This is a genomic window from Mycobacterium sp. NGS22, from assembly GCF_059813095.1.
Genome location: NZ_JCALDY010000005.1, coordinates 114,701 through 171,952 on the forward strand (window position 1 = coordinate 114,701; position 57,252 = coordinate 171,952).

Annotated in this window: 52 protein-coding genes and 2 pseudogenes (2 of these 54 only partly in view); 20 read left to right on the top strand and 34 right to left on the bottom strand. The window is 67.2% G+C overall.

Translation table 11 applies throughout. The features are described 5' to 3' along the window. A protein-coding gene (locus AC5Y47_RS06245; RefSeq protein ID WP_499943044.1) for an EspK C-terminal domain-containing protein crosses the window boundary here: on the top strand, positions 1–1,600 show its 3' portion. It extends 701 nt beyond the left edge of the window; 1,600 of the gene's 2,301 nt are visible here — the last part of the coding sequence; its start codon lies beyond the left edge, outside the window; it ends in the stop codon at positions 1,598–1,600. 91 nt (positions 1,601–1,691) lie between these two features. Further along, positions 1,692–2,489: a hypothetical protein gene (locus AC5Y47_RS06250; protein ID WP_499943045.1), complete on the top strand. Its 798-nt coding sequence runs from the start codon at positions 1,692–1,694 to the stop codon at positions 2,487–2,489. Between the two features lie 30 nt (positions 2,490–2,519). On the opposite strand, the gene eccD is transcribed toward AC5Y47_RS06250, so the two are convergent. The 14 genes from eccD to AC5Y47_RS06320 all read right to left on the bottom strand — a co-directional run bounded on the left by eccD (position 2,520) and on the right by AC5Y47_RS06320 (position 19,843). Beyond that, positions 2,520–4,055 carry a type VII secretion integral membrane protein EccD gene (gene eccD / locus AC5Y47_RS06255; RefSeq protein ID WP_499943046.1) on the bottom strand — a complete coding sequence of 512 codons (1,536 nt, stop codon included), beginning with the start codon at positions 4,053–4,055 and terminating at the stop codon, positions 2,520–2,522. Continuing rightward, on the bottom strand, positions 4,052–6,145 hold the full coding sequence (locus tag AC5Y47_RS06260) for a MinD/ParA family ATP-binding protein (RefSeq protein ID WP_499943047.1): 2,094 nt from the start codon (positions 6,143–6,145) through the stop codon (positions 4,052–4,054). Before AC5Y47_RS06260 ends, eccD begins: the two co-directional genes overlap by 4 nt. Positions 6,146–6,261: 116 nt before the next feature. Then, on the bottom strand, positions 6,262–6,549 hold the full coding sequence (locus AC5Y47_RS06265) for a WXG100 family type VII secretion target (RefSeq protein ID WP_499943048.1): 288 nt from the start codon (positions 6,547–6,549) through the stop codon (positions 6,262–6,264). 39 nt (positions 6,550–6,588) lie between these two features. Beyond that, positions 6,589–6,891, bottom strand: a complete 303-nt coding sequence (esxB, locus tag AC5Y47_RS06270; protein WP_036362402.1) for a type VII secretion system ESX-1 WXG100 family target CFP-10 — start codon at positions 6,889–6,891, stop codon at positions 6,589–6,591. 100 nt (positions 6,892–6,991) lie between these two features. Further along, positions 6,992–8,098 carry a PPE family protein gene (locus AC5Y47_RS06275; RefSeq protein ID WP_499943049.1) on the bottom strand — a complete coding sequence of 369 codons (1,107 nt, stop codon included), beginning with the start codon at positions 8,096–8,098 and terminating at the stop codon, positions 6,992–6,994. 203 nt (positions 8,099–8,301) lie between these two features. Further along, positions 8,302–10,056 (bottom strand): type VII secretion protein EccCb, encoded by a 1,755-nt coding sequence (gene eccCb, locus AC5Y47_RS06280; protein ID WP_499943050.1) that lies wholly within the window; start codon positions 10,054–10,056, stop codon positions 8,302–8,304. Next, the gene (eccCa, locus tag AC5Y47_RS06285; RefSeq protein WP_499943051.1) at positions 10,053–12,296 is read right to left on the bottom strand and encodes a type VII secretion protein EccCa; all 2,244 of its coding nucleotides are present in this window, start codon (positions 12,294–12,296) and stop codon (positions 10,053–10,055) included. The genes eccCb and eccCa overlap by 4 nt, the downstream gene beginning before the upstream one ends. 13 nt (positions 12,297–12,309) lie before the next feature. Next, positions 12,310–13,755 carry a type VII secretion protein EccB gene (eccB, locus tag AC5Y47_RS06290; RefSeq protein ID WP_499943052.1) on the bottom strand — a complete coding sequence of 482 codons (1,446 nt, stop codon included), beginning with the start codon at positions 13,753–13,755 and terminating at the stop codon, positions 12,310–12,312. Positions 13,756–13,758: 3 nt separating this feature from the next. Then, a complete protein-coding gene (eccA, locus tag AC5Y47_RS06295; protein ID WP_499943053.1) occupies positions 13,759–15,480 on the bottom strand; it encodes a type VII secretion AAA-ATPase EccA in 1,722 nt (573 codons plus the stop codon). Further along, positions 15,477–16,028 (bottom strand): DUF2694 domain-containing protein, encoded by a 552-nt coding sequence (locus tag AC5Y47_RS06300; protein WP_499943054.1) that lies wholly within the window; start codon positions 16,026–16,028, stop codon positions 15,477–15,479. The genes eccA and AC5Y47_RS06300 overlap by 4 nt, the downstream gene beginning before the upstream one ends. Before the next feature lie 27 nt (positions 16,029–16,055). Further along, entirely contained in the window at positions 16,056–16,916 is an 861-nt protein-coding gene (locus AC5Y47_RS06305; protein ID WP_499943055.1) for an ESX secretion-associated protein EspG, read from the bottom strand. A gap of 2 nt (positions 16,917–16,918) precedes the next feature. Further along, positions 16,919–17,227: an ESX-1 secretion-associated protein gene (locus AC5Y47_RS06310; protein ID WP_499943056.1), complete on the bottom strand. Its 309-nt coding sequence runs from the start codon at positions 17,225–17,227 to the stop codon at positions 16,919–16,921. Between the two features lie 88 nt (positions 17,228–17,315). Then, positions 17,316–18,557: an EspA/EspE family type VII secretion system effector gene (locus AC5Y47_RS06315; protein WP_499943057.1), complete on the bottom strand. Its 1,242-nt coding sequence runs from the start codon at positions 18,555–18,557 to the stop codon at positions 17,316–17,318. A 206-nt stretch (positions 18,558–18,763) separates the two neighbouring features. Continuing rightward, positions 18,764–19,843, bottom strand: a complete 1,080-nt coding sequence (locus AC5Y47_RS06320; protein ID WP_499943170.1) for a helix-turn-helix domain-containing protein — start codon at positions 19,841–19,843, stop codon at positions 18,764–18,766. 435 nt (positions 19,844–20,278) lie between these two features. Here AC5Y47_RS06320 and AC5Y47_RS06325 point away from each other — a divergent pair, with 435 nt between their 5' ends. Next, positions 20,279–20,569: a WhiB family transcriptional regulator gene (locus AC5Y47_RS06325; RefSeq protein ID WP_499943058.1), complete on the top strand. Its 291-nt coding sequence runs from the start codon at positions 20,279–20,281 to the stop codon at positions 20,567–20,569. 22 nt (positions 20,570–20,591) lie between these two features. On the opposite strand, the gene AC5Y47_RS06330 is transcribed toward AC5Y47_RS06325, so the two are convergent. Then, positions 20,592–22,106, bottom strand: coding sequence for a MinD/ParA family ATP-binding protein (locus AC5Y47_RS06330; RefSeq protein ID WP_499943171.1), 1,515 nt, complete (start codon positions 22,104–22,106; stop codon positions 20,592–20,594). An 875-nt stretch (positions 22,107–22,981) separates the two neighbouring features. On the opposite strand from AC5Y47_RS06330, the gene gltB reads away from it, so the two are divergent. Together gltB and AC5Y47_RS06340 are read left to right on the top strand one after the other, a co-directional pair. After that, on the top strand, positions 22,982–27,565 hold the full coding sequence (gene gltB / locus AC5Y47_RS06335; RefSeq protein ID WP_499943059.1) for a glutamate synthase large subunit: 4,584 nt from the start codon (positions 22,982–22,984) through the stop codon (positions 27,563–27,565). Beyond that, positions 27,558–29,024 (top strand): glutamate synthase subunit beta, encoded by a 1,467-nt coding sequence (locus AC5Y47_RS06340; protein ID WP_499943060.1) that lies wholly within the window; start codon positions 27,558–27,560, stop codon positions 29,022–29,024. The genes gltB and AC5Y47_RS06340 overlap by 8 nt, the downstream gene beginning before the upstream one ends. A 320-nt stretch (positions 29,025–29,344) precedes the next feature. On the opposite strand, the gene AC5Y47_RS06345 is transcribed toward AC5Y47_RS06340, so the two are convergent. Further along, positions 29,345–30,193, bottom strand: a complete 849-nt coding sequence (locus tag AC5Y47_RS06345) for an LLM class F420-dependent oxidoreductase (RefSeq protein ID WP_499943061.1) — start codon at positions 30,191–30,193, stop codon at positions 29,345–29,347. 39 nt (positions 30,194–30,232) lie between these two features. Between AC5Y47_RS06345 and AC5Y47_RS06350 the strand changes: the two genes are divergently transcribed. Both AC5Y47_RS06350 and AC5Y47_RS06355 read left to right on the top strand, forming a co-directional pair. After that, entirely contained in the window at positions 30,233–30,658 is a 426-nt protein-coding gene (locus AC5Y47_RS06350; RefSeq protein ID WP_499943062.1) for a hypothetical protein, read from the top strand. Further along, on the top strand, positions 30,658–31,668 hold the full coding sequence (locus tag AC5Y47_RS06355; RefSeq protein ID WP_499943063.1) for a PHP domain-containing protein: 1,011 nt from the start codon (positions 30,658–30,660) through the stop codon (positions 31,666–31,668). The genes AC5Y47_RS06350 and AC5Y47_RS06355 overlap by 1 nt, the downstream gene beginning before the upstream one ends. On the opposite strand, the gene dinB is transcribed toward AC5Y47_RS06355, so the two are convergent. Beyond that, positions 31,665–32,864: a DNA polymerase IV gene (gene dinB / locus AC5Y47_RS06360; protein WP_499943064.1), complete on the bottom strand. Its 1,200-nt coding sequence runs from the start codon at positions 32,862–32,864 to the stop codon at positions 31,665–31,667. The genes AC5Y47_RS06355 and dinB overlap by 4 nt on opposite strands. Positions 32,865–32,983: 119 nt before the next feature. Between dinB and AC5Y47_RS06365 the strand changes: the two are divergent. From AC5Y47_RS06365 to AC5Y47_RS06375, 3 genes and pseudogenes are all read left to right on the top strand, one after another. Then, positions 32,984–33,082 (top strand): annotated as a pseudogene (locus AC5Y47_RS06365) (DUF2510 domain-containing protein); the annotation flags it as partial. Between the two features lie 108 nt (positions 33,083–33,190). Beyond that, a complete protein-coding gene (locus AC5Y47_RS06370) occupies positions 33,191–33,733 on the top strand; it encodes a hypothetical protein (protein WP_499943176.1) in 543 nt (180 codons plus the stop codon). Between the two features lie 50 nt (positions 33,734–33,783). After that, on the top strand, positions 33,784–35,253 hold the full coding sequence (locus AC5Y47_RS06375) for a flavin-containing monooxygenase (protein WP_499943065.1): 1,470 nt from the start codon (positions 33,784–33,786) through the stop codon (positions 35,251–35,253). Between the two features lie 10 nt (positions 35,254–35,263). Here AC5Y47_RS06375 and rraA read toward each other — a convergent pair whose 3' ends face one another. The 8 genes from rraA to AC5Y47_RS06415 all read right to left on the bottom strand — a co-directional run bounded on the left by rraA (position 35,264) and on the right by AC5Y47_RS06415 (position 39,808). After that, a complete protein-coding gene (gene rraA / locus AC5Y47_RS06380) occupies positions 35,264–35,749 on the bottom strand; it encodes a ribonuclease E activity regulator RraA (protein ID WP_499943066.1) in 486 nt (161 codons plus the stop codon). An 8-nt stretch (positions 35,750–35,757) separates the two neighbouring features. Further along, complete coding sequence (locus AC5Y47_RS06385) at positions 35,758–36,219, bottom strand: Rv3852 family protein (RefSeq protein WP_499943067.1); 462 nt, start codon at positions 36,217–36,219, stop codon at positions 35,758–35,760. A gap of 80 nt (positions 36,220–36,299) precedes the next feature. After that, positions 36,300–36,476 carry a hypothetical protein gene (locus AC5Y47_RS06390; protein WP_499943068.1) on the bottom strand — a complete coding sequence of 59 codons (177 nt, stop codon included), beginning with the start codon at positions 36,474–36,476 and terminating at the stop codon, positions 36,300–36,302. Between the two features lie 7 nt (positions 36,477–36,483). After that, positions 36,484–37,140 carry a DUF6474 family protein gene (locus AC5Y47_RS06395; RefSeq protein WP_499943069.1) on the bottom strand — a complete coding sequence of 219 codons (657 nt, stop codon included), beginning with the start codon at positions 37,138–37,140 and terminating at the stop codon, positions 36,484–36,486. A 99-nt stretch (positions 37,141–37,239) separates the two neighbouring features. Beyond that, the gene (locus AC5Y47_RS06400; RefSeq protein ID WP_499943070.1) at positions 37,240–37,638 is read right to left on the bottom strand and encodes a transcriptional regulator; all 399 of its coding nucleotides are present in this window, start codon (positions 37,636–37,638) and stop codon (positions 37,240–37,242) included. 561 nt (positions 37,639–38,199) lie between these two features. Beyond that, complete coding sequence (locus AC5Y47_RS06405) at positions 38,200–38,733, bottom strand: peptidase (protein ID WP_499943071.1); 534 nt, start codon at positions 38,731–38,733, stop codon at positions 38,200–38,202. Positions 38,734–38,904: 171 nt separating this feature from the next. Continuing rightward, positions 38,905–39,528, bottom strand: coding sequence for a superoxide dismutase (locus AC5Y47_RS06410; protein ID WP_499943072.1), 624 nt, complete (start codon positions 39,526–39,528; stop codon positions 38,905–38,907). A gap of 127 nt (positions 39,529–39,655) precedes the next feature. Then, a complete protein-coding gene (locus AC5Y47_RS06415; RefSeq protein WP_499943073.1) occupies positions 39,656–39,808 on the bottom strand; it encodes a hypothetical protein in 153 nt (50 codons plus the stop codon). Positions 39,809–40,231: 423 nt separating this feature from the next. Between AC5Y47_RS06415 and AC5Y47_RS06420 the strand changes: the two genes are divergently transcribed. Continuing rightward, entirely contained in the window at positions 40,232–41,266 is a 1,035-nt protein-coding gene (locus tag AC5Y47_RS06420; protein WP_499943074.1) for a DUF4328 domain-containing protein, read from the top strand. Positions 41,267–41,270: 4 nt separating this feature from the next. Next, positions 41,271–42,089: a glycerophosphodiester phosphodiesterase gene (locus tag AC5Y47_RS06425; protein WP_499943075.1), complete on the top strand. Its 819-nt coding sequence runs from the start codon at positions 41,271–41,273 to the stop codon at positions 42,087–42,089. Here the strand turns inward: AC5Y47_RS06425 and AC5Y47_RS06430 are convergent. The 3 genes from AC5Y47_RS06430 to AC5Y47_RS06440 all read right to left on the bottom strand — a co-directional run bounded on the left by AC5Y47_RS06430 (position 42,086) and on the right by AC5Y47_RS06440 (position 44,753). After that, positions 42,086–42,640, bottom strand: a complete 555-nt coding sequence (locus AC5Y47_RS06430) for a ferritin (protein WP_499943076.1) — start codon at positions 42,638–42,640, stop codon at positions 42,086–42,088. The two genes, AC5Y47_RS06425 and AC5Y47_RS06430, sit on opposite strands and share 4 nt — an antisense overlap. Positions 42,641–42,782: 142 nt before the next feature. Beyond that, positions 42,783–43,919, bottom strand: coding sequence for an LCP family protein (locus AC5Y47_RS06435; RefSeq protein ID WP_499943077.1), 1,137 nt, complete (start codon positions 43,917–43,919; stop codon positions 42,783–42,785). Between the two features lie 48 nt (positions 43,920–43,967). Then, entirely contained in the window at positions 43,968–44,753 is a 786-nt protein-coding gene (locus AC5Y47_RS06440; protein ID WP_499943078.1) for a DUF2470 domain-containing protein, read from the bottom strand. 97 nt (positions 44,754–44,850) lie between these two features. Between AC5Y47_RS06440 and pheA the strand changes: the two genes are divergently transcribed. After that, positions 44,851–45,774 (top strand): prephenate dehydratase, encoded by a 924-nt coding sequence (gene pheA / locus AC5Y47_RS06445; RefSeq protein WP_499943079.1) that lies wholly within the window; start codon positions 44,851–44,853, stop codon positions 45,772–45,774. A gap of 2 nt (positions 45,775–45,776) precedes the next feature. Next, positions 45,777–46,487: a histidine phosphatase family protein gene (locus tag AC5Y47_RS06450; RefSeq protein WP_499943080.1), complete on the top strand. Its 711-nt coding sequence runs from the start codon at positions 45,777–45,779 to the stop codon at positions 46,485–46,487. Here AC5Y47_RS06450 and AC5Y47_RS06455 read toward each other — a convergent pair. The 3 genes and pseudogenes from AC5Y47_RS06455 to AC5Y47_RS06465 all read right to left on the bottom strand — a co-directional run bounded on the left by AC5Y47_RS06455 (position 46,464) and on the right by AC5Y47_RS06465 (position 48,498). Further along, on the bottom strand, positions 46,464–46,676 hold the full coding sequence (locus AC5Y47_RS06455) for a hypothetical protein (RefSeq protein WP_499943081.1): 213 nt from the start codon (positions 46,674–46,676) through the stop codon (positions 46,464–46,466). The genes AC5Y47_RS06450 and AC5Y47_RS06455 overlap by 24 nt on opposite strands. Continuing rightward, positions 46,673–47,090: pseudogene (locus AC5Y47_RS06460) on the bottom strand (metallopeptidase family protein). The gene AC5Y47_RS06455 and the pseudogene AC5Y47_RS06460 overlap by 4 nt, the downstream one beginning before the upstream one ends. Before the next feature lie 4 nt (positions 47,091–47,094). Further along, positions 47,095–48,498: a septum formation family protein gene (locus AC5Y47_RS06465; RefSeq protein WP_499943082.1), complete on the bottom strand. Its 1,404-nt coding sequence runs from the start codon at positions 48,496–48,498 to the stop codon at positions 47,095–47,097. A gap of 89 nt (positions 48,499–48,587) precedes the next feature. Here AC5Y47_RS06465 and serS point away from each other — a divergent pair, with 89 nt between their 5' ends. Continuing rightward, the gene (gene serS / locus AC5Y47_RS06470; protein WP_499943083.1) at positions 48,588–49,847 is read left to right on the top strand and encodes a serine--tRNA ligase; all 1,260 of its coding nucleotides are present in this window, start codon (positions 48,588–48,590) and stop codon (positions 49,845–49,847) included. A gap of 87 nt (positions 49,848–49,934) precedes the next feature. Then, positions 49,935–51,071, top strand: a complete 1,137-nt coding sequence (locus AC5Y47_RS06475) for a GGDEF domain-containing protein (protein WP_499943084.1) — start codon at positions 49,935–49,937, stop codon at positions 51,069–51,071. Here the strand turns inward: AC5Y47_RS06475 and AC5Y47_RS06480 are convergent. After that, the gene (locus AC5Y47_RS06480; protein ID WP_499943085.1) at positions 51,068–51,562 is read right to left on the bottom strand and encodes a DUF2834 domain-containing protein; all 495 of its coding nucleotides are present in this window, start codon (positions 51,560–51,562) and stop codon (positions 51,068–51,070) included. The genes AC5Y47_RS06475 and AC5Y47_RS06480 overlap by 4 nt on opposite strands. Before the next feature lie 72 nt (positions 51,563–51,634). On the opposite strand from AC5Y47_RS06480, the gene AC5Y47_RS06485 reads away from it, so the two are divergent. Both AC5Y47_RS06485 and AC5Y47_RS06490 read left to right on the top strand, forming a co-directional pair. Further along, positions 51,635–52,246, top strand: a complete 612-nt coding sequence (locus AC5Y47_RS06485) for a TetR/AcrR family transcriptional regulator (RefSeq protein ID WP_499943086.1) — start codon at positions 51,635–51,637, stop codon at positions 52,244–52,246. A gap of 60 nt (positions 52,247–52,306) precedes the next feature. After that, positions 52,307–53,887 (top strand): phytoene desaturase family protein, encoded by a 1,581-nt coding sequence (locus tag AC5Y47_RS06490; RefSeq protein WP_499943087.1) that lies wholly within the window; start codon positions 52,307–52,309, stop codon positions 53,885–53,887. Between the two features lie 65 nt (positions 53,888–53,952). On the opposite strand, the gene AC5Y47_RS06495 is transcribed toward AC5Y47_RS06490, so the two are convergent. Both AC5Y47_RS06495 and AC5Y47_RS06500 read right to left on the bottom strand, forming a co-directional pair. Beyond that, positions 53,953–54,291 carry a hypothetical protein gene (locus tag AC5Y47_RS06495; protein ID WP_499943088.1) on the bottom strand — a complete coding sequence of 113 codons (339 nt, stop codon included), beginning with the start codon at positions 54,289–54,291 and terminating at the stop codon, positions 53,953–53,955. Then, entirely contained in the window at positions 54,288–55,838 is a 1,551-nt protein-coding gene (locus tag AC5Y47_RS06500; protein WP_499943089.1) for a Rieske 2Fe-2S domain-containing protein, read from the bottom strand. The genes AC5Y47_RS06495 and AC5Y47_RS06500 overlap by 4 nt, the downstream gene beginning before the upstream one ends. A 98-nt stretch (positions 55,839–55,936) precedes the next feature. Here AC5Y47_RS06500 and AC5Y47_RS06505 point away from each other — a divergent pair, with 98 nt between their 5' ends. Next, positions 55,937–56,710: a lysophospholipid acyltransferase family protein gene (locus tag AC5Y47_RS06505; RefSeq protein ID WP_499943090.1), complete on the top strand. Its 774-nt coding sequence runs from the start codon at positions 55,937–55,939 to the stop codon at positions 56,708–56,710. A 3-nt stretch (positions 56,711–56,713) separates the two neighbouring features. Further along, positions 56,714–57,252, top strand: partial view of a lysophospholipid acyltransferase family protein gene (locus AC5Y47_RS06510; protein ID WP_499943091.1) — the 5' portion only. The gene runs 205 nt beyond the window's last position; the window shows 539 of its 744 coding nt (coding positions 1–539); the start codon lies at positions 56,714–56,716; its stop codon lies off the right edge, out of view.

Genomic DNA, 57,252 nt, shown 5'->3' on the forward strand with positions numbered 1-57,252 from the left:
GCCGACGCCGGCCAACCCCTACGACCCGGTCGGGCCGGGAGTTCCGGTGACCCCGGTGATTCCGTCCGACCCGGGCTCGCCCGTCACCCCCATCAGCCCGGTTCCGCCGGTGGTCCCGGTCAATCCGAGTCAACCGGTCACCCCGATCACCCCGATCCCGGGCAAGCCGGCGACCCCGGTCACTCCGGTCCGGCCGGTCAACCCGTCTCCCGCGCCGAGTCCGTCACCCGCGCCGAGTCCGTCACCGACGCCGAGTCCCTCACCGGCGCCGATCAACCCGACGCCCCCGACGCCAGCACCCGTCGGCCCCTCGCCGGACCAGCCGTCGATGCCGGCGGATCCCGGTACCCCGTCGACCCCGGCCGCCCCCAGCACCGATCCCGCGCACGTCAAGCCGGCCGCCGCCATCGACGCACCGACGCACCCCGGTCAGTCCGGGAGTCCCTCGGGACCGTCGCACCGCGGGGACGACGCCTCGCCCGCGATGGCTCCCGCAGCGGCCACCGGTATGGCGGCCCCGGCTCGGGGTGCCTCGGCCGGGGTGGGTTCGGCGGCTGCCTCCGCCGGAGCAAGCCACACCACCGGGGCGTCCGCGGCGTCGGGCGCCGGGTCGCGTGCCGCTGGTGGGCGCGCGCCGCTGGGTGCGGCAGGCAGGGCACCGGCCGCGTCGACCCGTGCGGCTGCGGCGCGCACGTCGGCGCCGGCACGCCCCGCGCCGCCGGACCGCACGGACGAGGCGCAGAAGGACAACAAGGAGCCGACACACGACGTGACGGCATTGCCGTCGGTGCCCGTTTCGGCGGCCCGGGCCGCACGCGATGCGGTGGCCGCAGCCTCCGGCGCCCGCGGGGCCAAGAAGGATCCGCTGCGCCTGGCCCGCCGGGTCGCCGCCGCGCTGAACGCGCACGACAGCGGCGGCGACGACGACTACGGCTTCTTCTGGATCACCGCCGTCACCACCGACGGCGAGATCGTGGTGGCCAACAGCTACGGGCTGGCCTACATCCCCGAGGGCGTTCAGTTGCCGGCCAAAGTGTTCATGGCCAGCGCCGACCGCGCCGTCCCGGCCGACGAAAAAGCCCGCACCGCAACGTATCCGGTGCTGGCCGTGCAGAGATGGGCAGCGTTCCACGATCTCACGCTGCGGGCGGTGATCGGAACCGCCGAACAGTTGGCCAACTCCGATCCGGGCGTGGCCAAGATCATCCTGGAAGCCGACGACATTCCCGAGAGCGGCAAGATGATCGGCCGGCCCCGCCTCGAGGTCGTCGACCCGTCGGCGGCCGCGCAGCTGGCCGAGACCGACGACCTGCAGCTGGTGGGCGTATTGCCGCCGGCGCCGGCCGCTGAGAGCGCACCCGACGACGAGCGGCACATGTTCTGGTTCGAGCTGATGAAACCCATGACCAGCACCGCCACCGGTCGCGAGATCGCGCATCTGCGGGCGTTCCACGCTTACGCCAACCACTGCCAGGAGCTGGCCCTGCATCAGGCCTACGGGGCAGCGGATGCGCAAGCGCAGCGCCCGGCGGTCGAGGAGTTCCTGTACTGGCGGTCGGTCGCGGGTCTGCTCGACAGCGCGTTGTCGGCGACGCCCTGAACGTAAAGCCGGCAAACGAAATTGCCGCAATGGGGGCGGTGTCACCCGGGGTAAAATTTCCGAGTGGGAAACGTACAGAAGGGAAGCGGCGATGGCTGAACCGCTGGCCGTTGATCCCACCCGCCTGATCGCCGCGGCGAGCAAACTCGGCGAGCTCGTCTTCCCGGCCCCGCCCGCGCCGATCGCCGCGACGGGTACCGATGCGGTGTCAGCGGCGATCAACGCGACGATGCCGGGCATCGAGTCCCTGGTTTCCGACGGACTGCCCGGCGTCACCGCCGCGCTGAAGCGGACCGCCGGCAGCATGACCGCCGCCGCCGACATCTACATCAAAGCCGATCAGTCGCTGGGGCAGGCGATGGCGCAGTACGGGTTCGTCGGCGACGGTCAGTCGTTGGGCGCCAACGCCGCAACGGCAGCCATGACCGGGCCGGCGGGCGCGCTCGGTGCCCAGATGCTCGGCGGACCGTCTGGTGCGGCACAACAACTGCTGGGCGCGTCCGGGGGTACCGCGGCCGCCGCGGGGGTGGGCCAGCAGCTCGGTGCGGCGGTCGGTGCGCAGGCAGCAGCATTGGCCCCGCAACTGCAGGCGACCGTGCCGCAGCTGATCCAACTGGCGCCGCTGGCCCAACAGATGGCACCGATGGGTCAGCAGGTCGGGCAGAGCGTGCAGCAGGCCGCGTCGCAGGCTTCCCAAGGGTCGTCGTCGGCGCAGCTCGCCAGTGACACCAAGCCCGACGACGAGGACAAGAAGGACGACGAATCCCAAGACGCGGCGGACGGCCAGCCCGACGGAGCCGCCGCGGGGCAGACCACGCTGGTCAGTGCGCCGGTGGCGGGCGCGGCCGGAGGCGCGGCACCGTCGGGATCGGTCGCCGCACCGATCTGAGTTGCGTCCTGGCGTCACCCAGATTGCAAGTCAGAACCGCAGATTCCGCACCATGTCGTAGACGCCGGTGACCCAGAGCAACAGCGGAATGACGGACGCGACGACCGCTCCGTCGACCAGCTCCGAAATCCGTTTGGCCACCGGCGAAATGCGGCGCACCGGTGCCATCGCACCGATGATCACCAGGGCGACCACCGCCAGCGCCAGATACCCGCTCAGGATCAGCCACGCCCAGTGCGGGTACCACAGACTGAGCCGCGCGGCCAGCCCGGTCGGAATGGCGACGGAGGCCGCGAGCAAGGCCCACGCGCACCAGCGGTCCACGTAGAGCCGCGACCGGAACCCGCAGAGCACCGTCAGCAACGCCGCGATCACCAGTGTGTGGACGAAGAAGTGGCCGTGCGTCACGACCGCGATCGCGCCGACGGCCAGAATCAACGTGCCCGCCGTCACGAAGCCGACCAGCAGTTGCTTGGCCAGCTGACTTCGCTCGGTCAGTCGTACTGCCGAGGCGGGCACCGAGGCGATGATCGCCTGCCAGGTAGGTGTTTCGTCCTTGGTCGTCTCGTCGGCGGCGACCGGGTCGAGCAGTTCCTCGTTGTCGACGGTTTCGCCGGGCACCGGTATCGGCGGCAGCGCGATGCGGGCCACGGCCACAGTCAGTTTGGCCGCCGTGGTCACCACGAACAGGCCGAACGCAATCGCACCGGCCGACACCCAGCGCTGATAGCCGTACCCGTAGGCGATCGCGGCGCCGATCACCGCGATCGTGGTGATGACGGCGAACGACGCCAGCTCATGCCGCCGGCGGGGCCCGCCGCGGGCCACCAGCGTCAGCACCAAGACGGCCGCCGCGGCGGCGGCGAGTTGCGGGGCGCCGAGCGAACCCACCCCTCTGGGCAGCGGGACGGCGATGGCCGCGGCCGCCGCGATCACCGGTATCGCCGCGATCAACAGGCATTCGGAGAGCTGGGACTTGCGGTAGAAGCGGTTCGCCACGAACGAACCGGCCAGCACGGCGATGCCCACCAGGCCCAGCGCCAGGCTCCAGTACCAACTGCGCCCGGTCAGCCACCACGCGCGTAACGCGACCGCGGTCATCGGCACGGCCAGAAGCGGGATCGCCACCGCGACAAACCGATTCAGCGCCGTACGGTCGAACTCCGGCGATTCGTCCAGCACCGCAATCGCATCGATGACGTCCTCGACGAGCGGTCGGTACCGTTCGGTCCGGCTGGCGGAGACCAGGGTCAGCAAGGATCCGTCCACCACGCCGGCCTCGTCGAGCGACTGGTCGAGTTTCAGCGGCGGCGACCCGGGCCTCGCAAACGTCCACACCCCCTGCGCGGAGAAGTCGAACCCGGCCAGGATGTCGGGCGGCGTGTCCTCCAAAAGATCGGCCAGCACCGCGACGGTCTCGTCGATGTAGGCGGACATCGGTGTCGCCGCCGGCAACACCAGGTCGGTCATCCGCCGGCCGGTGAGAACCGTGACTCGCGTGGTCGCGGGTCGTGCGGGACCAGACCCCGCGGCGGTCGAACCGGTGGCAACAGCAGGTGCGCTCAACGACGTCCAGCCCTTTCGAAATCGTCGGACAGAGCCGCGGCCAGCTCGAGAACCCGGCGCTTGTATACCGGGCCGATCTGGTCGAGGCGAATCTCGGTCCCGGCGGCGATGTGCTTGTCCCACGGCAGCAGCACCACCCGGTCGGGTCGAACCAACTGTTGAAACTGTCGCACCAATTGCTTGTCCGGCACGTTGGTGTCCCCGACCGCGACGTGATTGATCACCACCACGACGCGATCGAGCAGATCTTGATAGCCGTTGTGCCGCAACCATTCCAGTGCGCTTTCGGCTTGTCGGGCGCTGTCCAGCGACACGTTGGTGACGATCACGATCGCCGACGCCGTCTCCAGCACACCGCGGGTAACCGGGTCGAACAGGCCGGGTCCGCAGTCGGCCAGGACCAGGTTGTAGAACTTCGACACCGTGTCGACGGCGAAGCGCAGGTCGTCTCCGCTGAGTCCGCGTGCGGCGGTGGTGTATTCGGCGGTCGGCAGAATCTCGAGGTTGTCCGCGTTCACGCTGGTGTGGGCGCGGACGTCGTTGTAGTGCGACACATTTCTGTCGGCCAACAGATCCACGATGGACGACGGCGATGTGCGTCCCGCCCGTTCGGCGAGATTCCCGCAACCGGGATCCGCGTCGAGCACCAGGATCCGATCGCCGCGCACCTGGGCCAGCATGGTGCCCAGCGTCACCGTCGTGGTCGTCTTGCCGACCCCGCCCTTCAGGCCCAGCATGCCGATTTGGTAAGAGCCCCGGGGCTTTCGGGCGACCCTGGCCCGGAGGTCGTGTTGGAGTTTCTCGTCGCGGGACAGGCCGAGATTGATCCGCGTGAGTTTGTAGACGACGCGGCGCCAACCTCGTTGCGGCACGGGTTTGACGGGCTTGACAGGCTTGACGGGCTTGCCGGGCGCCGGCGGCGGAGCGGTCGGAATGCCCGCCGTCGCCTCGGATGGCGGTGCGGCCGGCGGATGCGGTTGTGCGGCAACCGGTGTCGGCGCCGACGGCGGCATCGGGACCGGGATCGGTCCCGACGGGGCCCGACGCCGGCCAGGACGGTCGCCCGGCGGAGGCGGCGCGGGCGCATCTCCGGCTGGGCGGGCATCGGGCATCGGGACCCGGAAGTACGGGCCGGCCGTGGGATCGGGTGCACCGGATTCGGGGTCGGGCAGATAACGGTGTCCGCGTCGCGCCCGCCGCGACGGCTCCTCGGCTTCGGGCCGCTGTTCGGTCGGTGACGGCTGCTCGCCGCGGGGTGGTGGTTCGGTCGGCCGCGACGGCTGCTCGGGTTGGGGTCGTGGTTGGGTCGGCCGTGACGGCGGGCGTTGGTTACCGCCGAGCCGCACCCGAGGATTCGACCCCGCCGCAGGCCGCGACGACGGAGGCTTCGGTGGCTGCGGTACCACAGCGGGCGGCCGGTCGCGTGGTGCCGGGGCCACGTTCGACGCCGGACCGGGGTCCGCTCCGCGGGTTGCTCGCGGTGGTGGTTCGGTCACCATCGGGGGCGGAGCATCCTCCGAAACATGTTGCGGTTCGGGGGGTTTCGGTGACGGTCCGGGCGCCGCGGGCGGCGGTCCCGGCGGCCTGCCGATCGGCATGGGTGGTCGCGTCGGTGCTGGGCGCTCGGGCGCCGCCCTCGGGGGTTCGGCCGGTGACTCGAACACAGCTGGTTCGGCTGCCGGCGGCGCCTCAGACGGCGGCGCCTCAGACGGCGGGGCGACCGGCGGCTGGGGCGAGTACTGCGGGAGTTCGGGCGGCGGGGGCGGTGGTGGTCCACCGATCGGCATCGGCGGCAGCGGAGACCTGCTCCCCGCGGCCGGCGCGGCGGACGCTTGGGGGAGCTCCGCCGAGAAATCGGGCGGTGTCGGTGGCGGCTGGGGTGCGGGCACGCCGATCGGCCCGGGGGGTGCTGCGGGTGAGGAGGCCGGAGTAGGCGGCTGGGACCAGTCGATGGCCGGCGCGGCATCGCCGTTCGCTTTGGGCGACGACGAATAACCCGCATTGGGATCGAAGAAAGTTTGCCCCGTGTCGTCGTCGGGCGAATTGGAATCCTGGGCGGGCCGAAAGAGCTTGTCGTAGTCGGCCGGCATCAGAACCTCTCAGAAGTTCGTCAAAAGGACAAAGCACGAGAAGGGGCGAGATCCCCCGGATGGGTTGAACTCGCCCGATCTCGTGCTTCGGGATTCTACGCGTAAAGAAGCCTTTGTCAGGCGAACATTCCCGTCACGCTGCCCTCGGTCGACTGCATGGCCTGCCCGGCCTCGCTGATCGTCCGGGCCAGGTTCTGCAGCGAGTTGTTCAGCTCCTGTGCGGTGCTGTCCCACTTCTGCTGAACGCCCTGGTAGGCCTCCGAACCACTGCCGCCCCACGCCGCCGCAAGCTTGGTCAGCGACTGCTTGCCCTCGTCGAGCAGGGAGTGGATCGTGGTCACGTTTCCCTGAATGGTGCTGGCCGCGGCCTCGATGCCGGCGAAATTCCACTGCTGTTCCGTCATTTCGATTGCTCCGTTTCTTGGTGGTATTGGGGAATTGGATCAGAAGCCCATTTGCGAGGACAGCGCCTGCTGCTGCTCCTCGTCGGCACGCTGGTATTGGACGCCGGCCTGACGGATATTCGTCGAGATCTCGTCGAGTTCGGCCTTTTGCTTGTTGGCGGCTTCCTGGAAACGCACCACGGCGGCCTGGGCGGCCTGACCGGCGGCACCCTGCCACTGACCCTGCAATGACGCTGCGGTGGACTCGACCTGGTCGATCTGGGTCTTCAGATCACCCGAGATTCGCTCGAAGTTACCTGCCTCTTGCGCGAGGGCAGCGGCATCAGTCTTCATCTCTGCCATGCTGGACTACTTTCTCTCTTTCCATTCCTCGCCGTGGTTGGCAAGTCTTCCGGCCCGGTTTGGCCGGGAAGTCTGTTGTGGGCCTGAACGATCGAGACAATCACCAGTCGTCCTCGTCGTCCCACAGGTCTGGCTCGGCGTCTTCGGACTCTTCGGCAGCCGCGGTCGGGACGGCTAGGGCGGTCCGGGTGCCGCCGCCGGCCGCAGCGCCCTGGCCCATCGCACCGGCACCCACGGGCGCCGTGCCACCGGTAGCCGCTTCGCCGGCGGCCGCCGCGGGCATCATCGCGGGGCCGACGGGCTTGTCGATCAGTCCGGTCATCAACGGGGTGCGGGTCAATGTCCCACCCGCGCCCGGGAGTGCTTCCCCGCGTAGCAATCCCGAGCCAACGCTGGCACCCGAGCCACCAGCGAGGGGGTGGTTCGACAGAGGGCTGGCACCGAGCAAGCCCATCTGCGCCTCATCGTCAGCCAACCCGGGCCCGGTACCGCCCGAACTGCTGCCCATCTGACTGAACATCGAGGTCATCTGCTGCGCCGGTTGAGCGAGCTGCTGCATCGGGCCGCTCAGTTCGGCGGCCTGGCCGGCTGTCGCGGACAGCTGACCCGGCGTGACACTGCCGAGCTGAGTTGGCATGCCCAGCAACGGGTTTGACGCCATCGCGCTCTGGCTCATCCCCGGGTCGAGGATGGCCGTCATCGGCTCGATCTTCTCGAACATCGTGTTGGCCAGCGTCTCGGCCTGGTAGATGTCCATCGCCACGGCCGCCTGGGTCCACATGCGGACGAAGTAGTCGATCTCGTTGAAAGCGATCGGCACGGTGTTGATGCCGAAGAAGTTGGTTGCGGTCAGGATTGCGGTGGTGATGTGGTTCATCGCGATCTCGGGCAACGACGGTGTGGTCGCCATCGCCTGCTCGTAAGCGGCGGCTTGGGCGGTGGCCTGCAGGCCGCGCGTCTTGGCCTGCGTCGAGGCGGTCTGCAACCAGGTCACCATCGGCAGCGCCGACGCGATCGCTTTGTCGCTGCTGCCTCCGGTCCAGGCCTCGCCGAGAGAGTTGAGCCGCGCGGTCAGTTCGACCGCCTGAGCGTCCAGCGCCGCCGCCAGCGCCTGCCATCCCATGGCTGCCGCCAGCATCGGAGCCGCGCCCGCGCCGGCCATCAGCCGTGCGGTGTTCAGCTCCGGTGGCAGTGCGTGCCATAGCATGTGGACAATTCCCCTCTGGTCGCGCTTCATTCCTTATTGAAAGCGATATGAAGGCCATTGATTATGTCGCGATTATTGGCGCTCCGGCCCAAACTTCGTCGGTTATCGCCGGAATTCCTTAAGGCCCGATTATCAGGTGTTCTCCGAGCCCATTGAAGTGCGTTGCAATAATCCTAACCGGGGTTCGGGGGTGGTCCGAACACTTATTCTCCGACCTCGTCCGGGGGCTCGATGTAGGGCGCCTGGATCACCTCCTTCCCGTCGGGCGAGACGAGAAATGCCTGGCCAGGGGGCCGGCGCTTGACCTTGAACTCGCTGGATGGGAACTCCTGCTTCTCCCCGGAGAGGAACATCGTCGGTGCACCCGACCCGAACGCGGCGCCGACGAACTTGTCCATCGTGGCCTTGTACGCCTGACTCATCTGGCAGGTGACAATGATGTGCAACCCGATATCCGCCGCGGCCGGCAATAACGGCGCCAGCGGTGCCATTGGCGGCATGCCGCTGGCGGCCCCGACGATCATGTGCCAGTCGTCGACGAGTAACACGACATCGAATCCGCTCCACCATGATCGGGAACGTAATTGCGCGGTGGTCAGATCGGTCGGCGGCAGCCGCTTCTTGAGGTTCACCGCCAGCGCCTGAACCGCCTCGTCCAGGCTCGCGCTGTTGCGGTTGATCGCGCCGGCTTGCAGCAAGTGCGACTGCGGGACGGCGTCCAGCAGACCCGAGCGGTAGTCGGCCAGCATGAACCGCACCTGCTGTGGACTGTTGCGGGCACAGATGGCCCGCGCGATCGCGTGCGCGATGGTGGTCTTGCCCGACTTGGCCGCACCGAAGATCAGCAGATGCGGGTTAGTGTGCATGTGGCTGTAGGCGGGCGTGAGGTCCGCCTCGCGCAGCCCGATCGGGATCTCCCAACGGGTGCGGTAGTCCGCGTCGGGCCCGGGCGGGTTGGGGTCGAGTTCGTAGAGATGGATCCGTTCGGGCAGCACCCGCACCGGCGGGGCCTTCTCGGTGGTCTGGGACGCGATGTGATCGACCCCGACGGTGATCGCTTCGACGAGATTGTCGGTGCTGTGCACACCGTCGAACCGCGGTACCCCGATCATCAGATGGTGTTTTTCCATCGACACCGCGCGTCCGGGACGGTTGGCCGGGATCTCCCGGGTGATGCGGTCGATCTGGGTTTCGTTCACGTCGCCGAGCCGGAACTCGATCTTGGTGCCCAGATAGTCACGGACGCGTGATTTCAGTTCCGTCCACCTCGGCGTGGAGATGACGACGTGGACGCCGAACGCGAGGCCCTGCGCGGCCAGATCCTGTACCGCGGATTCGAGTTCGTTGAATTCGCTGACGAACCCGGGCCACCCGTCGATGATCAGGAACACGTCACCGTAGGGGTCGGCCGCGACGGGTTGGCTCGGGTCGTCGCGCAGTTGGCGGTACATCGCGATCGAGCCGACCCGGTTTTCTTTGAACAGCTGCTCCCGTTGCCGCATCACCGCCTGCATCTCGGCGACCACGCGGTAGACCTTGTCGGGTTCGGAGCGGTTCGCGATGCCGCCGACGTGCGGAAGATTCTCGAGATAGATCAGGCCACCGCCTCCGAGGTCGATGCAGTAGAACTGCACGTTGCGCGGTGAGTGGGTCGCGGCCGCCGACATCACCAAAGTCTGTAGCAGCGTGGACTTTCCGGTCTGGGGTGCGCCGCCGATGCCGATGTTGCCGCCCGCTCCGGACACGTCGACGCCCCACGTCTCCTGCAGATGCCGGCGCGGCTCATCCATGATCCCGAGGGCGAACCGCAACGGCTGGCGCCGGTCGCGGGCGATGAGTTCGTTCAGCGGTGTCGGATCGGCCAGCGGCGGCAGCCACATCTTGTAGGCGCGCGATTCGCCGGTGCCCAGCTGGTCGAGCACCACCTCGCGCAGCGCGCGCACTTCCGTTTCGGTCACGACGTCAGCACCTCCTCATCGACGACCGGCGCCGCGGTGAACTGCCGGATCCGCACCGACTGCTTGCCGACTTGCGCTCCGTCGCGCCCACTTTCGCCGTTGGTGTCCGCGCTGGCCGGCGGAATGTAGGGGGCGCCGATATAGAACGTGCTGAACTTCACCGGATCCTCCATGCCGACCCGCAGGAACCCGACGCCGCTCTCCTTGTTGGTGATGTACTGTGCCTCCGGCGTGCCGATGACCGCTTTGGACTCGTGAGAGCTGGTGGTGCGCAACGCAATTCGGTAGGTGAGGTTGGGTTCCAGCTTGTCGATCCGGACCCCGCCGGTTTGCAGCGACTGGGTGGCCAGCAGCAGATGCACCCGCAGCGACCGGCCCACCCGACAGATCCGGTCGAACAGGCCGATGAAGTCGGGGTGACTCTGCAGCAGCTCGGCGAACTCGTCCACCACCACGAAAAGCGTTGGCAGCGGCGCCAGATCGGCACCGCGCTCGCGGAACTTCTCGTACTCGGCGACCCCGGACAGCGCGCCGGCCGCACCGACCTGCATGCCAGCCTGCCGCAGGATGTTCTGGCGCCGGTCGAGCTCGCCGGTCAATACCTCGCCCATCCGGCTCACCAGCTCGGCTTCCTCAGCCATGTTGGTGACGACGGCGGCGGTGTGCGGGAGTTTCTCCATCCCGAGGAAGGTCGAACCGCCCTTGAAGTCGGTGAGCAGCAGGTTCACCTGGTCCGGGTGGGTCATGGCGACCAGCGACAGGATCAGGGTGCGCAGGAACTCCGATTTGCCCGAGCCGGTGGTGCCGATGAGCATGCCGTGCGGCCCGCCGCCGAACTCCGCGCCCTCCTTGATGTCCAGGTACATCACGTTGCCGGTCTTGAGTTCGTGCCCGAACGGGATCTTGAGCCGGTCCCGGTCGGTGTCGGTGTACATCCGCCAGCGGCTCGGCGTCACCTCCTCGACGCTCTTGGCGCCCACCAGTTGATGCCACTCGCTGGCCACCTTCTTCTGCACGCGCTGAGTCCGGTCCAGGATGGTCCCGGTGATGGACCAGCCGGCCAGCTTTCGGGCCACCCGGTTGGCCTCGGCGGGCGACATGCCGTCGGCCGCCGACACCACCAGTCGGAATTGCTGTCCGGGCAGCCGGTCGTCGGCCTTGCCGTCCTCGTCGACCCGGATCCGGTAGGACGAGCCGCGGTGATTGCCCAGCGTGATCACCGTGACCCCGGCCCGGCCGTCGGGCGGGAACCCCGCCTTGCCGCCGGTGAGGTCGACGACGACGACGTAGGGCCCGGTGGGCAGGGCGTCCGGCGCATGCGGTCCACGCGCGGCCAGATCGGCCAGACCGTCGGGGCGGGTGTAGATCATCCGGACCGGGCCGGCGGCGTCGGTCTCGGTCTGGTGCGCAACGTGCGGCAGCCACTTCAGCCAGGACCAGTCGGGATCGTCGGGATCCTCGGTGAGGACCCGGATCTGCAGCAGGTCCGGCGGATGGAACACCGCCAGATGGCAGATCATCGCGGCCAGCAGCCGATCGGCACCGGGCCGGTGACCGCCGAGGGCGATCGTCGGAAAGGTGCGCAGCTGCAACAGTTTCGGACAGTCGTGGATCAGGCCGTGGGTGCGCAGGAACTTCACCACCCACATGTGGCTGACCGGCTCCAGGTACGGCTGAGGTGCCGCGGTCGCCGCCGCCAATTCGCCGCCGACGGCCGGCTTCAGCAACCGGTCCACCGCGGGCTGGTCGCCGATCCCGATGCGGGTGGCGGCGTAGAAGTCGCTGTTGGCCGGACGCGACCACTGTCGTTGCGTCCCGACGATCGAGAGCAGATCCTCGGGATGCGGTGCGTGATAGGAGAAGAACGCCACCTGCGAGCTGGCCGACGCGGTGACCCGGCTGCGCAGCCCGGCCAGATAACGCAGGTACTCCTTGCGGTCGGCGTTGATCTCGGGCACCTTCTTGCCGCCTCCGCCGGTGCCGCCGGCCATACCGCCGACCATCATCATGATCATCATCAGCGGCATCATCAGCATGTAGGGCGACAACTGCTTGGTGCCGCCGGCCAGCATGATCGCGATCATGCCGACCATGCAGCCGCCCATCACATACGGAAGTGCCTTCTGCACACCGGATGGCGGGATGTCGATACCGAGGTCGTCGGGAGGGGTCAGGCTGATCTCGCCGGGCGTCAGGCGGGGGCCTCGGGTGATGGTCGGGGTGAACTTCTTCGTCGTCATCGTTCTTCCACTGTCACGAGGGCGCTCCCGGGGTGCCGGCTGGAACTTTGCGGGGTGTCGGGTCCGCGGGCAGCGTCTCGTGCTCGAGCATCGCGGCATCCTTGGACAGCACCGGACCGTCGACCAGCAGCCGAATGACTTCCCAGGGCGCGGTTTTCGGCGAACCGAGGCCCAGCGCCTTGGCCGAGTCGGCGTTCGGCACCCCGTATCGCACCCCTTCGGGGTCGATGTAATACATGGATTCGCCGTACCGCGGATCCGGCGACTGGAGCCGGACGAACTTGCCGCCGTCGATGTAAATGGTTGCCGTGCCCTGGATCTGCTTGATGCCGGTGTTCATCAGGTTCGGTGCTATCGGCAGATGCCGGCCCGACAGCACCGCCTGCTTGGGGGCCTGGTCACCGGTGGCGCGCTCCCACGTCCAGCACAGCGTGGGCTCGTCGGGCCGGGACAGGATCTTGAGCTGTTCGTTGGGCAACGGCGAGGGGTACACCTGCTCGGGGATCTTGACCACGACGCTGGGGACCACGGCCGGCGGTTCGACCAGTCCGTGGGATTGGCTGGCGCGTAGCGCGGATGCGGTGGTGGAGTTCACCCGCGCGATGCCGTCGGGCAGCACCACGTAATACTGCGGACCCTTCTCGGCGCGGATCTGGAACACCGCACCGATCACCAGCTCGTCGGGCAGCCCGAGGGTGTTGGGGGCGCCGGCACCCGGTATCGGCGGCAACTGCCAGGCGCCTTGGCTGGGCAGCGCATTGAACATGCCCTCGGAAATCGGGACGGCTTTGGCGGTGACCGGGATACCCATCGACGACGTCAGCGCACGGTCGTTGAGATCGATTGAGTGCCTGCCCTTTTCGGTGACAATCCACTGCTGGCCCTGGTATGTGGCCAACAGCGCCTCGTTCGCGTCGACCGGGTCCACCGTGGGATCGATCTGCAGAGGCATGGCAATTATCGAGGTTTGTATCACCGGCGAGGCGCTGTCGGCGCGGGATACGGTGTCGCACAACGTCCAGACCGAGTCGTTGCCCCCGGACGTCGGCGTGGCGTAGGGGGCCCCGGGAATTCCGAGGGTCTGGCCCAGCGGCAGCCTGGTCAGTTCGGAGGACTTGACGGTGGCCGGGTTGGACGGATTGCCCAGCACGAGCCGCGCCGAAGTCAAGTTGTAGACCGGGTGCAGCTGGCCCGAGACGATCACATACAGCTCGTTGGTCGCCCGGTCGGTGAGAAGGGTTGTGCCGCCTAACTTCCCCTGGGGTTTGAAGTAGGCGAGCAGAACTGCACCCACCAGGACCACGACGGCGATGACGACACCGAGCCAGACCGACCGGCTGTAGAACTGCAAGGGATCGTCGAACATGCGGGTGTCTCGCCGCACGATCGCGTGCTCGACGCGGCGGAGCAGGAAGCGCCAGCCGCTGACCTGAACCTTGGTGGTCAGGCGTAGCCCCATGGGTCACTCTCTCATGTTGAGGTGGGCATGGACCGTGGCGATCGCCTCGGCCATGTCCGCGCTGTCGATCTCTTGTAGTCGGTCCACATCCAGGGCCTCGATGTCAAGACCCTGCGCCAGCCGCATGTCGCGGCACTGCTCGGCGGCTTCCACCAGTTGCCGCGCGTAGCGGCCGTTGCCGGCGATGTCGAGGGCCGGGCGGCCGCGCAACGTGCGATCGTGCAACACCTTGGCCGCCTCCACGAACGCATCGGCCGCCTCGGGGCTCAGTGTCGAGTCATTGCCCGCGGCAATGACTTTCGCGATCTCGAGAAGTTCTTCGGGTGAGTAGGTGTCGAACTCGATGCGGGTCGCGAAGCGCGACCGCAGGCCCTCGTTGGTTTCCAGTAGCCGGTCGATGTCGTTGCTGTATCCGGCGATGATCACCACCAGCCGGTCCCGGTCGTTCTCCATCCGGGCCAGCAGGGTGTCCAGCGCCTCCTGGCCGAACGGGTCGGTGCGGCCGTCCCGTTCCTGCACCAGCGCATAGGCCTCGTCGATGAACAGCACACCGCCCAGGGCGTGGTCGATGGTCTTGGTGGTCTTGACCGCCGACTGGCCCTCGTACTCGGCGACGAAGTCCTTGCGGGAGGTCTCGACGAGCTTGGGTTCGCCGATCACCCCGAGTCCGGCCAGCATGTTCGCCACCACCCGGGCGATGGTCGTCTTGCCGGTGCCGGGTGGGCCGGTGAAGATCATGTGCTTGCTCGGCTGGGCCACCTTCATGCCCTTGGCGGCGCGCACCCGCGCCATCAGGGTCGCCGCCCGATAGCGCTCGATCTGCATCTTGACCCGGGTCAACCCGATCTGGCGGTCCAGTTCGGCCTGCGCGTCGGCCAACAACGCCTCGCGTCCGGAGTTGTCGGTCACCACACTGCCCGCATCCCACGGGTCGGCGCGCGAGGCGATCTGCTCGGCCGTCGTCGTCTTCAGCCGGTAGGTCGGATCTTTCAGTGCCGCCGACACTTTCGGGTCCGGGTGGGTGGTCTGCAGCCATTCCAGCAGCGCCACCGCGGCGTCCTCGTTGCCCTGGCTGCGCCGCGCCATCGCAAGGAACCAGGCGATGGCGCGTGCGCAGGCCTCACCGGCCGGGGAGTCGTTGGCTTCGGTCAGCCGGCGTTCGGCTTCGGTGAACAAACCGAGATTGGCCGCCGCCACGCCGTGTGCCACACCGGCGGCCCCGGCCAAAAACTTGTCCGGCCACTTTCCCGCGCCTTTGACTTCGTCGATCACGTCGGTCCATCGTTCGGCCGCGCCGTAGATCACCGCTCTGAGCCAGGCCACCAGATGCTCGGACCCGGCGACGGCGCCGGCGTCGATCGCTTCCAGCGCGTCGGCGTAATTGCCTTGCGCCGCTTCGGATGCGGCGAAACCCATGGTGACCGCGAGGGGCGAGGTGACCGGATAGGTGATGTCGCCGTACAACCCGCCGATGGGGACCCGGGCGTTGAGCGCACTCATCGAAATCTGTGCCGCCCCGGACAGTTGCCCGAAATTACGCCGCGAATACCAGGATCGGAACAGCGTCACCCGATCCGTGTCACCACACCGGACCCGACCCACCCAGGCATCGCACGCGGACTCGTCGTAATTGGTGATCTCGGTGAACAAGTCCAGAGACCGTGCCTCCGACAACGGCAGCATGCCGACGGCACTGTCGAACAGACCGGCCAGGCGATCAGTCATCGATCACCGTTGTACCGGGCCGTGTAGTCCACGTCGTAACGGGAGGCGAACACCTGCTCTTCGTACGCGGCGGCCTCTTCCGGCGTCGGCAGATTCAGTGTGGCGCCGACGAACTCGTGCAGCAGCGCATTCTGTTGCGCACCGTCGCCGGTCATCTCACCCATGTTCTCGACCATGAAGGTGTGCTGTGCGGCCCGCGCTTTCTGCCGGGCCAGGTCGGCGATGACGAAAATCTCTTCGGCCAAACCGGATTCGGTCATGCTCGATGCCTTGTCGGTCACCGTGACCTGCTGGACGCGGCCGTCCATCAACGCCGTCACCGACACCGACCCCTGCGGGTTGGTCACGGTGAACAGCGCCAGCTCCGGCTCGTCCTCGTGCTCGGTCAGCCCGCTGAGCGCGTCGAGGTCCGTTCCGGAGTCCCCGGATCCGGAGGGCGGCGCGTACTCTTCGAACGCCTCGAGTGAGGACTCTTCGACGGCGCTGCCGCCGGAGAAGTCCAGCGCGCCGAGATCGTTGTTGTCGTAGTCATTCCCGGGCAGGTCCACGGTGGCGTCCCTTTCTCAGATCTCGTATCAGGCTGGTGCGGAGGCTTCCGCGTGGTCTAACCAGGCACCGGCGGGCAGCAACTCCAGCAAGCTGTCCAGCGCGCGCTGCAGATTCTGCTGCGTGCCGGGGAGAAAACTCCCGTACAACTCGCCACCCACCCGGCGCGGCAACGACACCAGTCGGCCGTGCTCGGAGTCGAGGACACCGGCCGCCGCCGGGGTAAGGGTCGTCGTTCCGCCGGAATGGCGTTGGCTCGCGACGATCTCGACCCAGCTGGTCGGGTTGCTGACGATCTCGCTGTAGATGCGAGCTTGCGCGGGCGGCACGCCGTGCCGAGTCAGCTGAGCCGCCGTCGTGCACTCGGCCAGTTCGCTCGCCACACCCGTCAACGGTTCGACATTGGCGGGATCGGCCGGGCCCAGCACGGTCGTCACCATGCCTGCCAGACCGACCTGCGGGGCCACCAACTGCAGCACCAGCATGTCGTCGTCGCGCGCCGCGACCACATGGGTATCGCCCCTGCGGCACACCACGAATCGCACCATCACGCCGCCGGCCGAATCGCCCCGGTCGCGCCGCCACCAGCGGCACTCCAACGTGCGGTCGGCCCTGCTGATGGTGTCGACCATCGTGGCGACCGCCGGATGCGGTTGTCCGTTGTGGTCCAACACCCCCTGTGCGGTGAGGTCGCGCTGCACCTGGTCCCACACGATGTCGCGCAGATCTTCTTGAGGGATGTTGGGCCGAATCCCAAGTGCGACCGGGAAATCGACCAGGTGCAGCCTGTCGGCGATCACCAGCATCCCGTCGATGGTGACTGATACGCCAACCACTTGGTCGATCAGGCCGGCGAGGCCCGCGCGACCGGATGCGAGCGGACCGGTCATGATCAGCCGAAGATCTTGTCGATGATGCCGGCCAGACCTTCGTCGGACTTGAGGTACGCCGCGGCGGCCGAGAGCAGGTTGGTGGCGAGCCCGGAACTGACCGCCTGCACACCTTTGCCGGTGTTGGTGCGGTTGGTCTCGACGTCCCGCAGCGCGTTGTTGAACTTCGACGTGAACGAACCGTGGGTGAGCGAGACGCGCCCGCTGATCCCGTTGACCGAATTGGTCGCGGTTCCGAACTGCCCGGCGATCTCGGTCTGCATGCCCGACAGCACCTTCAGGAACGAAGGGACGACTTCGAGAACTGACATGGGGGAGACCCTCCTCTACGGTTAACGTTTTACTCGCTATGGCTTTGGCTTGGTATGGGTTTGGCCGTTTACAGGCCGACTGTTTGTACTAGAGGACGGTCCCCGGCTGGCCTTGCTGGCCACCGACTCCGGCGTCGACCGGTGCGCGCTCGCCGCCTGTCGATCCGGCGCCCGCTCCGGCGCCTTCGTCACGCTGGTCGTCGTTCTGGCCGGCTTGCTGTGCCTGCGACGAAATCATCTGCGCCTGCTGCCCGGCCATGCTGCCCAGTTGGCCCGGGCCGCCGCCGGCCGACATCAGTTGCTGCAACTGGCCCATCGTCGAGGTGATCTGTCCGACGCCGGGCAGCTGGGCAAAGCTGAGCAGGTTGCCGAAGCTCAGCACGGGCAGGCCGGCGAAGCCGCCCAGGAAGTCCGGCAGAGCGGCCAATTCGGTCCAGGTCGGCAACTTGCCGAGGTTGCCGACACCCGGGAAGAGTTCGCCGAGCCCGGGCAGCCCGGGGAACAGGTTGGGGATGCTGGGCAGGCCGGGCAGACTCGGGAAACCCGGGATGAGGCCGCCCAGCTCGGGGATGAGCCCGCCGAAGTCCGGCAGGCCGGGGATGGACGGCCACTGGAACTCGGGCAGACCCGGGATCGGCAGGTTGAAGTCCGGGATGCCGACCTGCGGCGGCCAGGTGAATTCGGGCAGGCCCGGAATATTGGGGAGGCCCGGGATCGGAATGTCGGGCAGCTTCGGCGGCCACAGGTCGCCGATGATGCCGCCGATGATGTCGGGGATCAGCCCGGCCAGCTTGGGCAGGTTCGTCAGGATGTCGAGCAGCCGGCCGCCGAGTCCGATCATGGCGGCCGCGTTCATCGCCGTCATGATCGTCAGGTAGAGCAGTGCCCCGCCGACAACGGCCATCGCGAACGCGCACGACGGGATGGCCAACGCCACCGACAACGCGTCGCCGACGATCCACAGGTTGTCCTCCAGCCATTTGCAGGCCTTGTAGACGCCGTCGATCATGTTCTTCATCGCCCGCAGGACACCACGCGTATCCGAGACGTGTTCGGCCTGATTGGAAATGAGATTGCCGGTCAGGTCGTCGATTTCACCCATCAGTTTGGCGCGCAGCTCCTGGGCGGTGTTCTGGTTCAGATAGGCGTCGGCGGCCTGGCCGATCCAGTTAGTGCCCGGGATGGCCAAACCGATCTTGTCGGCCACACCTTTGAACAATGAAGAACCGGCGTTGAAAATGTCACCCGGGTCGGGAATGCCTTCACCCAGCAAAAACAACTGCGCGTAAATGAAGTTGCTGGTGGTCTTGCACATTGCGCTACCCGACATTGGAGTGGTTCCTTACGTTTGGCTATTTGGAGTGCATGGTCATCTCGGTATGCACCTTCGCACCGTGAAATGAGCTTAACAGCGCTCTGGCAGGGGTAGATGCACGAATTTTCCGGTGGGAGTGGCGCTTTCGCGGGCACGACAATGCCGCGCGCACACCGGGATTCCGGGGCGACGACACCGCTCCCCGGACCATCCCATTCATCTCAATTGATCTGAGTGATCAGCGTTTCGATCGCGTCGGCAACCTCGGCCGGCAATGGTTCCTCCGCCTCGGCGCGAACGATCATTTCCTCGTCAACTCCGGCGGCCTGCGCCGTCTCCAGTGTCGAAAGATTCGCTCGCCGGCGTGCGGCATATAAACGCTGCGCCAGGGTCGCGCCGGGCGCCGTGGCGCCCAGCGTCATCAATTCATCGTGATATCGACGCACCGCTCCCATGGCTTTGATGAGTTCGGGGGTGATGCGGCTGATCCGGGTGGCCTGGACGGCGATTCCCTCGAGTTGACGCAGATCGGCCAGAATGGGCGCCGCCCGCTCGGTGAATTCGGGATCCTGGGGCGAGGGCAGCGCGGCGATGGCCAGACTGCAGGTATCGACCGCGGCGGCCACGGCTTGCGCAATCAGCGACGCGGGCCCGCCGTCCGGGGACGGGGTCTCGGGTGCGGCGCTGACGGTGGGCGCCGGGGCGGACGGCGAGGCGACAGTCTCGCCGTCGCGGATGCGCGCGATTGTCCCGGCCGGCCATTGCAGTACTTCCTCGAGCTTGGCCCGAGTTCGTTCGCGCGGCCAGCTGCGGCCCTTCTCGAACGCGATCAGCGCACCCGCGTTGATGATTCCGTCAGCCGCGAGGCTGCGTTGACTGATGTCGAGTTCGCGGCGGCGCGCGGCAGCGGCCGCGCCGGCCCGAACGACACCGGGGTCAAGCTCTGACGGGTCCGTCGAGTCTGGGTCGGCCCGACGGTCCCGAGCGGGCGCTTCAGGCGGATTCGCCGGCCTGGTGACTTCGAACGTCAACGCCTTGCCTCCAGTGAGTTGGCCGAACCGGACGTTTCTGTTGTCGTTGACGGTCGGCGAGCTTTCGCTCAGTCCGCCGACGAACCTACCGTTCGGGTGGTCGCCACCGTTGCGACGCCGACGGCCATCGGACACCGCTCGCAGCTGAACCCCGGGTGCCGGCGTGGTGCCGACGGTGACGATGCCGTAGCCGCAAGTGAGCGCCATCGGCGTGACGCTGCCCAGCACGGCCAGCGCGGCCGGGCCGACAGTCGATTCAGCGTCAAGCATCTGGACGGGTTCCTCGCTCGGGTTGGCCACAGCGGGCAGCAGTACGCGGCTTCCGCTGACCAACATCGTAACTGTTGCACCCTTCCATCGCTACACCTTCGCTACGCTTTTCGCGGCCGGTCGTCACGGCGGAGCGGCTGATCAAAACCGGGCTACCGCTACGGTTAACCATACCGTCTACTGTCGCATCCGGCGACACTTTGCGCCATGCCCCAGGCTGGCGACTAGCTGTTCAGCAGCCGACTCACAGCTAACTGACAGCTAATACAGCCTGGTAATCCAGCATTTCGTGAGTACAGTTCCCATCGCGCCACAAAGCTGTAGCACCTGTAGCGCACCACCCAAAACAAACTGTTGCACCGCAATGGTTAGTGCTATATGGTTCCGAACCAGGCAGGCACAACCTGCAACGCTTTCACGGAGGAACGTAACGACATGACCGCAACGACTCTGTACGAGGTCCCGCAGCTCGGTGTGTGCACCCAGGACCCCGACCGTTGGACGACGACTCCCGACGAAGAGGCCAAGACGCTGTGCCGGGCCTGCCCGCGCCGTTGGTTGTGCGCCAAGGAAGCGGTGGAATCCCCTGGAGCCGAGGGCCTTTGGGCCGGCGTCGTGATCCCGGACTCGGGTCGGGCGCGGGCCTTCGCGCTGAACCAGTTGCGGTCGCTGGCCGAGCGCAACGGTTTCCCGGTCCGCGAGCGGGTGACCGCCCAGTCGGCATGAGCGGTCCGCGTCGGTGCGCCGATCAGGTCCGTTCGGTTCGTGATCCGAAGTAGCCCGTAATGGTCGCCGCGACCTGCAGGAACTTCAGGCGCGTCGCCGGAGCCATCTCGTTGGTCACGTCGATGACGCCGCCGGGACGTAGGTGGGGATCGAAGGGCACCTCGACCACCGGCTGGCCGTGGTCGACGAACTCGCGGGCCAACAACGCCCGGGTGCGTTTGTCGGCGTGGCCGTCGGAGTCGTTGAGCACCACCACGCTGCGTTGCAGCAGGTCCCGTAGATCGTGGTCGGCCAACCACTCGACCGTCTTGGCGGCAGCGGCGGCGCCGTCGGCCCACGGCGAGGACACCACGATCAGCGCGTCGAGATCGCGCAGGACTTCCCGGGTGACCGCGGCATCCATCGTGGAGCCGCAGTCGATCACCGAAATCGCGAAATGGCGGTCCAGTCGCAGGGCGGCCTCCCGGTAGACGGCCGGGTCGAGCACCCGGCGCGGGCCCGACACCGGCTCACCACCCAGCACGTACAGTCCGGCGGCGTTCCGGCCGACCCGCGCGGTCATGTCGGTGAACGACTGCAGGTTCTTGTCGGCCGTCAATTCCCAGAACGAACCGGTGGTGCGCGGGTCGATCCGACTGCTCAACCGCCCGAAGGCGGTGTCGGCGTCGATGGCGACGACACGGTCCTGCTGGCGCAGTTCGGCAAGGATCGAGCCCACGCTGGCGGCCACCGAAGTCTTTCCCACGCCACCCTTGCCCAGCACGCCCACCTTGTGATTGCCGTGCAACGGGGTTCGGATCGTCGCCTCGAACTGCGCGACGTCGCGTTGTGCGGCCGAGGGGCCCGGGTCGACGAGCCCGAAGGTGGCGGCCCGCACCACGCGACGCCACCCACGCTGCGGGGGCCGCGACCGCGCGCGGGCCGGGTCCGCTCGGCCACCGGCCCAGGAACGGGGCGGCGGTGCCCCCTCCGGTGGTCGCGCGGCTCCGGGGAACGGCTGTGACGGAGCCGACGGCGGGTGCGGCGGTGCCGACGGCGGGTGCGGCGGAGCCGGTCGATATTGCGGGGGCGGATAGGTCGGCGGGCCGGCATGGGTCGGTGGGCCGGCATGGGTCGGCGGGCCGGCAGGCGGCCCGGCATGGGGCGGCGGGGGCGGCGGTGGTGGCGGGGGAGCGGGCCTGGGAACAACCGCGGTGTGTGCCGGGGATTCGTCCTGAGCACTGGCGGGCCCGGCCGACGTCGTCGGCGGGGGATCGGTCTTGGCGAATACCGCGGTGTGTTCCGGGGATTCGGCCTGCGCGGGGGCGGGAGGGACCGGCGGCGCGGGTGCCGACGGCGCGGGATCGCTGTCGGGAGGTACGTCGGTGGGTGCCGGGGATTCGGCGGCCGGCGGCGCCGGACTGGCCGGGGGCGGTGGCGGCGCCTCGGTCTGCGGGGGTGCCGCGGGTCGGGCAGGCGCCACAGCGCGCGGCGGCGGGGGAGCGAACGTGGCCGGTGGCGCGGCCTCTGGCGATCGGGCAGCGGGCCGCTGGGGCAGCGGCGGACGCGGCGCCGGCGGGCGAAATCCCGAGGGCGGGGCCGGGCGCTGTTGCGGCGGCCGCGGGGCCGCCGGAGCCGGCTGATCGGGCCGCACCCGGTTGCGCAGAAACTCCTGGGGCTCGTTCATGGGCTCCTCGGGTGCAATGGCGACGGACCGTCGCGTCCGCAGCCGACACCGTTCAGCGTGATGATTCCCACGCTCTGCCGGTCGCTACGGACGCTGCAGTCCAGTATCGGCCACCCGCCCGCCGGTCCGAACCCGGTCGCGCCTGTCCCTGTGCATCGACCTACCGGTTTCGGGTTCCTGTCAACTCTGCGCAAACTCACTCTGGCGGCTGCGGCGGCGGTGGCGCGACGCCCGGGACGCGTCGTGCGTCGATCCGGCGTCATTGCTGCCACGCCTAATAGCGCGCCATGTTGCCGATGTGAAGACTGCCGTCGAACCTGCCCGGAGCTCCCGACCGGGTGCGCCGGCGTCGTCAGCAAAGTGACCGGAAAAACTGACGCTGCCGGCCCACCGACGCCGAATGCGTTCCGGCCCCGCTGCCGCCCCGTCGGCCGAGGCCCGTGTCGCAAGGCCGTCAAGCGGCCGTAACAGCGAATTTACGGAGCCGCGAGCTGGCAAGTTAGTATTGGCAAGTTGGCATGTCAGGCGGTTTTTGTCCTATCGTTTTAAGACTTGTCGAAACCAGGTACAGGATCACCGTTCAGCGATGCACGGACGAAGTCCTGACCGGATTATCTCCGCGTGGCGGACAGCCAATCGATGAGACCGACGGGGCCGAGCCCGCAACCTCCGGGTGCGGCCCCAATATCGGAGAAGTCGATCCGCAAAGCGGCGGTGCAGAAAGTCTGCTGAAGGGTTAGGTGGGTATGGCGCCCAGGCGCGTCGGGCTTTACAACCCCGCATACGAACACGATTCGTGCGGGGTCGCCATGGTCGTGGACATGCACGGCCGCCGCAGCCGCGACATCGTGGACAAGGCGATCACCGCGCTGCTCAACCTCGAACACCGTGGTGCGGCCGGCGCCGAGCCGCGCAGTGGAGACGGCGCCGGCATCTTGATCCAGGTGCCCGATGCCTTCCTGCGCGAAGTCGTGGACTTCGAACTGCCGGAAGCGGGCAGCTACGCCACCGGCATCGCGTTCCTGCCGCAGTCGTCTAAGGACGCCGCGGCCGCCTGCGCGGCGGTCGAGAAGATCGCCGAATCCGAGGGCCTGCAGGTCCTGGGCTGGCGCAACGTGCCCACCGACGACTCGTCGCTGGGCGCCCTGTCGCGCGACGCGATGCCCACATTCCGTCAGGTGTTCATGGCCGGCGCCTCGGGCATGACGCTGGAACGTCGCGCCTACATCGTCCGTAAGCGGGCCGAGCACGAACTCGGCACCAAAGGCCCCGGCCAGGACGGCCCCGGGCGCGAGACCGTGTACTTCCCGAGCCTGTCCGGCCAGACGTTCGTCTACAAGGGCATGTTGACCACGCCGCAGCTCAAGGCGTTCTACCTCGACCTGCAGGACAACCGGGTCACCAGCGCGTTGGGCATCGTGCACTCCCGGTTCTCGACGAACACATTCCCGTCCTGGCCGCTGGCGCACCCGTTCCGGCGGGTCGCGCACAACGGTGAGATCAACACCGTCACCGGCAACGAGAACTGGATGCGTGCCCGCGAGGCGCTGATCAAGACCGACGTCTTCGGATCCGAAGAGGACGTGGAGAAGCTGTTCCCGATCTGCACCCCCGGAGCGTCGGACACCGCGCGCTTCGACGAGGTGGTCGAGCTGCTGCACCTGGGCGGACGGAGTTTGGCCCACGCGGTGCTGATGATGATCCCCGAAGCCTGGGAACGCCATGAGTCGATGGACCCAGCCCGGCGGGCCTTCTACCAGTACCACGCCGCGTTGATGGAACCCTGGGACGGACCGGCGTCCATCACGTTCACCGACGGCACGATCGTCGGCGCGGTGCTGGACCGCAACGGCCTGCGCCCGTCCCGGATCTGGGTCACCGATGACGGCCTGGTGGTCATGGCGTCCGAGGCCGGCGTGCTGGACCTGGATCCGTCCAAGGTCGTCAAGCGGATGCGGTTGCAGCCGGGCCGGATGTTCCTGGTGGACACCACGCAGGGCCGCATCGTCGCCGACGAGGAGATCAAGGCGGAGCTGGCCGCCGAGCACCCCTACCAGCAGTGGCTGGACGACGGACTGGTCCCGATCGAGAAGCTGCCCGCCAACAAGTACGTGCGGATGCCGCATCACCGGCTGGTCATGCGGCAGCAGGCTTTCGGTTACACCTACGAGGAACTGAACCTGCTGGTCGCCCCGATGGCGCGCACCGGCGCCGAGCCGTTGGGATCGATGGGCACCGACACCCCGATCGCGGTGCTGTCGAAGCGGCCCCGGATGCTCTACGACTACTTCCACCAGCTGTTCGCACAGGTGACCAACCCGCCGCTGGACGCCATCCGGGAAGAGGTGGTCACCAGCCTGCAGGGCACCACCGGCGGGGAGCGCGACCTGCTCAGTCCCGACGAGACCTCGTGTCACCAGATCTCGCTGCCGCAGCCGATCCTGCGCAACTACGAGTTGGCGAAGTTGATCAACCTCAACCCCGACGACGAGGTCAACGGACGGCCACATGGCATGCGGTCCAAGGTGATTCGCTGTCTGTACCCGGTCGCCGACGGCGGCGCGGGCCTGGCCGCGGCGCTGGACGACGTGCGCGCCCAGGCATCGGCAGCGATCGCCGACGGCGCCCGGATCATCATCTTGTCCGACCGCGACTCGAACGAGGAGATGGCCCCGATCCCGTCGCTGCTCGTGGTCGCAGGCGTGCACCACCACCTGGTGCGGGATCGGACCCGCACGCACGTCGGACTCGTCGTCGAATCCGGTGACGCCCGCGAGGTGCACCACATGGCGATGCTGATCGGGTGCGGCGCCGCCGCCATCAACCCCTACCTGGTGTTCGAGTCGATCGAGGACATGCTGGACCGGGGTGTGATCGACGGAATCGAACGCAACAAGGCGCTCAACAACTACGTCAAGGCCGCCGGCAAGGGCGTGCTCAAAGTGATGTCCAAGATGGGCATTTCGACGTTGGCGTCCTACACCGGCGCGCAGTTGTTCCAGGCCGTCGGCGTCTCCGAGGACGTGCTCGACGAGTACTTCACCGGGCTGGCCTGCCCGACCGGCGGGATCACCCTGGACGACATCGCCGCCGACGTCGCGACCCGCCACGCGCTGGCGTATCTGGACCGCCCCGACGAGCGTGCGCACCGCGAACTCGAGGTCGGCGGGGAATACCAGTGGCGCCGCGAGGGCGAATACCACCTGTTCAACCCGGAGACGGTGTTCAAGCTGCAGCACTCCACCCGCACCGGGCAGTACTCGATCTTCAAGGAATACACCCGGTTGGTCGACGACCAGAGCGAGCGGATGGCGTCGCTGCGCGGGCTGCTGAAGTTCCGTGCCGGGGTACGACCTTCGATACCGATCGACGAGGTCGAGCCGGCCAGCGAGATCGTCAAGCGCTTCTCGACCGGGGCCATGAGCTACGGCTCGATCTCCGCCGAGGCGCACGAGACGCTGGCCATCGCGATGAACCGGCTGGGCGCCCGCTCCAACAGCGGCGAAGGCGGCGAGAACGTCAAGCGCTTCGATCCCGATCCCAACGGCGACTGGCGGCGCAGCGCGATCAAGCAGGTCGCCTCCGGACGGTTCGGCGTCACCTCGCACTACCTGACCAATTGCACCGACATCCAGATCAAGATGGCACAGGGCGCCAAACCCGGTGAGGGAGGCCAACTTCCGGGCCACAAGGTGTACCCGTGGGTGGCTTCGGTGCGGCACTCCACGCCTGGTGTGGGGTTGATCTCGCCGCCGCCGCACCACGACATCTACTCGATCGAGGATCTCGCGCAGCTGATTCACGACCTGAAGAACGCCAACCCCTCGGCGCGGGTGCACGTCAAGTTGGTGTCCGAGAACGGCGTCGGAACGGTTGCGGCCGGGGTCTCCAAGGCTCACGCCGACGTGGTGCTGATCTCCGGGCACGACGGCGGCACCGGTGCGACCCCGCTGACCTCGATGAAGCACGCGGGTGCACCGTGGGAGCTGGGTCTGGCCGAGACCCAGCAGACGTTGTTGCTCAACGGTTTACGTGACCGGATCGTGGTCCAGGTGGACGGACAGCTCAAGACCGGACGCGACGTGATGATCGCGACGCTGCTCGGTGCGGAGGAATTCGGTTTCGCCACTGCGCCTTTGGTGGTGGCCGGCTGCATCATGATGCGCGTCTGCCACCTGGACACCTGCCCGGTCGGGGTTGCCACCCAGAACCCGCTGCTGCGGGAGCGGTTCACCGGCAAGCCGGAGTTCGTGGAGAACTTCTTCATGTTCATCGCCGAAGAAGTCCGGGAATACCTGGCGCAGTTGGGCTTCCGCACCATCAACGAAGCCGTCGGCCAGGCCGGCGCCCTGGACACCACGTTGGCGCGTGCGCTCTGGAAGGCCCACCGGCTGGACCTGACCCCGGTGCTGCACGAGCCCGAGTCGGCGTTCATGAACCAGGACCTGTACTGCAGTTCGCGACAAGATCACGGCCTGGACAAAGCGCTTGACCAGCAGCTGATCGTGATGAGCCGGGAGGCGCTCGACGCCGGTTCCCCGGTCCGTTTCTCCACGACCATCAGCAACGTGAACCGCACGGTAGGAACCATGCTCGGTCATGAGGTCACCAAAGCCTATGGCGGACAGGGACTGCCGGACGGAACCATCGACATCACCTTCGAGGGATCGGCCGGCAACAGCTTCGGGGCGTTCGTGCCCAAGGGCATCACCTTGCGTATCTACGGCGACGCCAACGACTACGTCGGCAAGGGCTTGTCGGGCGGCCGGATCGTGGTGCGCCCGTCGGACAATGCGCCCGAAGACTATGTCGCCGAGGACAACATCATCGGGGGCAACGTGATTCTGTTCGGCGCCACCAGTGGGGAGGTCTACTTGCGCGGCGTGGTCGGCGAGCGATTTGCCGTCCGCAACTCCGGAGCCCACGCCGTGGTGGAAGGCGTCGGTGACCACGGTTGCGAGTACATGACCGGCGGACGGGTAATCATCCTGGGCCGCACCGGCCGCAACTTCGCCGCCGGCATGTCCGGCGGGGTGGCCTATGTCTACGATCCCGACGAGGAACTGTCGGACAATCTCAACACCGAGATGGTGGACGTCGAGACCTTGGACGACGAGGATGCGGAATTCCTGCAGGCCACCATCCAGGCGCACGTCGATGCCACCGATTCCGCTGTCGGGCAACGCATTCTGTCCGACTGGCGGGACCAACGGCGGCACTTCGTGAAGGTTATGCCGCGGGACTACAGGAAGGTGCTGGAGGCGATCGCCGACGCCGAACGCGACGGCGCCGATGTCGACAAGGCGATCATGGCGGCGGCTCATGGCTGATCCCACAGGCTTCCTCAAGTACACCCACCGCGAACTGCCCAAGCGGCGCCCGGTCGAGTTGCGGTTGAAAGACTGGCGCGAGGTCTACGAGGAATTCGAGACCGAGACGCTGCAGGAGCAGGCGACGCGCTGCATGGACTGCGGGATTCCGTTCTGTCACAACGGCTGTCCGTTGGGCAACCTGATCCCGGAGTGGAACGACCTGGTACGGCGGGGTCGCTTCCGCGACGCGATCGAGCGGCTGCACGCGACGAACAACTTCCCCGACTTCACCGGTCGGCTGTGTCCGGCGCCGTGTGAACCGGCGTGCGTGCTGGGCATCAACCAGGATCCGGTGACCATCAAGCAGATCGAACTGGAGATCATCGACCGGGCCTTCGACGAGGGCTGGGTGGAACCGGTGCTGCCGCACTGCGACACCGGCCGGACGGTTGCGGTGGTGGGCTCGGGCCCGGCCGGATTGGCTGCGGCGCAACAACTTACCCGGGCCGGTCACAAGGTCACCGTGTTCGAGCGCGAGGACCGCATCGGTGGGTTGCTGCGCTACGGCATCCCCGAATTCAAGATGGAAAAGCGCGTCCTGGACCGGCGGCTGGAACAGATGGCCGCCGAAGGCACCGAGTTCCGGGCCGGCGTGAACGTCGGAGAAGACCTCACCGCCGAGCAACTGCTGGCCGATTTCGATGCGGTCGTGTTGGCCGGGGGCGCCACGGCGTGGCGCGAACTGCCGATCCCGGGCCGGGAGCTGGATGGCATCCATCAGGCGATGGAGTACCTGCCGTGGGGTAACCGGGTGCAGGAAGGCGATGACGTCCTCGGTGAGGATGGGCAGCCGCCGATCACGGCCAAAGACAAGAAGGTCGTCATCATCGGTGGCGGTGACACCGGTGCCGACTGCCTGGGCACCGCGCACCGGCAGGGCGCGGCCAGTATCCACCAGTTCGAGATCATGCCCCGTCCGCCGGAGACGCGCGCCGAGTCGACGCCGTGGCCGACGTACCCGCTGATGTACCGGGTCGCGTCAGCGCACGAAGAAGGCGGCGAGCGGGTGTTCTCGGTCAACACCGAGGAATTCCTCGGGCAGGACGGTCACGTGTCTGCGCTCAAGGTGCACGAGGTGACCATGAAGGACGGCAAGTTCGTCAAGGTCGAGGACACCGATTTCGAGCTCGAAGCCGACCTGGTGTTGCTGGCGATGGGATTCGTCGGACCCGAACAGCCGGGCCTGCTCTCCGAGCTCGGGGTGAAGCTGACCGAGCGCGGAAACGTCGCCCGCGGCGACGATTTCGACACTTCGGTTCCGGGTGTGTTCGTGGCCGGTGATATGGGTCGTGGCCAGTCGCTGATCGTCTGGGCGATTGCCGAGGGCCGCGCCGCGGCCGCCGGCGTGGACCGCTTCTTGATGGGTTCGACCGCGCTGCCGGCGCCGATCAAGCCGTCCGCAGCACCGATGCGCTAGTCACACCAGTCCCACCAGAAACATTTGATAAATTCGCGGCGTGCCGCGAAAGGTTTGCCAGGACTTGGGTGTCTAATAACTGACTGTGGGCCTCGTCACACCAGGGCACATTTCGGGTCGCCCAGAGTCCCAGTTGCGTTAACCCGATCGCAGGAGTGGTTACTGTGTATATGAACCCCGTTCCCAGGTCAAAGGTGGGCCGGATCGCCTGGTCGCTGTTTCGGCACCCCGTGAAGAGCCGTGAGTTTCCCGCCCGCAACGAGCGACTGGTGACGGCCGAAGATCTACTACGGTTCGCTGTCTAGCGACCACTTGTTTGCTCAGTCGGCAAGTCCCGAGTCCCGAATCGCCTCGGCCAGCGGCGCGATGACGGCGCGGTCGTGCGGCGGCGCGATGTAGACGATGCCCAGGTCCAGTCCTTCGGCCCCGAGCGCGGCCGCCGTGTCGAGTAGTTGTCCATAGTCACGGTCGGGACCCAGACCCAGGTGCGCCGACATCGTGATCTCCTTCGGGTCGCGACCGATGTCGGCGCAGCGGGCGGCGAGCACGTCGCGTTTGCGGGCGAACTCCTCCGGTGTGCCGCCGGCGAAATTCCAGTGCTGCGCATAACGCGCGGTGATCGGCAGCGTGCGCTTCTCGCCGCTACCGCCGATCGCGATGGGCGGATGCGGCCGCTGCGGGCCCTTGGGTTCGTTGCGCGCGTTCTCGAGTTGGTAGAACTTGCCGTGGAAATTCGTCGTCTCCTGGCTGAGCAGGCTGACCAGTACCTGACAGGCTTCTTCGAACCGATCGAAACGCTCCTTGACGGTGCCCAACTCGATGCCGTACGCCCCGGACTCCTCCTCGTTCCAGCCGGCGCCGATGCCCAGCTCGAGCCGGCCGCCGGAGATGATGTCGAGGGTGGCGGCCATGTTGGCCAGCACGGCGGGGTGACGGTAGTGGATGCCGGTGACCAGGGTGCCGAGGCGGAGGCGCTTGGTGGCTTGAGCCAGCGCGGTCAACGTGGTCCAGCCTTCCAGGCAGGGCCCGGTGGAGTCGGAGAAGATCGGGTAGAAATGGTCGAAGGTCCAGCCGGACTCGAAGACGTCGATCTCGTCGGCGGCCTGCCAGACGCCCAGCATGTCGGACCAGGTGGTGTTCTGCGGTGAGGTCTTGAACGCGAATCGCATGAACCCGACGGTAGTCGCGCAATTAGACTGGGCCGAACGATGACTCTTGGACTAGACACCAAACTCACGCTGCTGGCGGCCGGCCTGATCTTTCTGCTCGCGCTCGGTCTCGGGGTGTGGAAATACCGCCAGATCATGGTCTCCGACGACCACCGCGCACACCCCTACGTCGACATCGCACACCGCGCGGCGCTGCTGTACTCCTTCGCCACGCTGCTGTTCGCGCCGTTCGTCGAGCTCAGCGCCTGGCCCACCTGGGTGAACCTGGTCGCGACGATGGTGGCGGTGTTCTTCTTCGTGGCCGCCATCGGCAGCTACATCCTGCACGGAGCCAAGCGCGACACCGAGAACCAGTTCGACCCGCCGGCCCCCGGAACGCGTCTGGTCATGACGCTGCTCATCCTCGGTGAGATGGGCGGCTTCGCCGTCGTCCTGGCCGGATTCGTCGTCGAGCAGTTGCTCTGATGGACCCGGTCGCCGCGCTGCGACAGATCGCGTACTACAAGGACCGCAGCCGTCAGGATTCCCGACGGGTGATGGCCTACCGCAATGCCGCCGACATCCTGGAGAAGCTCGACGAAGCGGCGATGGAGCGACACGGCCAGGCCGACAGCTGGCAGTCGATCCCGGGCATCGGACCCAAGACGGCGAAGGTCATCGCACAGGCCTGGGCCGGTCGCGAACCCGACCAACTGGTCGAATTGCGTTCCAGCGCTGAAGATCTCGGCGGCGGCGAAATCCGGGCCGCGCTGCGCGGGGACCTGCACCTGCATTCGAACTGGTCGGACGGGTCCGCGCCGATCGACGAGATGATGGCCGCCGCCGCGGCGCTGGGCCACGAATACTGCGCGCTGACCGATCATTCGCCGCGGTTGACCATCGCCAACGGCCTGTCTCCGGATCGGTTGCGCAAGCAGCTGGACGTGATCGACGGGCTGCGGGATCAATTCGCGCCGATGCGGATCCTGACCGGCATCGAGGTCGACATCCTCGACGACGGCAGCCTGGACCAGGAGACCGAACTGCTGGACCGGCTCGACGTCGTGGTGGCAAGCGTGCACTCGAAGCTGGCGATGGAGCCCGCGGCGATGACCCGGCGGATGGTCAACGCGGTGAGCAACCCCCACACCGACGTGCTGGGCCACTGCACCGGCCGGCTGGTCACCGGCGGTCGCGGGATGCGCCCGGAGTCGAAGTTCGACGCCGAGAAGGTGTTCACCGCCTGCCGTGACCACGGCACCGCCGTCGAGATCAACTCTCGCCCCGAGCGCCGCGACCCGCCCACCCGGCTGCTCAACCTGGCCCGAGACATCGGCTGCGTGTTCAGCATCGACACCGACGCCCACGCGCCCGGCCAGCTGGACTTCCTGGGCTATGGCGCGCAGCGCGCGCTGGACGCGGAAATCCCGGCGGAACGCATCGTCAACACCTGGCCGGTCGAGCGGCTGTTGGACTGGGCACAATCAGCCTCCTAATCCGGTAGGTGCGGCATCTCCAGGCCGGGATCCCGGCCGACCAGCACCGCACGGGTCAGCGCCGACTTGCCGTAACGGCGGTGAATCGCGTCGACGGCGGCATCCACTGCCGGCGATTCCCCGTCGAACGGCAGCGTGAGCTGCTGCGCGCCGCTGCGGTCGATCCCGGATACCGCGAACCCCACCAGCGTCAGACCCCGCTCGGCGATCAGCGGCGCGGCGGCGGCGACCAGGCGCCGGGCGGTGGCCAGGATGGGCTGCGTCGAGGCGGTGGCCCACGGCATGGTCTGCGATCGCGTGGCGCGGCTGAAGTCCTCGAACCGCAGCCGCAGCACCACCGTGCGTCCGGTACGTCCCGCGGCGCGCATCCGGCCGGTGATCCGGTCGATCAGGTTGACCACCACGGCGTCGACCTCGGCAGGTGACATGGCGGTACCTGCCCGGCCCAGCGCTCGCTGGGCACCCACCGACCGGCGGCGGACCCCGGTGATCACCCGGCGGCGGTCGATGTTCCGGGACAGCGCGTAGAGCTGGTGCCCCATCCCGGGACCCAACATCGAGGCCAGCATCGATTCGCTGAGCTCGGCGACCTGCCCGACCGTCGTGATGCCGTGGGCCTGCAGCTTGTCGGCGGTGACCGCGCCCACCCCCCACAGCCGGCGCACCGGCAGCGGGTGCAAGAAGCCCAGCTCTCGATCGGGCGGCACCAGCAACAGTCCGTCCGGCTTGGCTTCCTGGCTCGCGACCTTGGCCAGGAACTTGGTCCGCGCGATCCCGACGGTGATGGGTAGCCCGACCCGCTCGCGCACCTCGGAGCGCAACCGCGCCGCGATCCGCACCGGCGGACCACGCAGTCGGTGCAACCCCCCGACGTCGAGAAACGCCTCGTCCACCGATAGGGGTTCCACGACCGGCGTGCAGTCGCGGAACACCTCGAACACATCGTCGCTGGCCTTGGAGTAGGCATGCATCCGCGGCGGGACGACCACCGCGTCCGGACACAGCCGGCGCGCCTGAGCCCCGCCCATCGTGGTGCGCACCCCGTAAGCCTTGGCCTCGTAACTGGCGGCCAGCACCACACCGCCACCGACGATCACCGGACGACCCCGCAGCGCCGGATCGTCGCGCTGCTCGACGGAGGCATAGAACGAGTCCAGATCCGCATGCAGGATGGACGCCTCGACTCGCACGAACATATGTTCGCATGGGGATCCGACAAGTCTTGGTGCCCGCGTCGCGAACGCCCTTCCGTAGCGCCTCGTCGTGAAGTAAGTCTTTGATACGAACACGCTCAGACACTTCGTGGGGGGTTGCGATGTCAGCACCGACGCCTGGTTGGTACGCCGACCCCGAGCGCCGCGGTAGCGACCGATGGTGGGATGGCCGGCGTTGGACGGAGCACCACCGATCGAGCGTCTCCACCCCCGAACAACGCCCGCAAGCTAGCGGCGTGCCGCACCACCCTTCGTCGCACAGTACGACGACGGCGACAGATGTTGTGATCAAGCCGAAATTTCCCGCATTGCTCATCTTGATCCCGATTGTCGCCGTCGTCGCTCTTGCGAGGATGGCGTTCGCCCACGTGTATGCGGCGTTGGCCGTGGTGACGCCAGTATTTGTCGCGCTGCTCGTGATGCTGTTCATGTATGCGCTGCGTCCCCGGCTGGCCCGCCGCGGTGAAACCCTTGTCTATTCGGATTGGCTGGGCCGAAGGCATGCGGTGCGGCTCGGCGACATCTACTCGGCGGCCCTGGTGCACGTGCCCGACATCGGCCGCTACGTGATATGGCGGCTGATACTCGGCCGTCGTGACGGTGCTCCGCTGGAGATCACCCTCGGTGAGTTGTATTGGGACATCGACGAGATTGCCCGGTTTCTGGCGGCCTCAGGGATCAGGCTGGCGCTTTACGGGCCTGCCGCCCGGCAACAGGTCAGGGACACGATCCCCGGTGCCTATTCGAAATGGCCGGACCGCCATCCGGTGCAGAAGAATGTGCTTGCGTTCGTCGGCGGACTGGTACTTTTCGTTGTCATTGTCGGCTTGCTGTTCTTGCTGACCAGCTGATCGCAATTCCTCGGGATCGCGGGGGGACCACGGCGGGTAGCGTGACGACTATGACTGAGCACCTCGACGTCGTCATCGTCGGCGCCGGCATCTCGGGAGTGAGTGCCGCCTGGCACCTGCAGGACCGCTGCCCGACGAAGAGTTACGCCATTCTGGAGCGCCGGCCGCAGATGGGCGGTACCTGGGACCTGTTCCGCTATCCCGGGATTCGTTCCGACTCCGACATGTACACGCTGGGCTTCCGGTTCCGGCCCTGGACCGAACGTCAGGCGATCGCCGACGGCAAGCCGATCCTCGAATACGTCAAGAGCACCGCGGCCATGTACGGCATCGACAAGCACATCCGGTTCAATCAGCGGGTGGTCGGCGCCGACTGGTCGTCTGCGGAGAACCACTGGACGATCCAGGTCGAGAGCAACGGCGCGACGAGCACGCTCACCTGTTCGTTTCTGTTCCTGTGCAGCGGCTACTACAACTACGACGAAGGCTTCACGCCGAAGTTCGTCGGATCCGAAGACTTCACCGGGCCCATCATCCATCCGCAGCACTGGCCACCGGACCTGGACTACCAGGACAAGAACGTGGTGGTGATCGGCAGCGGCGCCACCTCCGTCACTCTCGTTCCGGCACTGGCGAATTCGGGAGCCAAGCACGTCACGATGCTGCAGCGCTCGCCCACCTACATCGTGTCGCAGCCCGAGGAGGACGCCATCGCCGACCGGCTCAACCGCGTCCTGCCCGAGAAGGCGGCCTATACCGCCATCCGGTGGAAAAATGTTGCCCAACAACGGATCATGTACGCCGCCTGCCAGAAGTGGCCACGACGTATGCGCAAGATGTTGATGGGCTTCGCGCAGCGTCAGCTGCCGGAGGGCTATGACGTGCGCAAGCACTTCGGTCCGCATTACAACCCGTGGGACCAGCGGCTGTGCCTGGTGCCCAACGGGGACCTGTTCCGCGCCATCAGACACGGAAAAGTCGACGTGGTCACCGACACCATCGAACGGTTCACCCCGACCGGCATCCGGCTCAACTCGGGTCAAGAACTCCAGGCCGACATCATCATCACCGCAACGGGTTTGAACCTGCAACTGTTCGGGGGCGCCACCACTACCATCGACGGACAGTCCGTCGACCTGACCAGGACGATGGCTTACAAGGGCATGATGCTGTCGGGCATCCCGAACATGGCGTACACCGTCGGTTACACCAACGCATCCTGGACGCTGAAGGCCGACCTGGTTTCGGAGTTCGTGTGCCGATTGCTGAATCACATGGACGCCAACGGATTCGACACCGTTGTGGTCGACGAGCCGGCAGCCGACGTCGAAGAGCGGCCGTTCATGGAGTTCACCCCGGGGTACGTGCTGCGCTCCCTGGACGAGCTGCCCAAGCAGGGCTCGCGAACCCCGTGGCGGCTCAACCAGAATTACCTGCGCGACATCCACCTGATCCGGCGAGGCAAGGTCGACGCCGAAGGTCTGCGGTTCGCCAAAAAGCCTGCCGCCGTAGCGGTTTAGCCCGTCAGAGTCAGTCTGCTGCGGCGATGACGACGATGCCGTCGTCGTCGCTGTAGGCCACATGGCCCGGCACGAAAGTCACACCGCCCAGCGCCACTTCGACGTCGCGTTCACCGGCGCCGGTCTTGGTGCTCTTACGCGGATTGGTGCCCAATGCCTTGATGCCGATGTCGAGGCCGCGCAACGCGGCGGCATCGCGCACCGCTCCGTTGACGACCAGGCCCGCCCAGTCGTTGGAACGGGCCAACTCGGCGATGAGATCACCGACCAACGCGGTGTGCAGCGAGCCGGCGCCATCGATCACCAGGACCCCGCCCGAGCCGGGCTGTGAGAGCACCGATTTGAGCAGCGCATTGTCCTGGAAACAGCGCACCGTACTGATCGGACCGGCGAACTCGGCACGGCCGCCGAACTGACGGAACTGCAGGTCACAGCTGCGCACGTCGGGACCGATGTCGTCGACCAGGTCGGCGGTCGGTCGAAAGGATATGGGCACCGCGTCGCTCAACGGCGGCGCAACTGCCGGACCAGCAGCAGCGCCAGCAGGCTCAGGACGATCGCCACCGCCACCGGGACGGGAGACTGCAGCGTGGACGGAACGGGCTGCTCGGCCGGCAGCGGGTTCTTAGCCTGTTCCACGGTCGACTTGGCTTGCGCGGCCGCATCTTTGGCTGCAGCCAACTGCCCGTTGGTCTCGGCGCGCTGGGGCGGTAACTCCGCGGGCTTATCGGCCGCTGCCTCGACCGGCTTCGGAGCCGGTTCGGCCACCACCGGGGGTACCTTCTTGGCCGGAGCTTTCTTGGCGGGCGCCTTTTTCGCCGTCGCCTTCTTGGCGGGGGCTTTGGCGGCCTCGCCCGGGACCTTCTTGGCCGGCACTTTTTTGGCCGGTGCCTTCTTGGCCGGGGCTTTCTGGGCCGGCGGGTTGGCGTCGGATTCGCCCTCGGGTCGATCCTGCGGGTCTGCCATGCGGCCGCTCCTTTGTGGCTACTTCGTCGCTCGGGTCGCTCAACACTCGGGTCCCATCATGCCAGCCGGGTCCGGTTCGGCTACGGTCTGCGCCGCACCTGCCAGATGGCCGCGACACCGACGGCGACGACGGTCCCGAGCACGAACGGCCAGACCGGCATGTCCGCGCCGGGGTCCTGCGGGGTGGCCGAGGTCGCGGCGGTCACCGCCAAGACGGCGCACAGCAACGCAAGCGCGACGAACACCTTCGACGGCACGAGCGCGTCAGCCCAACCCGAGACGCGCCAGCAGGTCGGCCTCGATGCCGTCGAGTTGCGACGAGATGGCGGCGTGGGCGGTCCGGCGCCGCGCCGTCGGCATGTTCTCCGCCGCGGTTACGGCGGCGGACAAGTCGGCGAGCCGTTCTGTGATGGCGGCCACGAACTGTTTGGTCTCGGCGTCCTTGGGCTTCTTGTCCTGCACGCTGCGCAGCGACTGCTCGGCCCCCGCGATCCGCGCCGAAAGCCGGGCACCGGGACCGGAGAACTGTCCGATCTGGGCCAGTGGAATTCCCAACCGGTCGGCTCGGCGCTGGTCGATCAATCCGCGGGCGGTGATGGCCGCGCGGTAGACCAACGGGGTCAGGATCGGGGCCAGCAGGCGGGAAACGGTCAGCACCCGACGGACTCGGGTGGGAGAGAACAACTTGCCTTCGCGCACCGCCTTGAGCTCGGTCTCGGCGATCTTCAGCGCGGCCCGGTCGCTGTCCTTCTGCGCCCTGAGCTGCGCCTTGAACGCCTTGTCGGCGGCCTTCTGGGCGGACTTGATGCGCCGTCGTTCGTTTTTCGCGGCGAGCCGAGCCTCCAGCTTGGCGCGGGCCTTGATCGCGCGGGCTTCGGCGCGACGTGTCGCGCGGCTCTTTCGCTTGCCGAACAGCCCCATACCCTTCCCGCCTCCCGATATCTCGTGGCTCAGCGTGCGCACACGCGAGCACTGGGCCAACCCTAATCTGGGCAGGCCGTCGGCGGTCCGCCAGGTCAGTTAGGAGTCGATACCCTCGGCGCGGCGCAGCTCGTCGATCCGGTCCAGCACCTTCTGCTGTGCCTCCAACGGCAATGCGTGCGCCCGAACGGCGATACGGCGTACCGCGTCGTCACGCACCATGGCGTAGAACTGCAACTCGGTGTCGAGCTTCTCGTAGTAGTCGTCGTCGGTGAAGTAAGCCGGCTTGATCCGAAAGAAGTTGGCGAGGGCGGTCATGGTCGCAGACGACGGGTTCGTGCGGTTGCCGGAACGTAGCTGCGAGAGGTAGGGAGCCGACATCGTGATGCCCTCCGCCTTGAGCGCGGCGATCACCTCCGCCGACGTGTGCGGACCCCTCCCGGGTGGATACACCGTGTCGAACAGGCGGTTCAGGCGGGCAGCGAACGTCGTGCTCATCGATATGACCTCCACCGGGGCTAATCAGACCAATCGGTACCTCTAGGTATTTGCTGATCATGGTAGCGACGTTGTCGTCCACAAACCAAGTGCAAACCCGGAGGTATTGGGTACCCGCGTTTCGGGCAATCGCGCGAGACACCCCCGACGAGCATCCGAACGAATCGGCTCGGTGTCCACAAAATGACCGGATTCACAGGTTATCCGCAGAATACACCTCCCGCGCGGACCCGGTGATTCGCGGTCCACAAGCTCGATGAGCGAAGCGACTAGCCCGGATCCGACGCGAACGCCCGACTCTGGGCAACCAGGGCAAGACGCCGATGCCGCAATCGGCTACTTTGCTGTCTGACCCCGCGAAGTCCACCGGACCCGACCTGCGGCGCCGCCGGGAGGCCGTCGGGACGACCGCGCCGCGACCGCCGGCACGGCTTCGGGCGATGCGCAGCCGTCGAGTTCCCGCCCGAGCGACAACCGGTGTCGGCCACGCCGCTGCCGAGACGAAGCGACCGTGTGGCGGGACTACCGAAAAGTTTGCGCCGTAGCGAACGCCATCGTGCCCTATGCGGCGAGCAGCATCGCCAGGATCGCGGTATCGGGGTGGCTGATCGGGTCGACACCGACCCGGCTCACCATCGACGTGATGGTGCCATCGGCCTCCGCCTCCACCCAGGCTGCCCGGTGCTCCAAGCCCAGATAGGGCAACCCGGGCAGCAGGACACAACCCGACGCCGCACCCGTGCACTCCGGCAACGACGGCATCGTTTCCGACGGCGGGTGCAACATCAGCAGCGCCGGAGGTTGGTGCTCCGCGAAATAACCCGGCTGGATAGCCTTTTCCCCGAACACCGTGCCCTCGGCCAGTACCAGGCCGACGGTGCCTGGTTCGGGTTCGTCGGGCAATTCTTCGCGGGCCCCGAATACGGTTGTGGTGGAAAGCAACCCGGGCAACGACGCGACCCGCACCGCCACCATCAACAGTTGGGCCCACTCTTTGGTGGAATCTGGCCAACGTCCAGAGATGACAAACCCTTTCAGGGCACCGCGGGAATGAAAGGGAGCAACGCCGATAGGTCCACCGGATTCAGCATCCATCTCGCCTCCGAATCGCGTCCATCCGAAGTAACCACGCTGGCAATGCTCAACTAAATGTAGCCCGAGTAACTAAGAATGCGCGGGCTTTTTGTGCCGTGCAACTCGACACGTCGCCGACAGAGGACAAGGGCGCCGCGCAATTCGCGCGACGCCCCAGTCCGAAACAAGCAATCAGGGGAAGATCAACCCCGAACTCTTCGAAGTCGCCGCCGCGTACCGGTCCTGCACGTCAGCCCAGTTGACGACGTTCCAGAACGCTTTGACGTAGTCGGCCTTGACGTTCTTGTACTGCAGGTAGAACGCGTGCTCCCACATGTCGACCTGCAGCAGCGGGATGATGCCGAGCGGCACGTTGGCCTGCTGGTCGTAGAGCTGGAAGGTCAGCAGACGTCCGCCCAGGGTGTCGTATCCCAGCACCGCCCAACCGGATCCCTGCAGGCCGTTGGCCGCGGCGCTGAACTGCGCGCGGAACTTGTCGAAGGACACGAACTGATCGTCGATTGCCGCGGCGAGGTCACCGGTCGGCTTGTCGCCGCCGTTCGGCGACAGGTTCTTCCACCAGATGCTGTGGTTGACGTGGCCACCCAAGTGGAAGGCCAGGTTCTTCTCGTTCAGGAAGATCGCCGCGTGGTCGTCCTTGGCGCGGGCCTCTTCGAGCTTGGCGACCGCGTCATTGACACCCTTGACGTAGGTGGCGTGATGCTTACTGTGGTGGATCTCGTTGATCTGACCGGAGATGTGTGGTTCCAGCGCTGCGTAGTCCCAGTCCAAGTCGGGCAGGGTGTATTCAGCCACGGCGTTCCTTCCTTCGATGAGCCGATCATCTGACGTGTCGTTCGCAGGATTCCGCCGCACGGCGGCCTCACCTATTCAACCCTGCTCTAAGACCGCCTAGGCCGCAAGGACGACCCGGTAACCGGATTCAGGACAGCGCGATGAGTGCCAGCACGGCCAACAGCGCCAGCGCGATCAGACCGGCGCGCAGCCCCGCGACGACATACGCGTGGCTCCAGGCGGCCGATCCGTTATAGGAGTTCGACGGGGTCGAGCCCGGGCCGAACGAGTGTGTGGCCATCAGACCCCCTCCACCTGCACGTTCACTCCAGCCCCCAGATGGTCCTCGATACCCGCGAGTGAGGTGAGTCACATCCGAGGTTGTGTTCGCGATCATAACGCCTGGCGCGCAGCGTGGAAAACCAGGCGGCTTCGGCACCCGAAATCGGGTCGTTGCCGCCGGTTTCGATCGGCCCGAAACGGGGTACGCAGCTTTGTTAGCGCTGCAATGCATTTCGCTCGGGGTGCGCTCTGGGCTGTCGATGGCGCGCTTTGTTACCGCAATGTTATCCACAGTCGCCGCCCGATCGGGCCGATAGAGGCTGTCTCCGCCACTCACCACTGGTGTGGATAAACCTGTGGAAATTGTGGATAGGTATTGGTAGCTGTGGTCTACGTCACGTGCCGGGGCGTCCGGGTGTTCCACCGCGGTTAGTCTGGTGCGGTGATTCAGGTGTGCTCCCAGTGCGGCACTCGGTGGAATGTGCGCGACAGGCAGCGCATGTGGTGCCCGCGCTGCCGAGGCGCGCTGATGGCACCGCTTCCCGACACGTCACCACCAGCAAGTTCCCAGTGGGGCGCACCACGGCCGCCCGCCGCTCCCGTCGCTCCGCGCGTGGCGCCCCGCCTCCCGCCGGGATTCCGCTGGATAGCGGTCCGTCCTGGTGCCGCACCGCCGATTCGCCGCGGCCGACGACCGCTCGGCCCGACCCCCCGCTACGCCGCGATACCTCGGTGGGGCCTGGTGGACCGGGTGCCCGAACTGGCTCCCGCATCAGCGGACGCGCCCGCGAAGACAGGGCCCACCCCCGAGTTGGTGCGTGCCCTGATGTTCGCCACTCAGCTGGTGCTGGCCGCCGCGGCGCTGATGTACGCGGTGCGCTACGGACTGCTGATGTACAACCGAGACGCGCTGCTGAACTCGCTGCTGGCCGGCGCGGCGGATTGGCTGGGTATCGCCGCCAGCGTGGCCGTCCTGGCGGCGATGCTGGGCTGCTTCGTGGTGCTGGTCAAGTGGCTGATCGCGCGGCGCGCGGCCGCTTTCACCCATCACGGGATACCCGAGCATCGTCCGCCCCGGCGATTGTGGGCTGGATGCCTGCTGCCGTTCGCCAACCTGGTGATGGCACCCGTGTACGTCATCGAACTCGCTCTGGTCGAGGACACTTACGAGCGGCTGCGCAAGCCGATCACCATCTGGTGGCTCGCCTGGGTCGTCAGCTATGCGGTGTCGCTGTTCGCGATCGCAACCTCCCTGGCCAGCGACGCGCAGGGCATCGCGAACAACAACCTCATGGTGGTGCTCGGGTACCTGGTGGCGGCGGTCACCGTCGGTGCGGTCGCGCGGGTCTTCGAAGGTTTCGAGCGCAAGCCGGTCGAGCGGCCCGCCCACCGCTGGCTCGTCGTCGAGCCGGATCAGCCGAACAGGTCCGTGCCTGCCGCTGCGGTTGAGCCGGAGGGACAGGAACCGGCAGCATAGGCATATGACGCGGGCGGACGAGGTCCTCGCCGGGCACCCCTTCGTGGTGGCCCACCGCGGTGCGTCGTTCGTCCGTCCCGAGCACACGCTGGCCGCCTACGACCAAGCTCTCAAACAGGGTGCTGACGGGGTCGAATGCGACGTGCGGTTGACCCGCGACGGCCACCTGGTCTGTGTGCACGACCGCCGGCTGGATCGCACCTCCTCCGGAGAGGGGCCGGTCAGCACCGCGACGTTGGCCGAGTTGCGTGAGCTGGACTACGGCTCCTGGCACGACAGCTGGCGCCCGGACGGCGCGCACGGGGACACCAGCCTGCTGACGCTGGACGCCCTGGTCGCATTGGTGCTGGATTGGAACCGTCCGGTCAAGATCTTCATCGAGACCAAGCATCCGGTGCGCTACGGCTCGTTGGTGGAGAACAAGCTGCTGGCGTTGCTGCACCGCTTCGGCATCGCCGCGCCGCCGTCCGCGGACCGGTCCCGGGCGGTCGTCATGTCCTTCTCGGCCGCCGCGGTGTGGCGGATCCGGCGTGCCGCGCCGATGCTTCCGACCGTGCTGCTCGGTAAGACCGGTCGCTACTTGAGCAGCAGCGCCGCCACCGCCGTGGGCGCGACCGCGGTGGGACCCTCGCTTGCCGCGTTGCGCGACTATCCGCAACTGGTCGACCGATCCGCCGCTCAGGGCCGGTCGGTGTACTGCTGGACGGTCGACGAACACGCCGACGTCGATTTCTGCCGGGAGGTAGGGGTGGCCTGGATCGCCACCAACCACCCCGGCCGCACCAAGGCGTGGTTGGAGGACACGAACGAGAAGAGCGGCTAGCCGCTCGCCAGGTGACCGCCTGCGGCGTGCGGCGCATCCGGCCCCGCCGGCGCCTTGGACACCTCGCGGGCGACGAAGGTCTCGAGTTCGAAGAGGTTGGCTCCGGCCCGGTCGGCGACCCGCACCAGCGTGGACATCAGCGCCACCTCTTCGATCTGTTCCTTCAGGAACCACTGCATGAACTGCTCGCCCAGGTGATCGCCCTCGTCGCGCGCCGCCGCAGTCAACCGGCTGACCTGGTCGGTGACGGCACGTTCCTGATCGAGGGCCAGCGCCAGCGCCTCACGGGGCCGGTCGAACTGGTTGCGCACGGCATCCACCCGCGGGATCTCCACCCGCAGGTCGCGATCGAGCAGATGCTGGACGAGCATCATCGCGTGATTCCGTTCCTCGACCGCCTGCGCGTAAAAGTGCTTCGCCAATTGCGGGAGGTCTTCGCTGTCGAAATAGACCGCAATTGCGACGTATTGCTGCGCGGCGGTGAATTCGTTGAAAATCTGCTCCTGCATTAATGCGTGGAATTTGGTCCTGGGACCGTCATAATCCGTCATGTAAAGCAGGTTAGTCCAGCTAGAAGGCCACCGGCAACGAAGGATGTGCTTAGTCAGGAAAGGTCTTCCTAAGCGATTGTCCGCAATTAAGTCATGCTCAGATAGGCGAGCTTTGCCTAATTGATATGCCGAAAAATGTGCGTCAGGGTTGGCTGTCCAGCGCGGCCACCGGCACCGGCGCGTCGGCGGCCAGGGCGTCGAACAAAGCACTCGCCGCGTCGTGATTCCACACCACGACCGCACCGGAGCCGCTGTCGGTGAACTCGCCGATCGGCACGGTCATGGCAGTGGCGCGGCCGTGCAGCGACCAGCCGAGCCGCGCCAGGTCCCACGCGTGGTCGCCGCGGTCCACCGTCAGGGCCCCGGCGGCGGCACGCGGAACCGAATACCAGCGCCACGGATTCAGCCACACCGCTGGGCTGGCTGCGCGCTCCAGCAGCGCCGACATGAACTGCCGCTGGTGGATCATCCTGTCCAGATCCGCCCGCGGCGTAGCCCGGGACCGGACGTAGCCCAGGGCGCTGCGACCGTTGAGCTGCTGGCAACCGGCGGGCAGGTCGAGGCCGGCCAACGGGTCGTGGATCGCCTCGGCGGGGCACACCCGCACGCCGCCCAGCGCGTCGACCAGCACCGCGAATCCGGCGAAGCCGACTTCGGCGTAGTGGTCCAGATGCAGGCCGGTGGCTTGCTCGACCGTCTGCGCCAGCAACGGAGCCCCACCCAGCACGAACGCGGCGTTGATCTTGTCCCGGCCGTGGCCCGGGATGGGCACGTAGGAATCACGCGGGATGGAGACCAGCGTTGCGGGCCCACCGGACCCGAGACCGGACACGTGCACCAGCATGATCGTGTCGGTGCGGCCGGAGCCGACGTCGCCGCCGGTGGCCAGGTCCTGCTGCTGTTCGGCGGACAGGTCCTGACGGCTGTCGGAGCCCACCAGCAGCCAGTTGGTGCCGCGGCCCGGACCCGGTCGGCCGGGATAGTCGGTGAGCACCGTCGCGCGGTGCACCGCCGAGTCGAACCACAAGGTGAGTCCCAGCATGCCGGCGGTGGCCAGCAACACGAGGACCAGCAGACTCAGCGCGAACGTCCGAAGCCGGCGACGTCTGCGGCGCGGGCGTGGTAAGCGAGGAAGCGGGGGAGGGGACGTCGGTGCTGCCGGGCGCGGTGGCATGGGTCCCGGGCTGCTCTGGCGGCGAATCACCTGCGAGGGTTCCGGCGGGGCCGGTCTGGCGGGACCGCGAAAGTGCGGGCGCTGCGGTGATCGATCGCCGTTCACCCGGACAATTTACGCGGCCGGTCTCGCGCCGGGTAGCCGGCTGGGGCGCTACCGGCGGGCGCGCAGGCCGTTGACGAAGGGGCAGCCCATCAGGACGCGAATGGCTTGGCTGAGCCCGTTCATGTCGTCGACCGGCTTGTGGAACGGCAGCCTGATGTCGTGGTCGCCGTCGTTGCCCTCGATCCGAAACCGCACGCCGTAGCGGTCCAGACCGAGTGGCCGGATGTGGCCGCGCCGTAGCGGCGCGGGTAGTCGGGACACCAAGCGCGCGACGACGTCGTCGTGCGCCGTGGCCAGGTGCCACAGGAGCGTCGATTCGATCTCACAGAACGGGTCGGGTCGCGCGGCGAGCAGGTCGTCGACGCTGACCGGCTCGGCTCCGGTGGCGTCGGTGACCACCACGGAGTCGATTTCCAGCCGCAGCAAGGTGTACCGCGTCTCGGCGGCACAAGGTGGCCCCGACCGGGGCGTATCGACCTGCAGCAGCGCCGGGTTGGGGTTCTCGGTGGCGATCAGGTCCAGCAGCTTGGTCACCGCCCCAGGTGGAACCCGGTGCAGGCGGCCGCGCACCCAGACCAGGGACCGGACCGGTTCGCGTACCGGCAACGGCGCATAGTCGGTCAGTTCCAGCAGCGCCTGCGACCCACAACCGTCGTCACAGCCGGCCGTGCCGTTGGGAACCGCGACCGCGAAGGTGCCGTCGTAAAGCAGGTGGTGCACAGCCGTGGCCACCGGATCCGCGCCCTCGACCGCCAGCAGGGCGCCGCCGGCGCGCACGCAGGCGCTGCGAATGCGCTCAGCCGTCGTCGGCGTAGGGTTTGTGACCGGTAGCACCGTTACCTCCTATTTTTAGGTAAGGCTAACGTAACTTAGGGTCGGGTAAGTCGCAAGAGCCGATACTCCCGGGCGGCGCGCCGTTAGGGTTGTGGCTGTGGCCCGCATCGCTTACCTCGGACCGGAAGGGACGTTCACCGAGGCAGCGCTGCTGCAGATCGCCGATGCCGGGTTGGTCCCCGAGCACCGTGACGTGGCGGGAATGCCGGTAGACAGCACATCCGCGGCTCTGGACGCGGTGCGCACCGGCGCCGCTGACTTCGCCTGCGTACCGATCGAGAACTCGATCGACGGGTCGCTGGCACCCACCCTGGACAGTCTGGCCATCGGATCGCCGCTGCAGGTGTTCGCCGAGACGACGCTGGACGTCGCCTTCACCATCGTCGTCAGGTCCGGCCTGACCGCCGCCGACGTACGCACCCTGGCGGCCTTCCCGGTGGCCGCCGCGCAGGTGCGCCAGTGGCTCAACGCGCATCTGCCCGGCGTCGAGCTGTGCCCCGCGTATTCCAACGCCGACGCCGCCCGTCAGGTCGCCGAGGGCCGGGTGGATGCGGCGGTCACGTCGCCGTTGGCGGCCGCGCACTATTCGCTGCCGGCGTTGGCCGAGGGGGTTGTCGACGAGTCCAACGCACGGACCCGGTTCGTCTTGATCGGACCACCCGGCCCGCCGCCCGCCCGCACCGGAGCCGACCGGACGTCGGCCGTGCTGCGGATCGAGAACGCGCCCGGCGCGCTGCTGATGGCACTCACCGAGTTCGGCATCCGCGGAATCGATCTGACCCGCATCGAATCCCGGCCCACCCGTACCGGACTGGGCACCTACATGTTCTTCGTCGATTGCGTCGGCCACCTCGACGACGACGCCGTCGCCGAGGCACTCAAGGCGCTGCACCGTCGTTGTGCCGACGTGCGTTATCTGGGTTCCTGGCCGACCGGCCAGGCAGCGGGGGTGCTGCCGCCGTCGTCGGACGAGTCGACGAGCTGGCTGGAGCGGTTGCGGGACGGACGGGGGGAGGCATAGCGATGGGTGGCCGGTTGGTGTTACTGCGCCACGGACAGTCCTTCGGCAATGTCGAGCGCAGGCTGGACACTCTGCCGCCGGGAGCGGCACTGACGCCGTTGGGCCGCGATCAGGCCCGGGCATTCGCGCACGAGGGCTTGGGCACGCCTCGCAAGCCCGGCATCCTGGCGCATTCGGTGGCCATCCGGGCATCGGAAACGGCGGCGGTGATCGGCGGGGAACTCGACCTTGCGACCGTGGAGCTGTCCGGCATCCACGAGGTCCAAGTGGGTGAGCTGGAGAACCGCAACGACGACGAAGCGGTGGCCGAGTTCACCGCGGTCTACAAGCGGTGGCACCTCGGCGAGCGAAACGTTCCATTGCCCGGCGGCGAAACCGCCGACGACGTCCTGGACCGCTACGTACCCGTGCTCACCGACCTGCGGATGCGGTACCTGGACGACGACGCCTGGGACGGCGACATCGTCGTGGTCAGCCACGGGGCGGCGATCCGGCTGGCCTCGGCGGTGCTGGCCGGCGTGGACGGCACCTTCGTGCTGGACAACCCGCTGAACAACGCCGAATCGGTGGTGTTGACCCCGATCACCGACGGGCGCTGGAGCTGCGTGCAGTGGGGCGCGCTGACCCCGCCGTTCTACCCGGAACCTGCCGCGACGCCGGTGCAGGACGCCCTCCAGACCAGCACCTCGTCAGGCACCGATCCAATGGGCTGATCTGCCCTCGTCGGACTGCTGCGAGCACGCGCACCCGACCGCATCGCAGTCGATGACGAAAACGTGCGTGAACAGCTCGGGGATCGCACAGTCGGTGTCGGTGCATTCCGGGCGGCTCAGGGAATGAATGATCAAAGTGCCATGGCAATGGTCCAAGTTTGCCCGGCAGTCGCGGCAGCCTGCGCTCATAACTCGTTCATAACACCAGGCGCCGACAAATGCGGGATCCCCCGCGGATTCAGGGCGAAAACTTCAGCCCCAGCCCAACTCGTCGAGCCGGTCGTCGTCGATCCCGAAGTGGTGGGCGATTTCGTGGACGACGGTGATCGCCACCTGTTCGACGACCTCGTTGTCGGATTCACAGACATCCAGCAGCGCTTCGCGGTAGATGGTGATCGCGTCCGGCAGCGCGCCGGCGTAGTCGGAGTCGCGTTCGGTCAGCGCAATTCCCTCGTAGAGGCCGAGCAGATCGTCGTCCTGCGGATGGCGGTCGGCGACCAGTATCACGACGTTGTCCATGGCCGCCGTCAACTGTTCGGGAATCAGGTCGAGCGCATCGGAGACCAGTTCGTCGAACCGCTGCGGGTCCATCCGGACGGGCACGTGGCTAGCTCGGTGGCGGCGGCTCGGCGGGTGCCGGGACGTCCGGTGCCTGCGGCGGCGGCGCGCCGCCATCGGCCGGGGGAGCCTGGGCCGGGGGAGCCTGGGCCGGTGGCGCTTGGGAGGCGGGCGAGGACGGCGCCCGGGTCGGTGTCACCACCGGCTGTTGGTTGGGCAGGTGCTGATTACCCGGCGGGGCGCTGGGGGTCTGTTGCTGCTGGGTCGGCGCCGCCGGCGGCTGAGTGGGCACCTGGACCGGAACCTGCGGAAGGGTGAGCCGCTCCTGGGGGATGTCGGGCGGCGGTACCGGCGGTTGACCGTTGATCAACAGCGGGCCCTTGGCGCTGTTGAGCAACGTCGCCCAGCCGCCGTTGCCCAGCGTCGCGCCGATGCTGCAGGCGACTTCGCGGCTGCCGGCCGCCCAGCTGGGCAGCGACACCGTGGGGTAGATCAGGGTCAAGGTCGTGGTCCGCAACTTGACCGGGGCCAGGTAGGCGTCGGTCATCCGGGTGCACGCGTCCTTGATGAACCCGTCCTGCTCGGCCTCGGCGGGCATGCCGGTCGGAAACTTCTCGGCGAGGTTGACGGTGCCGGTGACTTCCATGGCGTGCGGTGCGGTGCAGTCGACGGGGACGTCGACCGGCTGATTGGTGACCGAGTCGATGCCCAGGCAGGTGCCGGCCGGCCAAACCTTGGACTGGTCGATTTCGGCGACCTTGCCCTTGAACGCGACCTGCAGGTTGTTGGGCCCGGGCAACTGCAGACCGCACAACATGCGGCGTTCGCCGCCCTGACGCCACGCCCGGTCACCCGACCACAGCATGCTGACGGTGAACTTGCTGTTGGGGTCGAACTTGGTGCCGAGATAGCGGCGCACGGCGGGTTCACACTGCTCGGTGTTGATCTGCTGAATCCGGGTCGGCGACGGGGGAGCGGCGTTCGGGCCGTATTCCGAACCCGGGAAGGTGCGCAGATCCACCGCCTCGGCGACCTCGAACCGGTGGTCCTCGGCGCAGTTGACGACGGTGGCGGATTCCGGTGTGCCGTCCGGCCAGTTCAGACAATCTCCGCTGGTGGCGCGGCTGAAGGCGCCGCTGCTCTTGGATCCCGTGCTGGGCACCGGGTCGCTGTCGAGATAGCCGACCAGGCGTCCCGATCCGGTGCCGATGGTGGGCAGTGCGGTCACCAGCCCGGCGATCAGCAGGCCACCGAGAGCGGTCAGCAACAGCGCCCGTCTGGTGGCGGAGGGCTGCAGGCCGCGCGGCCACCGAAACCCGTCCGGGGGCTCCGGCGCCCGGTCGGTGACAATCGCGTCCGGCTCGTCCGCCGAAGCCTCGTCGACCTCGTCGACCTCGTCCACCTCGTCCGTGACCGCGGGTGGTTTCTTTCGCAGATCCAACATCGGCTCCATTCTGACAGGGCCGCGCGGGTGCTGTTACGAATGTTGCAGTTGTGAGACCAGGACGAACCGGCCGCCGTGACGAAAGTAGTCTTGCGGCCGTGATCGACCTGAAGCTGCTCCGGGAAGACCCCGACGCCGTTCGACGTTCCCAACTCAGCCGCGGCGAAGACCCGGCCCTGGTGGACGCCCTGGCGGACGCCGACGCGGCGCGGCGGGCGGCGATCTCGGCCGCAGACTCGCTGCGCGCCGAGCAGAAGGCCGCCAGCAAATCCGTGGGCAAGGCGTCGGCGCAGGAGCGGCCGGCACTCCTGCAGCGCGCCAAGGACCTCGCCGAACAGGTCAAAGCCGCCGAGGCCGAGCAAGCGGCCGCCGAGTCGGCCTTCACCGCGGCGCACATGTCGATCTCGAATGTGATCATCGACGGCGTTCCGGCCGGTGGCGAGGCAGACTTCGCCGTCCTCGACGTCGTCGGGGAACCACCCCAGCTGGATCGTCCGAAGGATCACCTGGAACTGGGCGAGTCGCTGGGCCTGATCGACATGCAGCGCGGGGCCAAGGTCTCCGGGTCCCGGTTCTATTTCCTGACCGGCCGCGGCGCGCTTCTGCAACTGGGGCTACTGCAACTGGGGTTGCGGGTGGCCGTCGAGAACGGCTTCATCCCGATGATCCCGCCGGTCCTGGTACGTCCCGAGGTGATGAGTGGCACCGGCTTCCTGGGCGCCCACGCCGACGAGGTGTACCGGCTCGAGGCCGACGACCTCTATCTCGTCGGGACCTCGGAAGTGCCGTTGGCCGGTTACCACTGCGACGAGATCCTGGACCTGTCCGCCGGCCCGTTGCGGTACGCGGGCTGGTCGTCGTGCTTCCGTCGGGAGGCCGGCAGCTACGGCAAGGACACCCGCGGCATCATCCGGGTGCATCAGTTCGACAAGGTCGAAGGTTTCGTCTATTGCCGGCCCGAGGAGGCCGAGGCCGAGCATCAGCGGCTGCTGGGCTGGCAGCGCGAGATGCTGGCGCACATCGAGGTGCCGTACCGGGTGATCGACGTGGCCGCCGGCGACCTGGGCTCGTCGGCCGCCCGCAAATTCGACTGCGAGGCGTGGGTGCCGACCCAGGGCACCTATCGGGAGCTGACCTCGACGTCGAATTGCACGACGTTCCAGGCCCGCCGGCTGGCCACCCGGTACCGGGACGCGGGTGGCAAGCCGCAGATCGCGGCGACGCTCAACGGCACACTGGCCACCACGCGGTGGCTGGTGTCGATCCTGGAGAACCACCAGCTTCCCGACGGCAGCGTCCGGGTTCCCGCGGCGCTGGTGCCGTTCGTCGGGACCGAGCTGATCGAACCCGCCAGCTAATAGTTCGCTCAACTAGACAATTTGTCGCGCAGCTGTTTTCCTGAGATCTGCCCCCGCAAGGGGATTTGGGGGAATTGGGAGTAGGCGATGAGTTGGCTCGCGCGTTGGTGGCGGCAGTCCGACCACTACGAGCAGCTGAGTTCCCACCTGCGCACCCGAGGTATGGAGGTCCTGACCCGGACCACGATCACCACGATTGCCGCATCCCTGGCGCTGATCGCCGTGGCGACGATCTGGACGCCGACCGGACCCCGAGGGCCCGTGCAGGTCGCCTGCGCCGTTGCCGCGGGCGCCGGCGCCGCCCTGGGCGCAGTCATGTGGGCGCTGCGCTGGCCCACCCGTGCGCAGGCCATCCGGTTCGTGGTGCTCTCCGATGTCAGCATCGCGCTGGCCGCGCTGTCCCAAAGCCACCCCACCGCCGGCTTGCTGACGTGCACGGCGTTCGCGACGATGGCTACCTACACGGCGATGTTCCACCCGGCCCGGTTGATGGCCTACAACTTCCTCGTCACGGCGGCGGTAGGGGCGTTCGAAGTCGTCCGGATGGCCGCGCTGTACAACCCGATGGCCGCACTGTGTGGATACGCGTTGCTGTTGACGCTGAACCTGGCGGTGCCGTTCGGCATCCAGGCGGTGGTGCACACGCTGGGAACCGATGCCGTGCGGGCCGAGCGCGACCAACTCACCGGGCTGCTCAACCGGCGCGCGTTCTATCGGCGGGCGCGGCGCGACTTGTGGCGGGATGCCTCCGCGCCCGCGCACCTGGTGGTGACGGTGATCGACCTGGACCGCTTCAAGCAACTCAACGACCGGTACGGGCACAGCGTGGGAGACGACGCGCTGATGGCGGTGGCGCGCGCGTTGCAGGAGAACACCGACGACACCGCCGTCATCGGCCGGGTCGGCGGGGAAGAATTCGTGATCGCCGACATCTGGCTCCCCACCGAAGTGCAGCGCCGGTCGCAGGCCATCTGCGACGCCGTAGCGGCGCTGCCGTTCATGCTGACCGCAAGTGTGGGCACCGCCAGCGTCTATTGCAGCGGCCGCGATCCAGCCGACGACGACCTGCTGGTCGAACTGATCTCGGCAGCGGATGCCGCGATGTACACCGCCAAACGGGGCGGCGGCAATCGGGTCTGCCATCACCGTCCGGCGCCGGGCCGCCGCGACACGACGCCGCTGCCGCGCGACGCCGGGTACTTCGGCGACGAACTCAGCGCCTAGACAGCCACCTTCGCGCCGGCCCGCTCGTGCCGATGCTGGCGCTCGATCGTGGCGAAATAGAACGCGAACGCGAACGCGAAGCTGGTGAACAGGCTGCTGACGAAATACAGCCACGGGCGTTTGAGGCCGCGTCGGTAACCGTCGACGATCGAAAACAGCGGCAGCAGAATGACATTGGCGATCGTGTAGTCCTGCCCCGCCGAACCCGCCGCCGGGTTGACGAACATCAACTGGATGTACTGCGTCCAACTCCCGGGACCCCAGATCGGGTTGTGCGTCCCGCTGACCCCGTGCGGGGCGTACCCCTGCACGAAGCGGAAGTTGAAATACCAGCCCAGCGCGATCGAGGCGATACCGACCCCGTAGTACATCAGTTCCAGTGGGGAGAACAGCGGGCCGTCGACGGGCCGTGCGTAGACCGCCGGATTCGACTTGACGATCCAGCAGATGACTGCGATACCCAGGACAGCGTGCACGATGAGCGAGACCATGGGCGCAGTCTCACCCCGGGCCAGAAGTTTTGTCAATATTGTCAAAACAAATGCTGAAGGTAGGTTACCCAGATGGTCCGACCCGCGCAGACCGCGCGCAGTGAACGCACCCGCGACGCACTGCGCCAGGCGGCGGTGGTGCGCTTTCTGGCCCAGGGCGTGGCGGACACGACGGCCGAACAGATCGCCGCCGACGCCGGCGTTTCGCTGCGGACCTTCTACCGGCACTTCGGTTCCAAGCATGACCTGCTGTTCGCGGACTACACCGGGCTGAACTGGTTCCGCGCTGCGCTGGAGGCCAGGCCCGTCGACGAAGCCGTCATCGACTCGGTCCAAGCGGCCATCTTCGCGTTCCCGTACGACGTGGAAGCGGTGACGAAGATCGCCGCGTTGCGGGGCGGCGAGATCGACCCGGGCCGGATCGTCCGGCACATCCAGGACGTCCAGGCCGATTTCGCCGACGCCATCCAGGTGCAGTTGCAGCGGCGCGGCCGAAGTACCGAAGAGCCCGACGCCCGGCTGCGCATGACGGTGACCGCCCGCTGCATCGCCGCCGCGGTGTTCGGGGCGATGGAAGCCTGGATGCTCGGTGCCGACCGCTCGCTCGGGGAGCTGGCCAGGGTGAGTCAACTGGCGCTCGAGTCGTTGCGGGCCGGCATCACCGACACCTGGGCCGCCGGCTGAAGTTTCGTCATAATTGACAAAACTTTGGGGGCGTGCCAGCCTCCATGCCGGGAGGTCGGCATGGCTGATTCTGAAACCACATACGACGCGATCGTCATCGGAGCCGGGCACAACGGCCTGACCGCCGCGGTGCTGCTGCAAAGAGCCGGGCTGCGCACCCTCTGTCTGGACGGCAAGCTCTACGCGGGCGGCATGGCCTCGACCGTCGAGCTGTTCGACGGCTATCAATTCGAGATCGCCGGCTCGGTGCAGTTTCCGACCTCGGCGGAGGTGATCAGCGAGCTGGGCCTGGACGAGCTGCCGACAGTCGACCTGGAGGTGATGTCGGTCGCGCTGCGCGGCGTCGGCGACGACCCGCTCGTCCAATACTCCGATCCGATGAAGATGTTCGCCCATCTCAACGAGGTGCACGGCGCCGACGCCGTCGCCGGCATGGGTGGACTGCTGATGTGGGCACAGGCGCCGACGCGAGCATTGGGGCGCTTCGAGGCCGGCACCGTGCCCAAGACCTTCGACGAGATGTACGCCTGTGCCACCAACGAATTCGAGCGGTCGGCGATCGACGACATGCTGTTCGGTTCGGTCACCGAGGTGCTCGACCGCTATTTTCCGGACCGGGAGAAGCACGGCGCCATCCGCGGGTCGATGACCATGCTCGCGGTGAACACCCTGTATCGCGGGCCGTCCACACCGGGCAGCGCCGCCGCGCTGGCCTTCGGTCTCGGCATCCCCGAGGGTGACTTCGTCCAGATGAAGAAACTGCGCGGCGGCATCGGCGCGCTCACCGCACATTTGGCACACGTGTTGGAGGGGAACGGCGGGGAAGTCCGGTTGCGGTCCAAGGTGAGCGAGATCCTCGTCGCCGACGGCCGGGTCCGTGGCGTACGCACCGAGGCGGGGGACACCCTTTTCGCCCCGATCGTCGTCTCGGCGATCGCCCCTGACGTCACAGTCAACGACCTGATCGATCCCGCGCTGCTGCCCGCCGATATCCGCGAGCGGTACGCACGCATCGACCATCGCGGCAGCTACCTGCAGATGCACTTCGCGCTGGACGAGCCACCGCAGTTCGCCGCACCCTACGAGGCACTCAACGACCCCACTCTGCAAGCCTCGATCGGAATCTTCTGCACACCCGAGGAAGTTCAGCAGCAATGGGAGGACTGCCGGCGCGGCATCGTCCCGGCCGACCCGACCCTGGTGTTGCAGATCCCGTCCGTGCACGACCCGGACCTGGCGCCCGAAGGCAAGCACGCCGCGTCGGCGTTCGCGCTGTTCTTCCCGATCGAGGGCGGGTTGCAAGAAGAAGGTCGCTACGGTCAGGCCAAGGTCGAGATGGGTCAGCGGGTGATCGACAAGATCACCCGCCTGGCACCCAATTTCGAGCGCAGCATCATCCGGCACACCACGTTCACGCCCAAACACATGGGCGTGATGTTCGGGGCGCCCGGCGGCGACTACTGCCACGGGCTGCTGCACTCCGACCAGGTCGGACAGAACAGGCCCGGCCCCAAAGGCTATATCGGCCAGCCGATCCCGGTCGAAGGACTGTACCTGGGGAGCGCTGGTTGCCACGGCGGACCCGGGATCACGTTCACCCCCGGCTACAACGCCGGCCAGGCCGCACTGGCCGATCGCTGATCTTTCGCCGAGCGTGTTCCAGTTGCGAAAAAACAGCCGGAAATTCGCAGTACCAACACGTTCGGTTAGCCGCGCTGACCCAACAACTCCTCCAGGCAGGCCAAGAACTCGTCCGGGCGCGCGGGGGTGAACGCCGGCTTGGATCCCGGTATGTCGAGAGTGACCAGCGTCGACTTCAGCGGCCGGTAGAGGTCCAACGGCAGCCAGCGCCGGAAATCCGGGCTGCCCCACAGGTTGAACCGGACGGTGAACAAGCCAAGCGCCTCGGCCTTGTACTCGCGAATCTGGTCCAACCCGATCACTTTGGCCGTACCGGACGGAAAGTGGTAGCGCCGCAACGTGATCGCCATCCGATCCAACTGGACCACGCCGTCGTCATAGCACCAGTCCGTCGTGCTGCTCATGCTTTTCCGCTCCGCAACTCGTGCCCCCGAGTGGTCAGGCAGCGACCGTCCTGCAGCCGCCACTGCCAACCGTGCAGGTTGCACGTCAGCGTATCGCCCTCGATCACACCGAATTTGGACAAATCGGCCTTGAGGTGCGGGCACCGGCGCTGAATCTCCCAGCCGTCCATGGTGATCGACGCGGTGTCGTCATGCGACTCGGCGAACCAGCCGTCGGCGTACGCGATCCGCTCGTCGGTCAGGCACTTGAAGAACGTGTACAGGTATTCGTTGTAACCGCCGACGCGCCACGCTTTGAACCGGGTGGACAAGAAGATTGTGTTGACCCAGTCCGGTTCCTCATCGCGCAGCACGGTCCGCACCAACTCCGGTTGGATGGCGAACCCGTAGCGCACCTTCTCGTCGGGAATGCGTTCGCGCACCGCGCGTTTCGGAAAGTCGAGGATCACCGTCTCGGGACCGATGACCAGTTCCACCGGATATCCGATGCCGTCGCAGATTTCGTTGCTCGCCAACATGATCGGCTCGAACAACGCGCGCAGCGGCTCCAGCAGCGGCTCGCCGGTGGCCGGTGCCCAACGGGCCTTCTCGGCAGCCAACACCGGCGCCATACGCTCGGCGAAGTCGGCGATGTAGGCCGCCTTGCCGGTGGTGAAGATCGCCTCGACCTCTTCGGTGGGCACCGGATGAGTCAGCGAATTGAGCCTCGAGCCGGTGAAATCCGCCGTCGATCCAGGGATCATCAGCAGGCCGCCTTCGTGACCGTGGCGGCGCATCTGGTCGAGGAACACCATCTGGTCGGGAAAGATGTTGGCCGGATCGCCATGGTCGTCGTTGAGGTGACGCAGCTCGGGGTCCAGAAAGCACGGCGGCCCGGCCGACGGCACCACCCACGTGGCGCCCACCTGTGCGATGTACTGGCGGGCGCGGTCCATCTGCCGCTGGCGCTTCTGGGTGCCGAATGCCTCCTTGGCGCGCGCCGGCATGTCGTAGACCATCGGGTACCAGATCGCGCCCGAATACTGCAGCAGATGCACGTCGATGTCGCCGAAGTCGGCGGCCAGCACGTCCAGATCGACCGGACGGGCGTCGTTCATGTTGAACACCGTGGTCTCCCCGTCGGAAACCACCAACGCCGAATCGCCGATGGGTCCGTCGGCGGGGGCCCGCAGCGCGATGACCATGATCTCGAGGTCGCCCTTGGGCCCGGACAGCCGGTGCTGGACGGAGTCGGTGGTCTCGAAGAACCGGTGGAACCCTAGTTTCTCGAGTTCGTTGCGCAGGTCCGGCACCGGGAAGTCGGGCAGCAGGACCACCGCGTCCTTGTTGACGTGGGCGGTGAGCAGCTTGGCGTCGAAGTGGTCTTTGTGCAGGTGCGAGACGTATAGGTAGTCGCAGTCGCCGAGGGCGTCCCAGTCCAGGCCGGTGTTGTCTGGGAAAGGGAACCAGGATCCGAAGTACGCCGGGTTGACCCAGGGGTCGCACAGGATGCGCCCTGCCCGGGTCTGGATCAGGAAGCCGGCATGCCCGACGCTTGTGACCTGCACAAATACCTCTCAGCTGACTGCGATTGCAGCCTCGAGCTTAGCTTGAGTCACGGGCCGGGGTCTCGCCGCAGCCGCCGGGAGCACTAGGCTGAATTGCTGTGGAACCGGCATATGGCACCGCCATTACGCTCGCCCGCCTGGTATTTCGGATACAGGGTCTCAAGATCACCGTGACGGGCGTCGAGAACTTACCGACCAGCGGCGGCGCCGTCGTCGCCATCAACCACACCGGATACCTGGACTTCACCCTGGCCGGTCTACCCGCATACCGGCAGGGTCTGGGCCGCAAGGTGCGGTTCATGGCCAAACAGGAAGTCTTCGACCACAAATTCACCGGTCCGCTGATGCGCGCCTTCCGCCACATCCCGGTGGACCGGGAGAGCGGTGCGGCTTCCTACGCCGCGGCCGTGGAGAACCTCAAGGCCGGTGAACTGGTCGGTGTCTACCCCGAGGCGACCATCAGCCGCAGTTTCGAGATCAAGGAGTTCAAGTCCGGGGCGGCGCGGATGGCGGTGGAGGCCGGCGTGCCGATCGTCCCGCACGTCATCTGGGGCGCCCAGCGGATCTGGACCAAGGACCACCCGAAGAAGCTGTTCCGCCCCAAGGTGCCGATCCAGGTGATCGTCGGCGAACCCATCCAGCCCACGCTGCCCACCGCAGAACTGACCGCCCTGTTGCATTCCCGGATGCAGCACCTGCTGATCCGGGCGCAGGAGCAATACGGACCGCATCCCGCGGGTGAGTTCTGGGTGCCGCACCGGCTCGGTGGAGGCGCACCGTCGATGGCCGACGCGGCCCGCCTGGACGCCGAGGAAGCGGCCGTGAAGGCCGCCCGCCGTGCCGAGCGTGCCGCCGGTCCTTCGGAGCATTGACCCGTGGCCGAACCCGTTTACCGTGCCAGCGAGTTCGTAGCGAGGACGTTTCTGCGAATCACCGGTAGCCGAGTCACTTATCTGGGCGACGAGAACGTTCCCGATCAGGGCGGCTGCGTCGTCGCGATCAACCACACGAGCTTTATCGACTGGGCACTGGCCGCGTTGGCTTTTCGACGGCCGGGCGGCCGGCGCGTGCGGCCGATGGTCAAGGTCGAATTGCAGAAGGTCAAGATCGTCGGCTTCATGATGAAGCACAACCGGGCCATTCCGGTCGATCGCAGCGCCGGCGCCGGCGCCTACGCGGTTGCTGTCGAGCGATTGCGGGAGGGCGAGGCAGTCGCGGTTTTCCCGGAGGCGACAATCAGCCGCAGTTTCGAGCTCAAAGACTTCAAGACGGGCGCCGCTCGGATGGCCGTGGAAGCCGACGTCCCGATCGTCCCGATCATCGTCTGGGGGTCCCAGCGCATCTGGACCAAGGGCCTGCCCAGGCAGTTGGGTCGCAATAAGGTGCCGATCACCGTGGCGATAGGTCCGCCATT

Excerpts from the sequence above, each read along its gene's own strand:
- AC5Y47_RS06275 (WP_499943049.1), bottom strand. The coding sequence starts at position 8,098 with ATGCTATGGCACGCACTGCCACCGGAGCTGAACACCGCACGGCTGATG.
- AC5Y47_RS06430 (WP_499943076.1), bottom strand. The coding sequence starts at position 42,640 with ATGACGGATTATGACGGTCCCAGGACCAAATTCCACGCATTAATGCAG.
- AC5Y47_RS06485 (WP_499943086.1), top strand. The coding sequence starts at position 51,635 with ATGGTCCGACCCGCGCAGACCGCGCGCAGTGAACGCACCCGCGACGCA.
- AC5Y47_RS06345 (WP_499943061.1), bottom strand. The coding sequence starts at position 30,193 with ATGCGATTCGCGTTCAAGACCTCACCGCAGAACACCACCTGGTCCGAC.
- dinB (WP_499943064.1), bottom strand. The coding sequence starts at position 32,864 with ATGTTCGTGCGAGTCGAGGCGTCCATCCTGCATGCGGATCTGGACTCG.
- AC5Y47_RS06495 (WP_499943088.1), bottom strand. The coding sequence starts at position 54,291 with ATGAGCAGCACGACGGACTGGTGCTATGACGACGGCGTGGTCCAGTTG.
- esxB (WP_036362402.1), bottom strand. The coding sequence starts at position 6,891 with ATGGCAGAGATGAAGACTGATGCCGCTGCCCTCGCGCAAGAGGCAGGT.
- eccA (WP_499943053.1), bottom strand. The coding sequence starts at position 15,480 with ATGACTGATCGCCTGGCCGGTCTGTTCGACAGTGCCGTCGGCATGCTG.
- AC5Y47_RS06395 (WP_499943069.1), bottom strand. The coding sequence starts at position 37,140 with ATGGGGCTGTTCGGCAAGCGAAAGAGCCGCGCGACACGTCGCGCCGAA.
- AC5Y47_RS06475 (WP_499943084.1), top strand. The coding sequence starts at position 49,935 with ATGAGTTGGCTCGCGCGTTGGTGGCGGCAGTCCGACCACTACGAGCAG.
- gltB (WP_499943059.1), top strand. The coding sequence starts at position 22,982 with ATGGCGCCCAGGCGCGTCGGGCTTTACAACCCCGCATACGAACACGAT.
- AC5Y47_RS06340 (WP_499943060.1), top strand. The coding sequence starts at position 27,558 with ATGGCTGATCCCACAGGCTTCCTCAAGTACACCCACCGCGAACTGCCC.
- AC5Y47_RS06250 (WP_499943045.1), top strand. The coding sequence starts at position 1,692 with ATGGCTGAACCGCTGGCCGTTGATCCCACCCGCCTGATCGCCGCGGCG.
- AC5Y47_RS06480 (WP_499943085.1), bottom strand. The coding sequence starts at position 51,562 with ATGGTCTCGCTCATCGTGCACGCTGTCCTGGGTATCGCAGTCATCTGC.
- AC5Y47_RS06355 (WP_499943063.1), top strand. The coding sequence starts at position 30,658 with ATGGACCCGGTCGCCGCGCTGCGACAGATCGCGTACTACAAGGACCGC.
- AC5Y47_RS06325 (WP_499943058.1), top strand. The coding sequence starts at position 20,279 with ATGACCGCAACGACTCTGTACGAGGTCCCGCAGCTCGGTGTGTGCACC.
- AC5Y47_RS06385 (WP_499943067.1), bottom strand. The coding sequence starts at position 36,219 with ATGGCAGACCCGCAGGATCGACCCGAGGGCGAATCCGACGCCAACCCG.
- AC5Y47_RS06405 (WP_499943071.1), bottom strand. The coding sequence starts at position 38,733 with ATGGATGCTGAATCCGGTGGACCTATCGGCGTTGCTCCCTTTCATTCC.
- AC5Y47_RS06400 (WP_499943070.1), bottom strand. The coding sequence starts at position 37,638 with ATGAGCACGACGTTCGCTGCCCGCCTGAACCGCCTGTTCGACACGGTG.
- AC5Y47_RS06415 (WP_499943073.1), bottom strand. The coding sequence starts at position 39,808 with ATGGCCACACACTCGTTCGGCCCGGGCTCGACCCCGTCGAACTCCTAT.
- AC5Y47_RS06490 (WP_499943087.1), top strand. The coding sequence starts at position 52,307 with ATGGCTGATTCTGAAACCACATACGACGCGATCGTCATCGGAGCCGGG.
- eccB (WP_499943052.1), bottom strand. The coding sequence starts at position 13,755 with ATGGGGCTACGCCTGACCACCAAGGTTCAGGTCAGCGGCTGGCGCTTC.
- AC5Y47_RS06315 (WP_499943057.1), bottom strand. The coding sequence starts at position 18,557 with ATGTCGGGTAGCGCAATGTGCAAGACCACCAGCAACTTCATTTACGCG.
- AC5Y47_RS06350 (WP_499943062.1), top strand. The coding sequence starts at position 30,233 with ATGACTCTTGGACTAGACACCAAACTCACGCTGCTGGCGGCCGGCCTG.
- AC5Y47_RS06265 (WP_499943048.1), bottom strand. The coding sequence starts at position 6,549 with ATGACGGAACAGCAGTGGAATTTCGCCGGCATCGAGGCCGCGGCCAGC.
- AC5Y47_RS06375 (WP_499943065.1), top strand. The coding sequence starts at position 33,784 with ATGACTGAGCACCTCGACGTCGTCATCGTCGGCGCCGGCATCTCGGGA.
- AC5Y47_RS06455 (WP_499943081.1), bottom strand. The coding sequence starts at position 46,676 with ATGAGCGCAGGCTGCCGCGACTGCCGGGCAAACTTGGACCATTGCCAT.
- eccCa (WP_499943051.1), bottom strand. The coding sequence starts at position 12,296 with ATGACGACGAAGAAGTTCACCCCGACCATCACCCGAGGCCCCCGCCTG.
- AC5Y47_RS06320 (WP_499943170.1), bottom strand. The coding sequence starts at position 19,843 with ATGCTTGACGCTGAATCGACTGTCGGCCCGGCCGCGCTGGCCGTGCTG.
- AC5Y47_RS06425 (WP_499943075.1), top strand. The coding sequence starts at position 41,271 with ATGACGCGGGCGGACGAGGTCCTCGCCGGGCACCCCTTCGTGGTGGCC.
- AC5Y47_RS06305 (WP_499943055.1), bottom strand. The coding sequence starts at position 16,916 with ATGACCGGTCCGCTCGCATCCGGTCGCGCGGGCCTCGCCGGCCTGATC.
- AC5Y47_RS06260 (WP_499943047.1), bottom strand. The coding sequence starts at position 6,145 with ATGCCGGCCGACTACGACAAGCTCTTTCGGCCCGCCCAGGATTCCAAT.
- AC5Y47_RS06465 (WP_499943082.1), bottom strand. The coding sequence starts at position 48,498 with ATGGAGCCGATGTTGGATCTGCGAAAGAAACCACCCGCGGTCACGGAC.
- AC5Y47_RS06450 (WP_499943080.1), top strand. The coding sequence starts at position 45,777 with ATGGGTGGCCGGTTGGTGTTACTGCGCCACGGACAGTCCTTCGGCAAT.
- AC5Y47_RS06310 (WP_499943056.1), bottom strand. The coding sequence starts at position 17,227 with ATGTCAGTTCTCGAAGTCGTCCCTTCGTTCCTGAAGGTGCTGTCGGGC.